Raw genomic sequence first — 57671 nt, 5'->3', positions numbered from 1 at the left:
ATTATTCATCACGGTAGTCCTAGGCTTTTTTATAGCGCGAAGCGTTACGGAGCCTATTACAGATGTGACCGTTAAGGCTGCCAAAATGGCCAAAGGAGATTTTGATCAAGTCGTAGAAGTAAAATCTGACGATGAGATTGGTCAATTGGCCAGCATGTTTAACTATTTGACAGAGAAGTTAAAGGATACTTTATCTGAAATTTCCAGCGAGAAAAGTAAGATGGAAACCATCTTAAATTATATGGCGGACGGATTAATTGCGGTAAATATGCAGGGCCATGTGATCCACGCCAATCCCAGTGCGATGATGATGCTAAACTTGTCAAAGGATGAATTGATTTATGGTTCCTACGACGAGTTGATTCATCATTTAAATGGTAAGCTAACCCTAGGATACCTTTCAGAAAATAACCCTGATTGGACGGGCAGCGAGATTATTCGGATCAAAGATTCCGTTTACCAAGCCAATTATGCCCCCTTTAAGGATGAGAAGGACGAAAAAGCAGGTATTGTTATGGTGCTCCAGGATATCACGGAACGCCAGAAGTTAGACAATATGCGCAAAGAATTTGTAGCCAATGTATCCCATGAGCTGAAAACACCTTTGACGAGTATCAAAAGCTATACGGAAACCTTGTTGGATGGTGCCATGGAAAATCGAGAAATGACAGAACAGTTTCTAAGGGTTGTGGATAGTGAGGCAGATCGGATGACAAGGCTTGTAAGGGATTTGCTTCAACTGTCCAGTTTGGACTATAAGCAAGTGAAATGGAATAAAAATCACTATGATTTGGTGAAAATTGTTCAGAATTCTATCATGAAAGTAGAAATGACAGCTAAAAATAAGAATCAGGCGTTAACATACATTTCCCAAGGGGATAGTATGTGGGGATATTTTGATAGTGATAAAATTGAACAGGTAATTCTTAATATTGTTTCCAATGCCATAAAGTACACACCAGAAGATGGAGAAATCAAAGTATTCTTAGAGCGCGAAGAAAATCAAGGAATTATTCGTGTTGTAGATAATGGAATGGGTATTCCAAAGGAAGACATTCCTAGATTGTTTGAGCGGTTTTACCGGGTAGATAAAGCTCGTTCAAGGGAAATGGGCGGGACTGGTTTAGGACTATCTATCGCAAGGCAAATTGTAGAAGCCCATGAGGGATGTATAGACATAAATAGTATGTATGGAGAAGGTACAGAGGTAATCATTCAACTGCCATTAGAGGAAAAACTTGTGTAATCGGAATTTAAACCGCCTGTAATACGTTTGTAACATTCATAGTATATAATGTAAATGTATAATGATGAATGTGTACACTAGGAGGAATTTGGATGTTAAAAAAGGTTGTCACAGGTGCACTGGTCGTTGTGATTTTAGGCACAACAAGTGTAACAGGCTATGCTGCATCTGGTAGAATATCATCTTATCGATATATGAAAAACATAACAGAAAACTATGTGAAGGTTATTCAACCGGCTGCAGATCAAAACATTATTTTTGAGAATAATGTGCTAATTTCAGTACAGGTTTATGACAACGCCACTGTTTCCTTAAAAATATATAAACAGGATGCTGTGAAATCAGATACTGTAAAAATAGAGGAATTTGTTGTTGATGAAAAAACAACCATCAAGGGTGAAGTCATCGTTAACGATAAGGTTGATCAGGGTGAGAAGTTCTACCAGAAAAGAATTAAGCTAAGTCCTGGAGAATATGCTATTGTATCTGAAATCAAAGATAAGAATGGAAAAAAACAAGATCCCGTGATAAAGAAGTTCACGGTAAAAAACAAAGATGAAGAAGTGAGCAAAACCTTAAAAGACATCCAAAATACTGATGCCCTAGGGAATTTACTGAATAAGCAGTAATTTGATTGACAAATAGATGTATATGGAGTGATGATCAAAATGCGTAAGGAGAGCTTTAAGACAATACTGCTGGCAGTGCTGGTTGTTTTGAGTATCGCCCTTACCCAACAGCTGTGGATTAGTATTCCAACGGCATCTGGCATGCCCTCTTCAGAAGGAAAGGCGCTGCAGGCAGGTCGCGGCAAGCTGTATGAAGTAAATAATATATCTGACATTATTAACCCCCAAAGCTTTATCATTAGTTTTGGGGGTAAAGATCATACAGTACTTTTTTCCGATTCCTATGGAATTTGGAAGGAAGTACTGCCGATTTTGAGCGGATATTTTGAAGATGGCATCACCGTTGAGGATATAACATCAGAGCGATGGGAAGAAATTAGAGATATACGGGCAATTAAGATGGAGTTTGGGTACAGCATGCCCATCGGTGTCTTAAGTAATGTGGTGGGTGGTAAATCCTCAGGTGTTCAAGGGAAAATAACTGCCTTGGACAGCATTTTGATTCCTGTCTCAGAAGATGGCGTGGTTTACATATCGGATAGGCTTAATGGAAGATTTTTTAGATTGTCTGGGACAATAAATAAGACCAATATAGCATCACTCATTGACCAGATTGGAAATCAAAACAATTACGATTATTATTCATCCATTCGCCAAGGTTATGCCATCGATAATGATGTGTTGGTTCCATTAGACTTATCGATAGAACAATTAAAAATAAAAGTTGAAAATGAAATTGATGTTGCAGGATTAAAGCAAGCAGCCACCTATGCAAGTACCTTAAGGCAAATAGATATCTTTGCCAGCGCCTTCTTTGGAGAGAATTTTGATTTTGTAAAGAAAATTATTCAAAACGATGGATCTGTGATCTATATGTACGGCTATGGACAGAAGGTCCTCAAAGTAAGTGAGACTGGAGCTTTAGAGTATGTAGAAGGATTAGATAATAACAAATCTGGTTCTAATACAGATATGGCAGAGTCTATCAAAACGGCGGTACAATTTGTCATAACCCGGGAAATTACACCTGGACATGATCTTTATTTAAGGGATATTCGACCCATTGGAGGGAATGAAGGCGATAAAAAGAAAGGATACCAACTCCTCTTTGCAAATCGCATTAACGGATTTCCTGTGTACGTAAAGGAGAATCCATCCCAGGCGCCCATTGAGGTTCATGTATTTGGAAAGCAGGTTACCTACTATAAGAAGGTATTGTTAAGGGAAAAAATTGATGTAAGCTTTATTCCACCGAAGCGGCCAGAGCCATTGGCTTTCCATGAAGTCATTGATAACAATACAGAGGCAATAAAAAGAGATTTAGGACTATCGGGAGATGAAGATAAGGTATTGAATGATATCATGATGAAGATTCGATCTGTTCAACGATGCTACTATGGCTATAATACCAGTGAACAAGGTGAATTGATTCCTGTGTTGAAAATACAGATAGAGGATCGTACCTATTTCTTTGATGCAATGAAGGGGAATATCGTTAGTGGTGGGAATGGGAAAATATAAGGAATGGTGAGGGTACTATGGACTGGTCAAAGGCAAAAAATATACTAATTATTGCGTTCATCGTTACCAATGTATTTCTCGTTATCACCATTGAAAGAAATCTGTTTCGGGAGCCAAATCTACCACTTCCCATTGATAAGACGATTCAAAGTGTGACCCATGTCATGGAGGAGAAGGGTATCGATATTCAGACGGATATTCCTAGAACTATAACGCCTATGCCAGTATTGGAGGTAGAATATGAAACCTATGAAGCGCAAGATATTTCCAGACTCGTACCTAGAGATAAGGATACAGACAACGGGCCAAAAGGGAAGTTTGAGATCGTAAACGAAAAAGTTCTCGTATATACTGCCAGCGGCATCAGCAAGTTAGGTACCAAAATGGATGATGAAAAGAGCCTGGATCAGGCAGAGGATTTTCTTGAAAAGTATGGGTTTATGAAAAATGATGTGGAGTACTGGCGCACAGACTTTGATGGGGAAGAGTACACCATCATATTTAAGCAAAAATATAAGGGCAACTTTTTGGAAGACAGCTATATGAAAGTTCAAGTGACGGCGTTTGGTGAGGTAAAGTATTTCGAAAGAATCTGGTTGAAACCTGCCAACTTGGGAGATAGCAAAAACGAAATTATCTCGTCGACCAAGGCTCTTCTGAAGGCTATTGAAAGGCTTAGCGAAACGGAAGGACCCAAAACAATTATAGATATCAGCGTGGGCTATCGTTTTGACCCACCCAGCATGCAAAGCGCAAAATCTGGAACAGCCTTCCCCGTATGGCGAATTTCCCTCGAAGATGGGGAGACAATTTTTATTGATGCCTATGAAAGCCATTAAAAGAATATTAAAATGAATGTAAAACCCCTGTAAATATTTTAAATATTGTTCAGGGGTTTATTTTTTTATGCCAAACCTTCATTTCCATATAATTGCTACTTATCAAACAGAAACAATAGTGGTATAATGAGTGAAGGTTAACATATCATAGAATTGGGAAAGTATGACTTTTTGTTGAAAAATTGCGCTTTCGTTGGTTTACATAAACATGTAATCATTCATTGAAAGGATTGAAAACAAAACATGGAGAAGTTTATTATTGAAGGTGGTTACCAGTTAAAGGGAAAGGTTAGTATTAGTGGATTTAAAAATGCCGCAGTAGCCATTATTCCAGCTGCTATTGTAGCAGGTGATAAATGTACGATTGAAAATTTACCCAACATCAAGGATGTAGAGGTATTAGGGGAAATGCTCGAAGAACTTGGAGCAGATGTAGCGTTTGACAGCGGGGCAAAGACAATGCATATAGATAGCAGTAAAATTCAGGAGTGCTATGCACCCTATGAAATGGCAAAGAAGCTTAGGGCGTCCTATTATCTTTTGGGTGCGGCCTTAGGACGATTTAAAAAAGCCCGTGTAGCTTATCCGGGTGGCTGTGATATTGGGACAAGACCGATTGACCAGCATATCAAAGGATTTGAAGCTTTAGGCGCCAAGGTAACCATCGACCATGGGATTGTCCATGTGGAGGCAGAAGAACTGGTGGGAGCAGAGATTTACCTAGATGTAGTGAGTGTAGGCGCTACCATCAATATTATGCTGGCTGCTTGTAGGGCAAAGGGTACGACGATCATTGACAATGCTGCCAAGGAGCCCCATGTAGTAGATGTAGCTAACTTTTTAAATGCCATGGGCGCAGATATTAGAGGCGCAGGTACAGATGTCATTAAAATTCACGGTGTTGACGAAATGAAAGGATGTACCTATAGTGTCATTCCTGATCAAATCGAAGCAGGAACCTTTATGATTATCGCAGCAGCTACTGGCGGCGACGTGATTGTTGACAATGTGATCCCGAAGCACTTAGACCCTATTACGGCTAAGCTGAGAGAAATGGGATTAGAAATAGAAGAAAATGGCGAATCTATTCGGGTACTAGGGAATGGTAGACCTAAGAAGTGTAACATAAAAACCTTGGTATATCCTGGATTCCCTACAGATCTTCAACAGCCAATGTCAGCTTTATTGACCCAGGCCAAAGGAACCAGTATCGTGACAGAAACCATCTATGAGGGAAGATTTAAGCATGTAGATGAGCTAAAGCGCATGGGTGCGAAAATCAAAGTAGAGGGTCGTGTTGCTGTAATCGAAGGAACTGAACGTCTTTCAGGAGCAGCCGTATCCGCCACTGATTTAAGGGCTGGAGCTGCTTTGATTGTGGCAGGCTTGATGGCTGAAGGTGCTACGGAGATTGAAAACATACATTATATTGATCGAGGATATGAAAACATCGAGCACAAGCTCGTTAGTCTTGGCGCTAGAATCTCTCGGAGGGTTGAAATATAGACAGGCTGTATCGTACTGCCTGTTTTTCCTTTTCATTTATTTAATCACTAGAAGATTATGGTATTTTGGTACTAGAGATATAGAACTGGAGGATATATATGGGATTTCGATTTTGTTCTTTGGCCAGCGGAAGCAGTGGAAACTGTCAGTATATTGCCTCTGATGAATTCCGTATTTTGCTGGATGTAGGATTGGCAGGAAAAAGAATTGTTCAAGGATTGGAAAGCATCGGTGAGAATGCCGAAAAGATAAATGGTATTTTGGTAACCCATGAACACAGCGACCATATTAAAGGCATTGGAATATTATCTCGCAGGTTTAATATACCTATCTATGCAAATACTAAAACATGGGAAGCGATGCGGGGTAAGATTGGTGTTGTTCAAGAGGAGAATATCCGATATTTTGAAACAGGGAAAATTTTTGAAATTGGTGATATCTCTGTTAAAGCATTTCCGATTTCCCATGATGCGGCGGAGCCAGTGGCATTTTCCTTCCAGCACGATCAGGGAAAAATCAGTGTGGCTACGGATTTGGGCCATGTGAGCCATGAAATTAAGGAAGAAATTAAGGATGCAGACTTCTTGGTTTTGGAGTCCAATCATGATATAAATATGCTGAAGATGGGAAATTACCCTTGGTATCTAAAAAAGAGGATAATGGGGGATTATGGACATATATCCAATGATACAGCAGGCAGCGTGCTGGCGGATATGATGGAGGACCGCGGGTCAGTGCGACATGTATTGTTGGCCCATTTAAGCAAGGAAAACAACTTTCCGGAGCTAGCTTTTGAAACGGTAAAAGGCATACTCAGTGACAGGAAAATAAAAGTGGGAACGGATATAAATATAGATTTAACTTACCGAGATCGGGTAAGTAAAGTATATGAGGTGTGTAAATCAATATAAAGAAAGAAGGGAAGCCCATGGATTATCGTGATGATGATCAGAACCAAGACGACTTCCAAAAAAGAATCGCTTTTCAAGAAGGTGAAGAGGAACAGGAAAAGGAGAAAGAAGAGGAAGCCGAACAACTCCCAGGTACCAATTATTATGTGACAAGACCGAGATCCAGCTACTATTACAAGGAAAAAAAGACTCCATATTTTACGATCATTGTGGTAGCCTTGATTGCCGGCATGCTTGGGAGTGTTTTAGGTGCCTATATCGGCCCAGCTTATTTATATGGGAAGTATATGCCATATCCCCAGACTGGAGATACTACAGGCAAGCAGCAGATTGAGATCGTTACCAAGGGTGAGGAGCTCAACGTGATTCCAGCAGTTGCAAAAAAAGCTATGCCTTCAGTGGTAGGAATAACAACCATTACGGTTCAAAGAGATCTTTTCTTTGGGGCTAGAAGAGGCCAAGGTGTTGGAACCGGGGTTATTGTAGACAGCCGGGGATATATATTGACCAATTCTCATGTGGTGAACGACGGCACAAGCGAAGAAGTAAATGTATTGCTCTATGATGGCGATACCATCAAAGCTGAGGTGTTATGGAATGATCCCACGTTAGACTTGGCAGTACTAAAAGTAAATGCTGGTGATTTGACAGCAGCTACGTTAGGAAACTCTGATGAAATTGTAGTTGGAGAAACCGCGGTAGCCATAGGAAATCCTTTGGGATTAACCTTTGAAAGGACAGTCACCTCAGGAATCATCAGTGGTTTGGAGAGAAGTATTCCCCTCAGCGAGTTTGAAAGCATCGAAGGCTTGATCCAAACCGATGCATCCATCAACCCAGGAAATAGTGGAGGACCTTTGCTAAATAGCAAGGGAGAAGTTATCGGGATCAATACCGCAAAGATTCAAACAGGTGAAGGCCTGGGCTTCGCAGTACCGATTAACATTGCAAAACCCATTGTGGATGAGTTCATTGAAAAAGGTGAATTTACAAAGGTGCAGCTAGGGATACGCGGCATCAACGTGACACAATACATAGCAAGTTATGGCAACAATTTAGGAACAGAGAAGGGTGCATTTGTTTATGAAATCATAGGCGATTCACCAGCCAGTAAGGCAGGACTGCAGCGGGGAGATGTGGTCACCGCCATCGACGATCAGAAGATTGATACCATGGGGCAGCTGGTGAGACATCTCTATCAGTATAGACCTGGGGATCGAGCAGTCATTGAAATCGTTCGAGAGAAAAAGAAAATGACCCTTGAAATAACCTTGGAGCGTGCAGCTAGAAGTTAAAAACAAGGTATAGAAGCCGTGGAGTTGTGACAAACTAAACAATAATGACTATGGAGTGATAGCATGTATGTAGTATGTCCTGAGCATCTTTCTGAGGCCATAGATGATTTCGTAGAAGTCTATGAGCAGCCACCGGATCTCTACGAATTAGATAAGGTATCCTTTACCGACTGGATCAGCCCGAATACCTGTGATTTTTGCGATAAAGGACCTAAATACTTAGTGGTATAATATAGACGAGGGAAACCTCGTCTTTGTTTTTATATTATAAAGAATCAATCAATGTAGGGGACAGGCATGCCTGCTCCGTAAGAATATGGTTCTAATCAAAGGAGGCTCCAACAATGAACATATCCATTATTGGCGTAGGAAAAGTAAAAGAGAACTTCATGGCCAAGGCCATCGATGAATACACAAAGCGATTAAGCCGATACTGTAAGCTAAACATCATCGAGGTGCCCGATGAAAAAGCGCCAGAGAACCTGAGCCAAAAAGAAATGGAACAAGTCAAAGGCGCAGAGGGGGAAAACATCCTAAAGCATGTGAAGGAAGGGATGTACGTCATTGCCTTAGACATCCAAGGAAAGATGCTATCCTCAGAGGAACTGGCAGACAAGATGGAGAAACTTGGCCTCCAAGGAAATAGCAGCATTGCTTTCATCATTGGGGGCTCTTTAGGGTTATCCAACGAGGTCCGAAAACGTGCAGATTTCCGCCTGTCCTTCTCCCCCATGACCTTCCCCCATCAACTTATGAGGGTAATCCTGCTGGAGCAGATCTATAGAGGATTTAGAATCATGAAAAACGAACCGTATCATAAATGACTGCGATTTTAGCCGAATGCTAGCCAAATCAACTAATGTATAGGATCGACATATGGGAAGCTTAAGACCATAATTTAAATAATATGAATTTAGGGTATATGCGTTCTCTCAAAGAAGTTTTTGAGAGAAATTTTTTATTTAAGAGACTTTATTTAGGTTAAATTGAATAAATACACAGAAAAGAAGGAATTTTGATTAGCTATATGGAATATTTAGGAAAATACACTACTAAACATATTAATATGAATAAACAGTTACGTAACATATTTTTTTTCTTGTGACAATTAACTAAAGAATAGACACAAATTATAGATCTAATATTTCCTGTTCGATTTAAGGGTATGAACTACTTGTTCTTTATGACTATCATGAACTATGATTCGTCAATATATCTATTCTATAAATAATAACGAAATTGGTTTCATGAAAGCAAGAGTCATGCGAAATACTATTAAATAGGAGTGATAAATTGAAAAGAATTGTATTCTGTATATTGTTGATTAATCTTATTATACTAACTGCATGCAGTTCAAATGTAAATTCAAAGGATAAGGATGAAGTTAGAAGGTTAGCTAGCAAAAACATAAAACTAAGACAAGAATTAATGACTTTAAAATCTGAATGCAACCAATTAAAAGCAGATAATGAAGGACTAGAACAAACACTAGAATTAAATCGTTTAACTAAGGAAGAACAATACAATAGAATCTCAAAGGAACATATGGAACTGATAAATAAAGCAAATGAAACTGATAACTTTCAACAGCTAATCAAATTATATGCACCATTCCTAATAGGAGAACATGAAGAAAAATATGGAGAAATAATTTACTCAAGAATACAATCAGATGAAATAGATAAGTTCATTTCACTACTTGGTAAAGAAAATATTTATAAGGTTGATGATATAACAAACTCTTTAGTAATTTATGCTGATAAAAATGGAATAAATAATGACTTAAGTAAGATTATAGATGAATATGAAGAGCATAACCAAATTGGATTAGAGAGTAAGGAGTTTTATATATTACTAAGGTTACATAGATTAATAGAACAATCAAAGCAATAAAGACTTAAGGCGATTTAGCAACAGATGAATTTAGTATAAATGCTCCATAGAAAAAAATGTGTCAAGGGGACGTAAGGTGTTAAGAGAACGTTTATGGTGGTCTATGGTGGCAAATGAAAATGAAATGTCCCTGTGGCTACTTAAAAGCATATTCAAAGATGATTCATAGGAGAAAGACGAACTTAAAGAAGTAGATAAAAGAGGATGAAATATAAGACATAAGGATATGCTCTTATTTTTGAAAGGAGGTGATTGCATGGGAAGTGATATTAGCGATATTTTCAATTACACATTAATTAGAAAAGGAGTAGATTTTTATGTGCAATCATCAAGAAGACTGTTTAAAGAATTCTTACAAAAATGAGTATTTACTAAGAGATGGTCAAAAACTTATTATACGAAATCCTGAAATTGGAGATGAACAAGGATTAATTAATCACATGAAAGCAGTTGATGGTGAAACAAAATTCTTAGCAAGAGAACCTGGTGAGTTTAGTTTCACATTGGAATAAGAGAGAGAATTGAAATAGTATAAGCAAGTGGGGACGGTCCTTGCTTGCTAGATTGACAGTGTTATAGATATGGAATAAACTGTGCCTAGACAAGCAAGAGAAAGAGGAGAATTTTCGACCTATCATATCATACAGCGAGGGAACGATAGAAAAGAAATTTTTTTATCTGATCATGATAAAAACCGATTTATAGAAACCTTGATTAAGATGAAGAATAAATATAATTTTATAATCTATGCTTATTGCCTGATGGATAACCATGTGCATCTATTAATTAATGATAACGGCAATGATATATCTAAAATCATGAAAAGTATTAATGTAAGCTATGTCTTATATTTCAATCGAAAATATAAAAGGTGTGGGCACTTTTTTCAGAATCGATTTAGAAGCGAATTAATTACAGATGATACACATTTACTTGAAGTAAGCAAATACATCCACAACAATCCTGTGAAAGCTAGTATCGTGCAACGACCAGAGGTCTACAGATGGAGCAGTTATAGAGATTATATAAGAAATATGGCATCGGGATTCATCGATATAAGTAAGGTATTGGATGTTTTTTCTAATACAAGAGCCAATGCAATTAAGGAATACAAAAATTATGTCAATAAGATAGGGAGTATAGCGGAGATCATGGATATTGAAGATCACCATCACAGTATAAAGGAAAACACCGTATTCATAGATTCTATCTCTCATGCTAAAGAAACATTAGAATATATGCTAGCAGATAGAAATCTTTCTATGAAGGATTGCATTGAAAATAAGGCTATGCGTAATGAAATGATAAGATACCTACGAAAAAACTCAAATTTAACACTAAAAGAAATGGGACAAGTTTTCGGAGGTATCAGTGAATCAAGGGTAAGCCGGATATTGAGTTCTTAGATTATTGATTAGCAAGCAAGGACCGTCCCCACTTGCCTATATGGGTGGATAGATTATATTAGAAAATGGAGTGAAGAAAATGAAGAAGATGAACATAAAACTTATGTCTTTATGGGTTGTAGTTGTGTTAACAGCAGCATTAGCTATAGGATGTACAAGCAATACATCACAACCTTCTCCTGCATCAAGTGAAGAAAAATCAGAGGTAGTAGAAATAAAAAATATCAAAGGGCCAGAACTTGTAGAACAAAACTCAGGAAAAGAAAAAGATAAAGTTTTAATTATCGACGTACGTTCCCCACAAGAATATAAAGCAGGACATATTCCAAATGCTATAAATATCAATATTGAAGGCTTTGAAGATAAAATTAGTGAAATTGCAGATTTGAAAGAGTTTCCAATAATAGTGTATTGCAATACAGGGAATAAAAGCGGCCAAGTAGCAGAGATTTTGGTAGCAAACGGATTTAAGGATGTAACCAACGCTGAAGGTGTAAAGCAATTTGAATATGATTTGGTTCATTATGATGATGTAAGAGGAGCTGCTTTCCAAAAACTAATTAATGAAAATCAAGATATTGTGATAGTAGATGTTAGACCCGAAGAGCAAGTAAAGGAAGAGGGAATGATCAATGGAGCTATCAATGTTCCATTTGATGCTGTAGAGACAAATCTTGATAAATTACCAAAAGATAAGACTATTGCGGTATACTGCAATACTGGAACCAAGAGCGTTGAAGCTGCAGGAAAGCTAGAAGCCCTTGGCTATGAGCACGTTGTGAATTCAATTGATGGTGTTAAAGAATATGCATTTAAATTGATAAAGTAATAAATCAGAAAGAGCTGTTTAATTTTAAGCAGCTCTTTTAGTGTAGTTTAACAAAGATTTACAACACTTTTATAGAAAACCGTGGTTACAGCGATACTGAGAACCGTATCATAAATTAGGTGCGATTTTTTATGGAAGCATTGAAGATGTAGGGATGAAAAAGGATTTATATATTCTTCGTTTTGTTATTAACTCATATAAAGTAAGGCTATATGATGAGGTAAAGTTTTTAAATAATATATGGTGTAGAGAGCATATTCTTAATAGCTAATGTTAACCATTTGATGGATTTATTATACAGTCTGTCGTCCCTACATGCTAAAGAGAAAATGTCTGATAAATAATTTATAAGCTGGAATTGAATAAACGTTAAATTCACTAAATTAATTGATTTATCATGAAATTTTGGATATAATACTACTAATTTAATATCTGCATAACGAAGATTTGTGATATTTCGCATTTCGGAGTATAAGAAGTAAAGGCTATGATAAGAAAGAGTAGCAATCAGGATTCCAAACAGAAAGTTACCGGATGATGAGAGGTGCATGGATAGTGATTGTGAATACATCTTGGAGCTTTGCACCGAAAGGATTTACCTAGTAGGCTGCAACGTGAACCTGCACACGTTATCGTGCTAGAGTATATTATTTATAGGGATGTACTTGACAAGGTAAGCAATGTGAGTTGCTTATGAACTAAGGTGGTAACACGAGATGATATCTCGTCCTTTTGGAAACAAGAGGGCGAGTTTTTTATTGCTCGTTTTTATCTTCTTATAGACCTTGCAAGTATTGAAAATAATATTTCAAGGAGATGTTAAATATGTTAACACCAAAAGAACAAATGCCAATTATATGTAAGGGGGTACACACCCTTGTAAATGAGGAAGAATTATTTGAAAAGCTAAAGAAATCCTATGAGAAAAACAAACCACTGACAATTAAACTGGGGCTAGACCCTTCCGCACCAGATATTCATCTAGGCCATGCGGTCGTGCTGCGAAAAATAAAACAAATGCAGAATTTAGGGCATAGGGCAGTAATTATCATTGGTGATTTTACCGGTAAAATCGGTGATCCAACAGGAAAATCTAAGGGGAGAGTTGCTCTAACCGATGAACAGGTAAAGGAGAATGCAAAAACCTACTGTGAGCAGATATTTAAAATTCTTGATATAGCTAAGACAGAAGTAAGATTCAATAGTGAGTGGCTTTCGAAACTCAAATTTGAAGATGTCATTAAGCTGGCTGCCACCACAACAGTTGCCAGAATGTTAGAACGGGATGATTTTCAAAAAAGATATCAAAACCAAACGCCAATCGGAGTTCATGAGTTCTTTTACCCACTAATGCAGGCCTACGATTCTGTTGAACTTAAAGCAGATTTGGAATTAGGGGGAACCGACCAAACTTTTAACATTCTGATGGGCAGAGCACTTCAAAAATCCTTTAGTCAGGACCAACAAATCGCCATGTTCATGCCTATTCTTGAAGGCCTAGATGGCATAGAAAAGATGAGTAAAAGTCTTGGTAATTATATTGGTGTCAGTGAACCTTCAGAGGTGATGTTTAAAAAAGTAATGGAGATTCCCGATGGACTTATTATAAAATACTTTGAGCTTGCTACCGACGAACATCCAGACCAAATTGAGAAAATAAAGGCAGAACTAGACAGAGGCACAAACCCAAGGGATATTAAATACAGACTAGCCAAAATCGTAACTGCCCTCTACCATACATCTGAGGATGTAGAAAAAGCAGTTGAATACTATGAGGCAGCCTTTAGAAAAAAAGACATTCCTGATGATATTCCAGAGCTTCTTATTGAAAAACAAGATGCTGCTATTGGGGACAGTGTTTTACAGTTAATAGAAATGGGCTTTGTAAAAAGCAAAAGTGAGTTTATTCGATTAGTAAACCAAGGAGGGGTTCAACTTAACAGGGAAAAAGTGACGCTGGAAGATTTAAATAGGAATATTGCTAATGACGATGTTATAAAAATTGGTAAAAAGCACTTTGTAAAATTCAAGAAATTTATTATTTAATCTGCCAAGTACAGCCAAATCTATGCGCCCATTCTTTAATAGAAAGGATGAAGATATAATGATTGAAGAATTAAGTAAAGATAGATACTATAAAATAGATAATTTGATTAGAAATAATAAATTTCCAGAGGCTGCATCGGTAATTTTAAAAAATAATCCAGGGTGGGTTTTTGTTGATAACATAGATGATCCAAAATCAGCATTAATATTTTCTAAAGGTATGGGAGGTTTTTATCTATTAGGAGACGATACTAATGTTCAATTCAAAAATGAACTTTTGTCTTTCATTGAAGGGGTAGTCTATTCTAGGTTGAATAACATAGGTATCAGTTGGATTGAAATCTCAGGAGTGTCAGAAGAATGGAATAGAATAATTGAAGAAGTATTTTTTAGTAAAAATTCAGGTAAAGATAAGCAGCTAGTATACAAGCTAAAAAATGAGATATCAGTCAGTGGAGGAAATATAGAGAATATCATGCAAGTTGGTAAAAATACATTTGATTTAAAAATCTCCAACCTTGATTTTTTAAAAAATGAAATACATCAATTCTGGGGAAGTATAGAAAACTTTCTTAATAAAGGTATATGTAATTATTACTTAATAGAAAACGAAATAGTAAGCATTTGTTACTCAGGATTAGTAAAGGATAATATTCATACAATGGGAATAGAAACATTAGAAAATCATAGAAGAAAAGGGTATGGGTATAAAGTAGCTAAGGTGTTTTTAAATGAATGTAAGATGAAGGGTATAGAACCACATTGGGATTGTAGTGAAGATAATGATGGTTCAAAAATTTATGGCAGAAAAGCTTGGTCTTGAAAAAGAATATGAATATACATGTTACTGGTATAAATTTTAATAATGATTAAAGCTTGTGTAGAAGCTACATCTAACATGATAGTTAAAGACAGTCTGCAAAGAGTATTTGGATCATCTTAAGATATAAAATCATCGAATCCTAATAGGGACGACGTACCCATACCCTAACTCAAAACTTGTTTTATAATCTATAAAGGCATTCCAAAAATCAAAAGTCCATGATAGCTGCCTTTATAATTGGAGGATAATCAAAGTGAGAAAATTTTGATCCCCCAATTATAAAGGTAGCCCTTGTATTATTTGGTCGCTATCGGCAGAAGCTACAAGGTTACGACGAGATGCTTATCATTTAAAGGTGCTTTTCAACATAAGCTGCAAAGTTTTCAAGAATAGATTGCCATCCTTGTCTTTGCTGCAGGTAAGTATGAAAGCCTTCGGCATCAAAGGTTTCCTCAACAGCTATACCACTGTCTATGCTGTTGAAGGTCACTGAAACCGCTCTACCGTCGCCTAACACGTAGCAGATTTGTTCATGAGGAACAATTTTGGTGTATGTTCCCTCAAAATGGAATGAAACCTTGCCATCTCTGGAAGCCATGGTATAATCAAAAGTCCCACCATCTATGAGATGATTCACAGCCTCAGGGCAGTGCCAGTCATCTGATGCATAGTTCCATGCGGTGATGTGTTCAGACTGGGTAAATCCTTTCCAAACTGATTCGATTGGACGGTGAATAAAGGTACGGATGGTTATCCTCATGGGTTTAGACTGAGTTTCTTCACTAATCTTTTTAACTTGTTCCAGGGCTTTGGGCCAGAGTTCCTCAAACATTTCTGTATACCCTTCCTCCGTATCCATGTTGACTGTGAATTTTGTCTGGCCTTCATCAATGGAGTCTAAGGTATAGTTTTCATAGGAAGGCGCCCAAGCTTTTATGGTCTCGCTCTCTGTATCCACTATCCCATCCATTATATATCCCAGGTGTCTGATGGAGATGAACGTAGGATATCTGCTTTCTGCAATCTCCGATACCATTCCTTCTAGTTTTCCATCGCTGTCGATGGTTAGAAAACGAATAGCGTCACCCTGATTCCAGCCACCGTCGAAGTAGGAACCCTCGCTGAACACAAGACTCCACTCCTCGTATTTACGTGGATCAGTGATTGTTTCCCAAACAACTTCAGGTCTTGCCATTATGACGATTGAATGATTAACTTGATTCATCATAATCCTCCCCTCATTCTAATGGTATTTGAGCTTCATCTGCAAACATGACTTCCCATTGATGTCCATCCACATCGACAAACGAGTCATAATACATCCATCCATGATCTGTGGCATCTCTGTAACGGTTCGCGCCTGTGTGTACAGCCATGGCTACCAACTCATCTACCCTTTTACGGCTTTCTACCTGAATGCTAAGTAAGACCTGGGTTGTCTTTCCATCAGCCACAGGACGATCGGTGAAAGTTTCGAAGTAGTCTTTTGTGATTAGCATTGCATAAATTGAAGGAGGACTCAATTCAAGACAAAGGGCTTTGTCATCGGAGAATTGCTCATTAAAGGAAAAGCCTAGTTTACTCCAGAATTCCCGTGTCTTATTAAGATTCGCCACAGGCAGGTTAATGTATATAGCTTGTACCATTCTCACTCACTCCTTTTATCATGATATTCTAACAAGTATGTTTAACTGATACCCATTCCTATAATTACAAAACGAACTTAGAATACTTCGCATAAGTCTTAACAGGCCACGGTCCTTGCTTGCTAGTGCCTAGACAAGCAAGAGAAAGAGGAGAATTTTCGACCTATCATATCATACAGCGAGGGAACGATAGAAAAGAAATTTTTTTATCTGATCATGATAAAAGCCGATTTATAGAAACCTTGATTAAGATGAAGAACAAATATAATTTTAGGATCTATACAAAAAATAAACGGTTCTTTTTGACGCTTTTCTTGTATAGAAAACCCGCAGTTACAATGATACGGAGAACCATACCATAAGTAACTGCGGGTTTTGTAGGCGCTAATATTTTCAATGCATACGGGTTAATGAGATGAAGGCGGTATATCGAACAAATGAAGTTCATCCTTTTCTCACTTGCGGTGAACTACACATTTAAAGAAAAAAAATTTTAGCGGTGCGATTTTACATATAGTGCTAGGGGTATTAGGTGATCATTTAATGAGAAATAGTAGCATCAATAGAACTGAAAAAAAGAAAGACAATAGCACAAAAGCAAGAGATGTGGCAGATGGAATGATGTGCGAATTATCCAGCACCTTATAAAAGGAGGCAACACATAATGAATATTGGATTGTTAATAATTGATGTACAAAAAGCTTTTATAGGTCATAGAAAAGGGGAGAAAGAATATCACAATACCTTTGAATATATTAATGAGACAGCTACATTATTTAGAAAAGCAGGTAAGTCTGTAATCATTGTTAGAGATATTGAAGGTGGTAATGATGATACTTATCAAAATGTAGAAGAGTTAATTGTTGAGGATAGCGATATTGAAGTTTTAAAGGAATTCAGCAATAGCTTTTGGAAAACGAATTTAGAGACAATATTAAAAGAAAAAAATGTTGACTTTGTTGTGCTGTGTGGGAATGCTGCGGAGTACTGTGTATTAGCAACATATAATGGTGCAATAGAAAGAGGTTTTGGGGCAGCTATGCTTCAGCATGGAATCTTTGCCAATCATACAAATGGGTTAGTAGATATTTACAATAACAGGGCGTTGATTTCTTATGAAGTGATTTCCTATATGCTGGATAATTAAAACTTGAGAAAAAAATATGCACTGTACCCTATACATAGTGTGAGCTTAAACAATCAACATAATAAAAACCGCAGTTAGAGCGATACGGTGAATCATACCACAAGTGACTGTGGTTTTCTTTACAAGATGGTAATGGCAATAGTCATATCAAATTTTTCCTCATATCAACGAAATTATTATAAGAATACAGATGGGGGTAATCTATGATTATTGAAAATAAGAAAATAGAAGGTAACAATCTAAGCTGGATACTTCGTTGTCCAACAAAAAGTGATGCAAATCAACTATCTAAATTAAGAGTTCAGATTGATGGAGAAACAGAAAATCTAGATAGAGAACCTGGAGAAGCGTTATTGACGCCTGAAGGCTTTGAAAAACTTATTTATGAAGATTCAATAGCGGAAAGAACTATATTTTTAGTGGCAGAAGCAGAAGGGAAAATTGTTGGATTTGCTCGTTGTGAAGGAAATAAGCTAAGTAGATTTAAGCATAAGGCGGAGTTTGGAATATGTGTGTCAAAGGAGTACTGGGGTCATGGAATTGGTAAAGTTTTACTAGGAGATGTTTTGATATGGGCAGATAATGTAGGAATTGAAAAGATTTCATTAACTGTTATAGAAACAAATACAAAAGCAATTGAATTATACAGAAGATATGGATTTGTAGAAGAAGGATTATTAATAAAAGACCGTGTTCATAGAGATGGGAACTACTATAATACGGTCATAATGGGAAGGTTATCTACAAGTGATGTTTAGCAAGCAAGGATCGCTCCTACTTGTAATAATAGAATAGAAGAAAGATGGGGGCTATCTATACAGATATAGATAGCCCTCTTGCGTTTGCGTAAAAAGATAGTTCTAGGATAAACTGGGAATAGCTTCTATAACTTTTATTTGTAATGTATAAATTTGAATGAACTTTTTGTAGGAGAAGATACTCTTATATAGGAAAGAGAGGTGTACCGATGGAAGAAAAAATGCTGGTGAAGAAGACAAAGCTAGGAGATAAGGATGCACTTGTCCAACTAATCATGAATCAAAAAAATGATTATTATAGATTGGCCTATGTTTATCTAAAAAATAATGAAGACGCGTTAGATGCGATGGAAGATATGATCCTCATTTTGTATGAGAATATTTATACGCTGAAAAAGAACAGTGCCTTTTACAGTTGGAGTAAAACCATTTTAATCAATTGTTGTAAAAGGATTCTTAGAGAGCAGAAAAGGACCGTGCCATTGGAAGCTGTGAAGGAGCTATCTTATGAAGGTGACTTTGAGGAAAAAAACAATGAAATGTTATTAGAAAAGTATCTATCTGAGCTAGATGAGCGTCATCAAGAAGTGATTAAGTTAAGATACTTATTGGATTTAGAGTACAAGACCATAGCAGAAATATTAAAGGTGCCTTTGGGGACGATTAGGTCACGAATTTACTATGGGATCAGTAGGTTGCAGGAAAAATTCGGAGGTGATGATCTTGAACAGGATTGAGAAGATGCTTAAAAATAAAAAGAGGGATATAGATATCATTGAAGCGCCCGATGCATTAGAGGAGAGATTAAGAAGTGCACTAGGTGATAAGGAAATGACAAAAATAAGGAGAAATATTACAGGAAAAATTATTGCAGCTTGTCTGGTGTTAGTCCTAATGGGATATCATTTTGACACCTTGGCTTTCTATGGAAACAAATTAATGGGCTATAATGATGTGATGAATGGTACTTTAAAGGAGTTAAATGAACGGGGTAAGGGTCAGGTCATAGACAAAAGCTATACCTTTAAAAATGGTCTTTCAATAACCTTGGATGGAATTATGATAGATGAGACCCAGCTATTGGCATTTTATACGATAAAAGCGCCAAAGGGCAATGTGGATGAATCGTTGCCAACAGTGACACTAAGAGGGTTCTTAGGTGAGCATATGCCCCAAAGCGGCTATGGTAAAATAAACGATACGAAGACCATGATGAATAATATCCATAGTTTTGAGCCTCCTGGGGTACTGGAAAAAACCTTACACATGAATTTTCGATTTTTCCAGAATGGCAGGGTTGAAGAAGGAGAAATTACTTTTACAGTGGATCGGCAGAAGGCCATGGGGCATACATTAAAAGCGAATATTCATAAAAGCATTAAGGTAGAACAAGGAACCATTGATATAGATTCAATTCTAGCTTCGCCTACCCGTACGGTGATAAAAGGGTCCATTCAAAATATATTAGAGTTAGCAAGGGATGAAATCAACAATGAAAGAATCAGGCCGAATACATTAGAGTTAAAGTTAATAGCAAATGATAAGGAGATACAGCCGCAAAGCGGCGGAATGAGCACGAATATGAAGGGAATTACCTTCCATCATGAATATGATGCGTTACCGGAAAATTTAAAGTCTTTACAGTTAAAGTTAACAAGATTTTCAGCAGACCATGATGTAAATAAAGAGATTGAACTGACAAAGGGTATGAAAGAACAACGAATAAATGTACATGGGCAAGACTTAACGATAGATAAAGTTTATGAGATGAATGGACACACGTATATTACAATAACGACGGAAGAAGGCACCGTTCTTACCAAGGTATATTTATTAGCAGACGACAAAAGATTAGAGTTAAATAAAACAAGTGAAGATCAGTACGAAAAGAGGAAGGATGGACAAATTCTTCATAGAAGAACGCTAGAATTTAAAGGGGTAGGGAAGGATTATAAAATGGATATACATCGGATGACGTATGTTAAGGATTATAATATAACGATAGAATTACCTATACAATAGCCATTAGGGGGAAAATCAAAGTATATTGTCAAGTATCTAAGACACAGTAATTTCTTAAATAAGTGGTGATGGGATAGATAAGGTCGGGTAGAGATACCTGGCTTTATTTGTGTTTAAAAATTATGGATAATAAAAATAAAGGCAACTTTCGTTTGGCCCCACTATTTTTGGTGATATAATAAAGAAAACCATATAAGTGAGGAGATATCATGACCAAACATCGTCTATATACAATGAGTGTAGCAAGTGTTTATCCCCTTTATGTTACAAAGGCGGAGAAAAAAGGACGTACGAAAACAGAAGTCGATGAAATCATCCGTTGGTTGACAGGATATAGCCAGGAAGAGTTAGAAGCGCAAATGGAAAAACAGACAGATTTTGAGACCTTCTTTGTGGAAGCTCCCCAACTGAATCCTTCGCGGGCTTTGATTAAAGGTGTGGTCTGCGGTGTCCGAGTGGAAGACATCGAAGAACCAACCATGCAGGAAATTCGCTATTTGGATAAGTTGATCGATGAGCTAGCAAAGGGTAAAGCCATGGATAAGATTTTGCGGAAATAAAAATTTTAAAAAAAGAAACACTGATTCCATATATAAAATATAAATGAATCGGTGTTTTTTGTTGAATCGACAATAATCTTGAAACTTCAGGCAGACGAGTCTAGTAATCCGATATAATAAAACGATATTACCTAAAGGAGGGAACTGTAGGGCTAAAATCGCCGGTACAACGGTACGGTGAACTTTACCGCAAATATCGGAAGTTTTAAGAAACTGCCTCCCGGGGCAATTTAATTGGTTTGGATTATATAAAAAATGTAGTAGCAAATTGCTTTGCTACTACATCCTATTCTTCTTTTACCCATCTATCAAGCTTTTCCATCACCATAGTATAGGTTTTTTGTGATATTTCCGGAAGCTTACCACCTAGTATTCTTTCTGCCTCCTTAAATCCTTCATCTATAGCAGTCTTCAATGTCTCATACTTGGCCTTATCTCCACCGGATATAGCTTTAGCAAATTCCACAATACGATTACTAACAACTTCAGGGCTTAAAGGGCCTCCTTCACCGATCATTTTTAGAGCCTCAGTACGGGCCTCTTCATCTATTTCTACAATTGTATCCGGATTCTCAATATCTTGAAATGTTAAACCCTGTCTTTCAAGGAGTTGCCTTACCATTTCCTTTAGATGACGATAGTTTTTTTCGCTTTCTTCTTTTAGTTTTTGGATAGTTTTTTCATCTGCTTTTGTATTCGGCTTATCATAGGTTGCTTTTTTAATGTTGTTTTGGGACGGGGTGTATTTATCCTGTATGACGTTTGGATAGGGGTTATCTTTCTTAATGATGTCATTTTTTGGAATTTCTGCTTGGTTTGAAGGATAATTTTTGTCAGGAGTAGTAGTTATTTTCATAAAATCGCCTCCTTAAATATATCTTGTTTTAATAATTATCGGAAATATAGCAGCAAAGCTTTAGTGATTGAATAATGATGGAATGAATAATATTTCCGTCGAAAGTATATAGGCATAGGGTATAATAAATGTATAGATTAATAAGGATAGGAGTGAATAGAAAATGAAAGAAATATTTACAAGAAGAAGCATTAGAAAGTATCAAAATAGACCTGTAGATCAGGAGCAAATTCAACAATTATTAAGAGCTGCTATGTATGCGCCATCCGCTGGTAATGAAAAACCATGGCATTTTGTTATCATAAAGGATCGAGACAAGTTAAATGCTATTACTAATTTTCATCCTCACACACAAATGTTAAAAGAGGCCCCTACTGCAATCATAGCCTGTGCTGATAGTAGTGATGTGAAATATGATGGTGCATTTTGGATTCAGGACATGGCTGCTTCCATACAAAATATCCTTTTACAGGGAGAAGCTTTAGGACTTGGAACCTGTTGGTGTGGGGTATATCCTAAAGAAGAGCTCGTGGAAAATGTATCAAAATTAATCCATTTGCCAGACAAGATTATACCAATAGCTATCATTGCTGTAGGGCATCCAGAAGAACACAGAGAGGTAAGGGAGAGATATGATGTAGCTAGAGTACATCATGAGGTTTGGTAGAAGCTACCTAAAACCAAAGAGTATAAGAGGAGATGAGAGAAATGGATTGCATCGAAGCTATTCTAGGAAGGCGAAGCTGTCGCAGCTTTAAGAATCAGAAGGTAGAGCAGGAAAAGATTATTACCATTTTAAAATGTGGGTTATATGCACCTTCCCCTGCCAATAAACAGCCCTGGGAATTTATTGTGGTAGAAAATCCAGAGTACAATGAAAAGCTAAAAGCTGCGGTAGAACACTCAAAAGAAAAGCTTGTAGAGAAAAGTGGATGGGCTTGGATACCAAAGTATAAGGTTGATTTTATCACTCAAGCGCCTGTGTTGATTGTGGTGGTTGGAGATCCCAGTAAAAATGGTGCGGAACAATTTCTTGAAGAACCCAGTCAAGGGTTTGAGCATGCGTGCAGTGCAGCCATTCAAAATATGCTATTAGCTGCACATAGTATGGAGTTAGAGACCTTATGGCTATCCCTGTTTGAAAAGGTGGATGCCAGAAAGATATTTAAAATTGATGAAGATAAGGAACCGATAGCAATTATTTGTTTAGGTTATCCTGAATATGTTGGACAAGCCCCTCCAAGGAAAAGCATAGAATCAAAAGTAAAATTTATTAAATAGCTAGCAATGAATCAAGGGAAAAGACAGTAAAACCGCGGTTGCAGCCATACGGTAAATCGTACCCGTACCATAAGTAATGGTGACAGTTATAACCCATGGTCGAATACCTTAAAAGAAGCTTTGGGGATGGTTAATTGTAACCATCCCTATTCATTTTGTGAAATTATTATCGTAAGACGCTGGGGAAACCATATAAATTTTCCGAATTTTGTGGTAGTATACATTTAGTTAAAGCAAAAGGGGGATTCATATGAAAAAGAAATATTTTTTTTATAACGCTCTTATGGTGCTTATAAATGTACTTCCCTTCATACCAATGTCTATCAAAGGCATTCTAGGTCTAGTTTTTATAATAATAAGCTGTGTAAAAATGAATCGTAAGCATGCCATAATCACTGCGACAATATGGGTAGTTTTTGGATTTATCAACTTTGCCCTAGGTATAAACGTGGATTATGAAAAAGGTATGATTTCTATGTTTTTAGGCACTTTGGTATACTATGTGATTGCATATTTCTTTGGTGGTTTTGCGGAGGAAATAGCGACACAGAATAAAGAGTTGAGTGGTGAAATAGAGAGAAGAAAGATGATAGAAACAGAGCTAAATGAGAAGTTGACGCTGCTGCAAAGTTTGATGGATACAATCCCAAGCCCTATTTTCTTTAAGGATTTAAATTACAAATACATTGGTTGTAACCGTGCATATATGACTGCCATGGGCATTAGCGATCAGGAACTTATCGGCAAAAATGTTTTTGACATTCTTGATGTAGAACAAGCGAATATTCATCATAAGATAGACGAGGCGCTGATCGAGAATTCAAATAAAACAGTGTATGAGTTACAAGTTAAATTTGCTGACGGGAGTTTAAGAGATATTATCCTTAACAAAGGGGTTTTTACCAACGACAGGGAGGTTCCAATCGGGATCGTTGGGGTAATGACGGATATTACAGATAAAAAGGAAGCTGGATTGCTTAAGCAAAGCATAGTCGAGAAAAAGCAAATTATTGATGAAATATTAGAAAATGACAAGATGAAAACAGAATTTTTCTCAAACATTTCTCATGAATTAAGAACACCTTTAAATGTAATATTAGGCTCTGTACAGCTTATGGAGTTATACATAAATAATAATCAGTATCATGAAAGTGAACAAAAGGTTATAAGAAATATAGCCACAATGAAGCAAAACTGTTTTAGGCTTCTACGAATTATTAACAATCTTATAGATATTTCCAAAATAGATGCGATGGCTTTTGAACTACACCTAAAAAACTGTAATATAATTAGTGCCATTAGAGAAATCACAATGTCTGTATCTGATTATATAGAGAATAAAGGGATAAATCTAATATTCAACACGGATGTGGAAGAATTAATAATGGCTTGTGATGATGAAAAAATAGAAAGGATTTTATTAAATCTACTTTCTAATGCGATAAAGTTTACCCCTATAGGTGGAAAGATAGTAGTTAATGCTACTATTAAGGAAAGCGGTTTGTGCATTATGGTTGAGGATAATGGCAGCGGAATACCTGAAGATAAACAAAGCCAAGTTTTTAAAAGGTTCTGTCAGATAGACAGAATGTTTACAAGGTTGCATGAGGGTAGTGGCATAGGGCTGAGTCTTGTAAAATCTCTTGTTGAAATGCATGGTGGTACGATCACTTTTGCGAGTAAGGAAGGAATAGGGACAAGCTTTGTTATAAATCTACCTATTAAAAAAGTTGAAGAGAAAATAGAACAACATAATATAAAATTGAAACAAGCGCATATAGAGAGGATTAATATTGAGTTTTCAGATATATATTCAGCTGTTGGTTAAGACATAATGAACAATAATATAGACGACCTTGGACTATGCCTTGCTAATGTTCTCTCATTGGACGAAGTAATAAAAATGTTGGCAGAATAACAATATGACATTGAATATAAGGGGATATTTAGGATGAAGAAAATTTTTAATTGGGTACTCATAATACTCCAAGTACTTTTTCTGTTTACCGCATATGGGATACAGATGTTTTCTATGAAAAAGATGGGAATGATGAGGTATGTAATATACATAAACCAACAATGGGAGGCCAAATATCCTATTGAAACACTACAAACCATTTCAATTGTATTGTTAGTACTATTGTCTATTATTATTATTCTATATGCTTTAATAAAAAAAGATAATGAAATTGGGCGTAAAAAAGCATTACCCATGTTATTGGTGGAAGTGATAGTCACCCTTGCATTTGTATTTTTCGCTTTATTCTTTTCTCCAGAAAATTATCGATCTTACTATTTTACCAGCCTTGCATTGGCGATTGTTGCATTGATACAAGATATAAAAACGATTGTGTATTTAAAAAACCTCTCGGTGTAGCTAGAGCTGGATATTTTGCTGCACTCTAAACAAAAAAATGTCTGAAAGCCTTTTGGCTATCAGACATTTCAATGATTGAATTTATTTGTATTGAGCTGCTGCTTCTTCTGGTGTAATCGCTTGCACTGGATTATTCGGGTCCATCTGCCATACGAACCAACCACCATCATACAACTTTATGTTTTTCCAGCCGTTTTCATAGGCCATTAACCATGGAATCGTTGCTCTCCAGCCAGTACCACAATAAAATGCGAGTTCATTATCTGCGGTGAGTCCTTGTTCATTCCACATAGCCACAGCTTTATCAAAATCAATAAAAGTTCCATCCTCATTGCGGTAGTCAGCTTCATCATGGCCCCATACTGCACCTTTTGGTTCTCCTGCTTTTTCTATGTAGCTGTATCCGCTTGTTTTACCATTAAATTCATCTAAACTTCGTATACTTACCAATCTGAATGTATCATTTTTCTCCATTTCAGCTGTTACATCTTCAGGCATAGCTAAAACGTACTCAGGATGTGCTGGTATTGTCACACCAAAATCACTTGTTGCTGTCTTTGGATTTTCTATACCTTCATTCGTTGCATATCCTGCATTTTTCCAAGCATCTAGACCACCATCAATTACTTTCACATTTTCAACACCCGCCCAAAGACATACAAAAGCAACTCTTGTTGCACCGGAATCAGCACCATAAACAATAACAGTGGTATCTTTGGTTATACCATAATTGGACATAACCTTTCCAATTTCATCTCCAGTTCTTATATTCCAATAGGTTGGTTCTTCGATATCATCGGTGTTCAAATGTACTGCTCCTGGTATATGGGCTTCTAAATAGCTTTTATTTTCATTGACTAATCCCCAAGCAGCTTCAATGATTACGTAATCTTTTGACTCAGGCTGATTTCCATCAATTACACTTTTTACCCAATCTGCAGAAACAAATACTTTTGTTTTTGCTAAAGTTTCAACAGGATTACTCTCTGTTGGACTAGGTGCTTCTGGCTTATTTGGTTCTTCAGATTTAGGAGCACAACCAACGATAGATGCAGCAACCATTACAAAACAAAGCAAAATACTAAGTAATTTCTTTTTCACAAAAACACTCTCCCCTATAAGTATTCATTACTATTCTATATAAAATAGACTTGCAAAAATAAACGACTGCATAAGTCTATAAAAATCACTTTGAATCGATTTGTTGATCCATATTGGCAATAGACTTAAAGGTTTGCAGTCCCAATTACCGATGATTATGTTACAGGATTATGAATAACTAGTCAAATAGAAATATCTAATGATAGACCAGATTGCCATTGTTTTTTCATATAGCATATAAGGGACAGCGGTCTTAGATTGTTGATGATCATAAAAGAATTTAAGTAAAATGGAAACAATTGATAGATAATTAACGTATTAGATAATGAAACACAATATTAAAATGGGAGATGCATTTTCATGAAAACAAGCATTTATTATTTTTCTGGAACAGGTAATTCATTAAAAGTGGCAAAAGACTTATCGGAAAAACTAGGAAATACAACTTTGATCTCTATTCCCAAAGCTATGAAATCAGAACTTGATATATCGGCAGACAGCATAGGAATCGTTTTTCCTGTTTATTGCTGGGGGATGCCTTTGATGGTTGATGAATTCATTAAAAAACTTCGAACGGAGCATGGAAGGTACTTTTTTGCCATAGCTACCTGTGGAGCATCTGCAGCAGGAACTCTCCTACAGACCCAGAAAAGACTTGCCCAGCAAAACATAAAGCTTTCATCGGGGTTTATCGTAGAAATGCCTACAAACTATATCATATGGGGAGGGGCCATATCTGAGGAACGACAGAAAGCAATGTTCGAGAACTGGAACAATAGCATCGACCAGATTGTAGACACCATTAAAAATCAGAAAGAGCATGGCATAGAATCTGGTTCAGCCCTGGCCAACTTTTTCCTAAGTAAAGCACTTTATCGTGTATCTATGCCGCAATTTCCCAAAATGGATAAGTCGTTTTGGGCGGATAGTAAGTGCGATCATTGTGGGATATGTAGTAGAGTTTGCCCAGCAAATAATATCGTGATCAAGGAAGGAAAGCCAGCTTGGAATCAAAAATGTGAACAATGTCTAGCCTGTATCCAATGGTGCCCTAAACAAGCTATTCAGTACGGTAAGAAAACACAAGAACGGGAACGGTATACGAATCCCTTTGTGAGTCTTAAAGAGCTCATTGAGTAGTCTCCCAATAGTTCTTGTGATCCATTATCATGTACCGTACCATAAGTGATATTGAGTCGACGGAGTAACACGGAACTGCTGAAACAACGATGAGTTGAAACGTAGATTGGTCATTAGGGGTGTTTGTATGAAAATAGACAGGCTACTTGGAATAATAACAATGCTTTTGAATCATGAGAGAATAAAAGCAAAGGATTTGGCTGAAAGATTTGAGGTATCTATTCGTACCATTCATCGGGATATTGAAAATATTTGTATAGCCGGTATACCGATTGTTACTTATCAAGGGGGTGGTGGGGGAATTGGTATTGCAGAGGGTTACAAACTGGATAAGAGCGTATTGACGAATGATGAACTTGATAATATTTTAATTGGACTAAAAAGTATTGAAAGTATATCAAACAATACCACTATCAAACACCTGCTAGACAAGCTATCGCCAAAACAAGAGGATATTCTATCAGTTAATAGTAATATTTATATTGATTTGACTTCTTTTTATAAAACCAATCTATCACAGAAAATAAGTCTATTCAGAGAGGCCATCAACAATAACCTGAAGGTTTCCTTCGATTACTTTTCTAACAAGGGACTGTCACAAAGGTACATAGAGCCCTACTTTATCACTTTCAAATGGTCTGCATGGTATGTGTTTGGGTATTGCCAGTTAAGGGAGGATTTTCGTCTTTTTAAGCTTAATCGGTGCAGCAATCTTAAAATCACGGAGACAAAATTTACACTCCGGGATTTGCCTGAAGAAAGGCTTAACTTGGACAGCTACTTTGACAGTGAAAAGAAAGTCGTAACAATGCTTATTGATCGATCCCAGGAATATAAAATTATTGATCAATATGGAACAGACGCCTATGAAATTACAGAGGATAATCGGATGAAATTTCAGTTAGTATATACCAATCACCAATATGCAATGGAGTTTATACTAAGCCTTGGGGACCAAGTATATGTTTTATCACCAGACTCCATTATTGAAGAACTGAAAAGGAATTCAAAAAATATTTTGAACATGTATAGATGAACATGACACACTGTTGGCATGTTCATTATGTTATTTTAGTAAGAAAGCAGAGTTGCTAGAAGCTAATTTCAATTTTGAGAAAAAGGAGGACGAATTTATGGGAAACAATATCAGACAAAAGGCAGTTAGCATGATCTCAAATGCAGAAACAACTGTACTAAGTTCAGTGGATGAAGGGGGAATGCCGAGAGCTGTTGCCATGTCAAACATTAAAGCAGAGGGATTAGAAACGATTTGGTTTGCAACGGGAACTAATTCTGAGAAAGTAAAGCATTATATGGAGAATAATAAGGCCAGTGTTTGCTATAGCAGCGCAAAGGATGGGATTACGCTAACTGGAAATATTGAAATCATTCATGATATGGATATTAAAGAGGCTTTATGGGTTGACTGGTTTATCAATCATTTTCCTGGAGGTGTAACAGACCCTGAGTATTGTATATTGAAATTTAACACAAAGAATGCAATACTGTGGATAGATAATGTTTTTGAAAAGTTTTCCTTGGACGCATGATTGAATCATTTGGCGTAAGCGTTTATAGCAAAGGGGTACTTAGAGAAAAAACAGGGGGTGGCAAGGATGCCTAATAACTGCGAAGGTCAGAAGGTTACTGAATATGTAGATTTTGTCTCCGTCGTGGAGGACATAGGCTTTATGCCTTTTTCAAATAACTGTATTGAATTTATCAATCTATCGGAATTAACAACACCGGAACAGTGGCACACAGATCTGCCGTCTGATCCATGGCCATGGCGTATACAGATTGAACAGGATCATAAAGCAGCCTATGGAAAGCTATTTGATAAAAAACCCGGGTTTATTTCTCTAAAGTGGTATCCAAAGTTCCTTGCGGCCAGGAGAAAAGGATATAGCTTCTCGGAGTTGTATTCCGAAGGTTTATTTAGTCATTATGCAAAGCAGATTTATACACTGTTTGAGGAGCATGAAATCTTAGCTGCCCATGAGATTAAGGCATTGGGTGGTTTTACAAAGGATTTAAATACTAAGTTTGAGTCTGCCATGGGTGAACTGCAAATGGGTATGTTTATCACAGTAAATGGTACGAAACGAAAAGTAAATCATAAAGGAGAAGCATATGGGTGGCCTTCTACGGCATATTCTACTGTAGAGACATGGGCAGGGGACAAGCTTATGGAAGAAGCTGAAAGAATCAAGCCCCAAGATGCCATGGATGAAATTGTTCAGAGGATAACAGAGATTGCTCCCCATGCAAAAACAGCAAGGCTAAAACGGTTTGCTGGATTCTAAATATAGGCAAAGGTACCTACAGGCTGTGTGATCATTTCGACGCAGGTTGTAGGTACTTTTCAGTATTAGCATGAAAGTTTGCGGCTACTTTATGAAATAGTATAGAGTTCATGCAAATGAATTGATATAATATCCATAAAATGCTAATTCATCATGGATAGGGGAGATGAGAATATGGTAGTGAGCTTGAATCGTTTGATCGAAGATGAGATCCAAAATATTGTTTTAAATTCAAAAAACTCCAGCATTTATAGGAACCCTCTTGTAGGTTTTACAAGTGCAGATAACCCCTTGTTTCATAAGTTGAAAGAGGTTGTTATAAGTGATCATCTGCTTCCTGGCGATCTTATTCAAAGTGCATGCTCTGTAGTTTCATTTTTTATTCCCTTCACAAAAGAATTGATTATTGAAAATAAAAATCATCCCTTTGTATCTAGAGAATGGGCGGAGGCGTATGTAGAGACAAATAAGCTCATCCATACAGTAATAGAAGATATGGGAAAAAAGTTGAGTATGCTTGGTATTGAATCATCAGGAAATCCTGCAAAGATTATTGGTTATGACCATGGGAAGCTGATGTCAAAATGGTCTCAAAGACATGTGGCGTATATCTGTGGTCTTGGAACTTTTGGGGTGAATAACATGTTGATAACAAATGAAGGCTGTGGTGGGAGATACGGCAGCTTTGTTATTGATAAAGAGCTTGAATATACTCCGCTTATTCAGGAAGAATACTGCCTCTGGAAGAAGAATAAATCCTGTGGTGTGTGCTTTAAAGCTTGCCCTGTCAATGCACTTACAGAAGATGGATTTGATAGATATAAATGCTATGATCGATGCAGTGAGGTAGATAGATTTTATAGTGATATCGATGAATCAGATGCGTGTGGAAAGTGCCTAGCAGGACCCTGTGCCATTAGGAAGCCTTAATCAGACCAGGATCATACTGATTTACAAATAGCCTTACTCGTTTGCTGAAATTATTATGTTTATAAAAGGGGGAGCACCATGAAGTACACAATTAAACCGTTAAGTCCAGATTTAGCAGCAATATTTACTGAATATCTTGAGGGCTTGGATTTTGGGCATGCCGCCCATTGGGCCACTTGTTTCTGTAGGTTTTACCATACAAACTGCTCCTATGAGCAATGGCAAAATAGAACGGGTGAAGAGAATCGTACAGAGGCGATTGAGCAGATAAAGGCTGGTAACATGAAGGGATACCTAGCTTTTGATGGAGATAAGTGCATTGGCTGGTGCAATGCTAACAATGTATGTCAGTACATAAGGCTCGAGAAGGACATAAAACATATCATAAAAGATCAAAAAGTGGGCTGTGTCATTTGCTTTGTAATCCACCAAGACTACAGAAATCAAGGGGTTGCAAGACTTTTGCTTAAACAAGCTGTTGATGATTTTAGATCCCAAGGGTTTGATGGGGTTTTGGCAATTCCAGTGGATATCAAGGACGAACCTGAAAAGCTGTATCGAGGTACGATGAATATGTACCAGGAGCTGGGTTTTAAGGAAATAGAAAAGAAGAATAATGTGAGTACAATGTGGTTGAAACTTTAACAATTACTGATTTTACAACTTGCCTAGCAATTATATTAAGACGATAAAATAAGGGGGTAAACCAATGATTACCTTTGATCCATTTCCTGTTTTAGAGACAAAAAATTTGATACTAAGAAGAATGGAACATAGAGATATCCATGACGTGCTGGAGATGAGGAAAGACTCAAGAATGCATGAATACACAGACACGAGGCCAGATGAAACGCCTGAAGAGACAAAAGCGTATATTGAAAAGATGAATAATGGGATTGATGAAAACAAATGGATCATTTGGGCAATAGAGCACAGACAATCAAAAAAGGTGATAGGGTCAATTTCTATTTGGAATATCAATCTAGAAGAAGGCAGCGGCGAGTTAGGGTATGGAATTAATCCGGAATATCAAGGTAGAGGCTTTATGAAGGAAGCGTTATTGGAAGTGATAGATTTTGGTTTTGACAAAATGAAATTGACGGCATTGGATGCATATACAGAAGAAAACAATATGAAATCCAATAAACTTCTTGAAAGCTGCAAGTTTACCGAGATAGATAGAGTGGATGATCAAGGATACTACAGCAACCGTGTTTATCATATGGTTGTGTATAGATTGGAGAATACCAATCAGGTAGATAATCGTATTTAAAAATCAGATATATGCAACAAGTGGATGCTTCTTTAATAATGATGAATGCTGCTGATATAAGGAGGGAGAACAATGCTCAGTTTACGAGGCCGCTTATTCAAGCTTTTATTGCAAAATCGTCATTTGTTAAAGCTTCAATTTAAAAAGAAAATTATTGATTGGAATGAAAAGGAATCCATCCTCAGCTTTAGGCAACAGGTGGAAGAGGGGGCAGGAAGATTTGGCAAGCTGCCTGAAGACATCGAAGTGTCGCCTGTAAATATAGATGGCCTCTATGCTGAATGGATTTCGCCTGCCCACGCAACAAAAGACAAGGTAATTCTTTATTTTCACGGGGGTGGATATGTGTCTGGTACGTGTCATTCCCATCGTGCAATTACTTCAAAATTTGTGAAAGCCAGCGGCGTAGCTGCATTGCTCTTCGAGTACCGACTGGCCCCTGAACAACCTTATCCTGCAGCCCTAGAGGATTCATTGTCAGCCTATGGCTGGCTGCTAGATCAGGGAATTGCTCCTTCAAATATAGTATTCGTAGGAGATTCCGCTGGTGGAGGTCTATGCTTAGCTACCTTGTTAGCGCTTCGGGATCAGGGGATACCCCTTCCAGGGGCAGCAGTGGCTTACTCACCCGTGACAGATTTTAAGTGCACGGGCGAGTCCCATCGAACGAAACTCAAGGTGTGCCTATCTCCTGAGGGAATGGCGCCCGCTTTAGCAAAGCATTACGCAGGAGATCAAGACCCTAGTTTACCCTATATATCACCTCTTTATGGGGAGCTTCAAGGATTACCACCCTTACTTATTTTTGCCGGCGAAGATGAAACCCTATGTGATGATGCGGTTCGGTTTGCAGAAAAGGCCAAGGCAGCAGGCGTCAAAGTCACTCTAAGAATTGGAGAGGGTCTATTTCATTGTTATCCTGCCATGGCCCCCCTTTTTCCAGAGGCCACAGAAGCTTTAGAAGAAATTTGTTGTTTTATAAATAAGCACATAAATGGCAGTGCCAGTAACATGCCCTTGCAAGGTAAAAGCAAACCGCCGGCTTCATAGCCGGCGGTCATATTTCCTATCTTTGTGCTTCAAACTGTTTTAAAAGCTTAACAAACAATTCAGGAATCTTTGCCATATTTTCAGGAGTTTCTACGAATGAAATTCGGAATTGTGTGCTTCCCGGATTTTCCTCGCCTGCTTTAATATCATAGAATCCTTTCATCGGTGCGATCAGAAGGGTTGTTTCAACGCCGTCGATTTTAACAGATCCTTCCCCAGCACAGTATAAAACGAAGTCAATTGCATCAAATCCTGGTTTTACTACATTTCTAACGTCAATTACTGTGTATATGGATGCGTCAGGGCTGGAAACAATCAGACCAGGTTCTTGCTCCTTTAGACCGTTATATACACCCACGATTTGTTCTCTGTAGTACTCTCGAATATTTTTGCACCAGTCAGCAATTTGTTCCTTGCTTTCATGGGCAAGTGCACCGAATATGTACTGGCCGATTACATTAGCGCAAAGGTTTGCAGTATATTCAGCTACAGAACGGTTATTAAACTCAGCATTGTCCGTAATCAAAGCACCGATTCTTAAACCACAAGCGTTCCATACCTTTGAGGCAGTCTCGATACTAATTCTTCTACCTTCGATACCAGGTACATCTGCATCAGTAACTCCCCAGATACTCACAAGTTGGCTGTTTTCTACATAATAGAGTTCGCGATAAGCTTCATCGCTGATCATCCACATGTTATATTTTACGCACAATTTAGCTAGATCTTTAAGGGTTTCATAATCGTAGTACTGTCCTGTAGGATTGTCATAAGGAATGACAAGAAGTGCGCCAGGATTATGCGCTTTAATGGCTTCTTCGATTTTATTTAGTTCTGGAAGATTGTACTTGCCGTCTTCACCTAAATTACGCTTTACTGTAACGGTCTTACGGCCAGTTCTTTCTGCAAAAGAAATATAATTGGTGTAGGCGGGGTCGATCATCATAAGCGGTTTTTCATCAGTACCAGCAGGTCCACATACACCGATTAAAAGTAATTCCATAGCAGCAGATCCGCCGTCGGTTATCTGAACGAACAATTTGCTTGTATCGAAACCTTCACAGGCAAGGATGTTTTTAAAAGCATCCTGACACTCAACATAACCAGCGGTCGTTGAATATCTCACGATACCCTTTGCAAATGGACTCTCAGGTGCATCAAGTGAAAACATTCTTTTTTGCATAGCTGGATTTGTCGGGAGGGAAACGTTTCCAATGCCTACGTTGATTACAGCCTCAGGCTTGACTTTACGCTCCTCATATTTCATTTGTGCCAGTCGAACTGCCGATGGTTTTCTTGATTCGAAGTGACTTGATAAAATTGGTTTGCTCATTAACAAATCTCCTTTTCTAAAAAGTATTTTTTAACTCTGGAGTTATATTATCTTGTCTATTATAGTATACCATTATTTTTTTGGTATACCCAATATGATTTTATCATCAATTCATATACATTTCACTTCTTTTTATATGTAACTTTCATGAAAAAGCAATTACCAAAAATCAGGGGTTATGAAGCTATTTTGTTTAATAAAAGGATCAATCGTTCCAGCTTGGATTTCAAATATCTTTTTTGTTGATCTGAAAGATCATATAAAGGGGATAGTCCCTTTAAGTAGAATAAATAAAGAGAGTTTCATTATAATCTCACGGGAAGATATGGAGTGATGTATATGAAAAAAACAGAGGAAATGATACAAGAATCAACTATTTGGGCAGGTCTAAATAGACCGGATTTACCCACATCGGATGCAGATATCATTGTTTTTGGTATTCCATATGATGGAGGGGTGAGCTTCAGAAACGGAGCCAAAGATGCACCGGCTGCCCTTCGGGAAATTACTTATATCATAGCACCAACTACGGAGTACTTCGAAGATATTTCTGGACTTAAAATATTGGATATTGGTGATATGGAAGCACCTACTCGCGAGGAACTATTTGCTAAAGTTGAAGATCAAGTATGTGAGATTGTAAAACAAAATAAATTCTTTACAATGATTGGAGGAGATCATTCTACAACTATTCCCGTACAAAGAGGAATTAATAAGGCATTGGATGAGCCCTTTGGAATTATTCACATAGATGCTCACTTTGACCTTTGCAATGAGCTAGAAGGAGATACCCTCTCCCATGGTTCTACGGAGCGCAGGGCCCTTGAACTCAACAATGTTGCTTCAACCGAAAATATTTTCTTTATTGGTATACGATCAATTGAAATGGATGAATTGTCTTTCATGAGAGATAACAAAGTTCACGTTATCAATGCCCATGACTTTCATAATCTTGGTGTTAAGCAAGTCGTGGATACCGTAAAAGATCAGATGGCGGCATTCAACAAAATTTATTTAACCCTGGATATTGACTGCCTAGATCCAGCTTATGCTGGAGGAACCGGAACACCTCAGTTTGGAGGACTTTACTCCCGAGATTTGCTGAATCTGCTCAAGGGCTTGTTTGAACTTCCTATAATAGGATTTGATGTGGTAGAAATTGCACCTAAGCTAGACCCGTCACTTACTTCGCTATTTGCCGGTAGAAAAATCATCACGGAATGTTGGGGCCACTATTATAGAAAAATGAATCAGTCGAAATAAAATAATATTAGATAGGAAAGCACACGAGATGTGCTTTTTTTCTTTAATATTAAGAAAATCTTAAGATTTATATAAAGAGTTTGTTAAGATTTGATTGGTATTATTACCTTAGAACAAATAATAAAGGGGTGATATAATTATGTACAAATTCATATACAGGAGTGATCTTTTGTGAACATATTGGTTTGTGATGATGATAAGGCGATTGTAGATGCCATAGAAATTTATTTAGTAAATGAAGGCTATAAAATATTTAAAGCTTCTAACGGAATGGAAGCCATAGAAATCATCGAGGAGAATGAGATTCATCTTATTATCATGGATGTCATGATGCCGAAAATGGATGGACTAAGAGCTACCATGAAGATCAGAGAAGAAAATAATATACCAGTGATCATGCTTTCTGCTAAATCTGAAGATACGGATAAAATCATGGGATTAAATATGGGAGCGGACGATTATGTGACCAAGCCCTTTAATCCACTGGAGTTGATTGCGAGGGTGAAGTCTCAGCTGAGAAGATATACAACATTAGGAAGTCTTGAAACCAAGACCAATGTATATAAAACGGGTGGGCTGGTGATTGATGATGAGAGTAAGACGATCACTGTCGATGGCGATGAGGTTCATCTTACGCCGGTGCAATATAAGATATTAAAGCTGCTGACTGCCAATGCGGGCAGGGTGTTTTCCATAGAGGAAATCTATGAGAAGGTATGGAAGGAAACAGCCTTTAGTCCAGAAAATACTGTGACAGTGCATATAAGAAAAATCAGAGAGAAAATTGAAATCAATCCGAAAGAGCCAAAATATTTGAAGGTGGTGTGGGGAATTGGATACAAAGTTGAAAAATTATAGCCATTCAGTGGCAACAAAAATTATTGTCTTTATCATGGTGATTCTATGCTTCACAGGTGCAATCACACAATTTGTAAATGTGGTGGTATTAAATGATGGTGATTTTGACACTGTTTTTCAAGAGGATTACTTTCTCAGTCGGGCATATATAAGAGAAACTGAGAAAGTTTTGAGTGATCTGAAAAGACTCATCAGTGAATATAAAAATGAAGAGCACATTTTAAGCGGCGGATCCATTACAGAAGAGGAACTGAGAGGTGAGGAGGACAATTTATTTTTAGACTTTCAAAGTAACTCTAGAAGCTATAATCCTGAATTAAGCCAAGAGGCGAACTATGAAAAGTTTAAAGAAATCTATGCAGACAAAATTACTCAGGCAAGGGATAGGATGATAAAGAATGATTTGCGAGAATATCATTTACTGCTGCAAAGGGTAGAAGAGTATAAAGATCTTTTATATTATATCAGTGATGGTGAAACTGTATTTACCAATAGTACAAAGACAGAGAAGGAGCACTTTATAACATACCCATCTTATATGGTGTTCGAAGAATATACACAAGAGATTTACCCAGAAGAAATCAAAAAAAATGAACGTTATTATTGGATTACACCTAGTATTGATCAATTAGATCAGGAAAGTGATGTGGCGTATATTGCTTTTACAGAAGCATTCTTAAATCCTAAAATCAAAGAGTGGAAGGAAGATAAAATAGTTGCCACCAAAGGGTTATATAGATTAGCAGGGTTCCTATTAGGATTAATACTATCGTTTATATATTTGGTACTGGTGATCGGAAGGGAATCCTTTAAAGACAAAGAGGTCCATTTGAATACAATAGACAGACTATATAATGATGTGAATCTAGGTCTATGCTTAGGACTGATAGGTCTGTGGATTGGACTGGTGGATGAGATAGGTACACAAAATATCCAAAAATGGATTATTCCAATAACGATACCAATTGCTACATTAGGATTACTCTTCGTTCTATCATTGGTGAAGCACTTTAAAAATAGAACAGTGCTAAAGCATACTTTGGTGTATAGATTTTTCTATAATATATTTAAATTTATAAAGGATGTATATGACAGCGGAAGTGTGGGTGTAAAGCTTGTGCTGATTGTCATTGGATATCCCCTGCTGATTGCCCTAACGTTCTTTATGTTTCCGGTAACTATAGGGATAGCGGGTTGGTTTGCGCTTAAGAGAATCAAGGCATTTAATGCCATAAAAGAAGGGGTAGAGCGGATCAAGGCGGGAGATATTCACCATACCATAGATGTAGAAGGAAATGGAGAATTCGGGAGACTTGCTGCCAATATCAACAGCATCGCCGATGGTCTGAAAAATGCAGTGGATAATGAACTGAAAAGCGAGCGTTTAAAAACAGAGCTGATCACCAATGTATCCCATGACATAAGGACACCGTTAACTTCCATTATCACCTATGTTGATCTATTGAAACAAGAAACAGATCCATCAAAGGTAGAAGAATATATAGAAGTACTGGATCAAAAATCTCAAAGGCTAAAAACGCTAACCGATGATTTGTTTGAAGCAGCAAAGGCCTCCAGTGGAAGTATTCCAGTAAACTTCGAGCGAATAGATATCGTATCCTTGATGACCCAGGGCTTAGGAGAACTAAATGATAAAATCGAAGATTTAGCATTAGATTTTAGGATGAATTATCCGAAGGAGAAGGTATATATTACAGCTGATGGAAAACTGTTGTGGAGGGCCATAGAGAATTTATTGTCCAATATATTTAAATATGCCCTTAGCGGATCAAGGGTATATATAGATATTGAAGATTTAGGCAGTGAAATAGTACTCAGCATCAAAAATATTTCAGCCTATGAGTTAAATATTTCAGCTGATGAACTGATGGAGCGCTTTAAAAGAGGAGATGAATCCAGAAGCAGTCAAGGCAGTGGATTAGGATTGTCCATAGCGAAAAGCCTGATTGATATGCAAAAGGGAAAATTTTATATACAGGTAGATGGAGATCTATTTAAGACGATGATCTATATGCCTAAAAATAAATAAAGCAACGAGTAATGCAATCAGTTTTAGAAAAACCTGAGGAAGGAGAAGAGGGTATCAAGGTGATATCCTCTGATTTTTTATTTAATAGGAAAGTTCTCCTTTCCTAAGAATAGTTTGGCGAAATATAGGAAGAAATTCTATCAGAAGAAGGATATAATAGTGTTAGATATGCTAAGGGAAGGGGATAAAAGTATTGCAGAATGAAGAAAAGTGGAATGCAGTAATGAATAACAATGAGCATTACGATGGGCTGTTCTTCTATGCTGTTAAGACAACAAAGATTTTTTGCCGACCATCATGCAAAGCAAAAGTCCCTTTAAGAAAAAACACCCTGTTCTTTAGCAGTGCAGATGAGGCTTTAAAAGAAGGGTTTAGACCTTGCAAGATGTGTAGACCCGACATAAATAACCCTGTATTTGATCCCAATAAAGAGTTAACAAAAAAGGTGAAACAAGAACTAGATAACAGCTATAATAAAGATTTTAGTGTTGATGATATCGCCCAAAAGCTTGGTTTAAGTGAAAGACATTTAATGAGGCTTTTTAAGGCGTACTATGGTGTTACGCCAAAGGAATACATCCGAGGCAAAAGAATTAGCAAGTCAAAAATTCTCTTAAAAGATACCAGCAAAGATATTATTGACATTGCATATGAGGTAGGGTTTAAGAGTATATCTATTTTTTACAAATGTTTTAAAAAGCAGACAGGTATTACACCAAAACAGTATAGAACGAATCGTTGTATTCGCCAAAAATGACAAGCAATAAAGAAACTATTGAAATATGTTGATTTGGAGATTTAATACCAGAAATACTATAGGGGGACATTCATATGAAAACTGTATTTGCACCAGGATGTGCTTTATTCATTTATAAACCTGAGCTTGGAAGAAAAGTGTTAGATTTTTTGAAGCGCTATTTAGGCGATATCAACGAACACGTAACTTGCTGCAGGCATGAACCAAACTTAGAGAAAGAAACACAAATCATAAATACTTGTGCTGGCTGTGATCGAAGGTATAGGCAGCTTTATGAAGGTATATCAACGATTTCTCTTTGGGAAGTGCTGGCTGATAGCGAGTCGTTTCCTTTTCCAGATTATCATGGCAAAGAAATGGCCATACTTGATGCCTGTCCTACCCGTGATCAAGAAAGGGTGCATAATGCCATAAGAACTTTGCTAAAAAGAATGAATATTACAGTGGTTGAGCCACAAAACACCAGAACAAAGAGTACCTGCTGTGGAGACAGCTTTTATGGGATTCTACCTGTGGAAGAGGTTAAAGAACAAATGAAGAAACGGGCTGCTGAAATGCCTGCGGAAGATGTGGTTGTCTATTGTGTATCGTGCTGCAAATCCATGCATATAGGGGGGAAAAGGCCTAGATATTTAGTGGATCTGCTATTTGGAGAAGAAACAGAGATAGGCACATTTGAGCCCGATGAATGGCATAAAGAGCTGGAGGATTTTATAAATGAACATTAAGCGTGAAAGTGTGTAGTATGTAGATTTCTTTAATAGGAAAAGTTGATATGAAAGAGGCTTTTACAGGATAAACATTAGAAAATTGGGGGTGCAATTGGTTCATGTATAAAAAGATACTTATTGATAAAAGTGAAATAAATTCATTGAAAAGTAAAGATGATAACATGAAGCTGCTGATTGATTCTATTGGTGAAATAAATAGGGAATACATTCCTGACCCTTTTGTTGCCCTGGTGAATAGCATCGTATTTCAGCAATTGGCTTATAAAGCAGCCATTTCCATATGGAATAAATTTGAACAATTTATTGGAGATATAACGCCCGATCATATACTGAATGCAAGCTTTGAATCATTAAGAGAATGTGGCCTGTCAAAAACCAAAATAAGCTACATAAAAAATATCGCAGAAGCTGTAAAAAGAAAGGAATTAAATTTTAGTAATTTTGAAAGGATGTCAGACGAAGAGATTATTGAGAAACTTGTTAGAATAAAAGGAATCGGTACTTGGACAGGGGAAATGTTTTTGATTTTTTCCTTAAATCGAAAAGACATTATGAGTTACAAGGATTTGGGAATAAGAAAAGGATTAAAGTGGCTGTACAACATGAAAGAAGAACCAACGGCGGAGCAGTTCGAAAAGTTTAAGAATAGATTTTCTCCAAACAATACATTGGCATCCTTCTATTTATGGGAAATAACCATTAGGAATTATTTTAAATATGAGAACATTGAACAGGTCGTATGTAAAAATAACGTAACCTACTTTGATTCACCCATAGGACTGCTAGAAATTCAGTCTATTGAAGGAGAGATCACTGGCTTGAGCTTTCTTGAAGAAAGGAGATATGATGAAAAGGTAGAACCCATATTAGAAGAAGCGAAAAAGCAGCTGGAAGAGTATTTTTATGGAGAAAGAAAAACATTTGATTTGCCAATAAAAATGAGTGGAACTGATTTTCAAAATACAGTTTGGCAGGAACTTACTAAAATTCCATATGGAAAAACTTTATCCTATGGAGCTATAGCTGCATCCATAGGAAATGAAAAAGCACATAGGGCTGTGGGAAATGCAAACAATAAAAATAGGATAGCAATCGTTATACCTTGCCACAGAGTAGTAGGCAGCAGTGGAAAACTAGTAGGGTATGCAGGCGGATTAGAGCGCAAAAAATGGCTTTTGGAGCATGAAAAAGCTATCAAATAAACCGCCTGATAAATCAAAAATACGGGAGTGTTTTAATGAAGTTTTGTTTTCGAAGGATGATACGAGTTATTTTAATAGGATATTCGATGCTGTTAAGTTATTGGATGATTTTTGGCTTTGGAAGGATAGCGCGGGCAGATTATATGTATAATTTAAAGCCATTTCATACAATCAATCAATACCTGCATATTAATAATTTTAATCCCAATATATGGATCGTTAACCTAGCAGGAAACATTGGTGTTTTTGTCCCCTTTGGCATACTGATTCCCCTGACTTTTGGTGGACGATACATGAAGTTGTTGGGTACATTTTTAAGTGGCTTATTTGTATTAGAGGTCTTGCAGTTAATTACGAAAAGGGGAAGCTTTGATATTGATGATTTCATTCTGAATACCATCGGCGTTACCATTGGATATGGCATCTATAGGATGGCTATGGGATGGGTTGATTCAGAAAAGCTGTAATCAGCAGACGAGGGCCATGCCCCTCTGTTTGATAGAGAATAAGGAGATAGAAAATGCAGAAGGGTAGAAGACTTCTTATGATTATGTTAATACTTGTTTTATTAGCTGTATTTTTTTATTTAGAAAACAATCTGATTGAGATTACCAATCAAGAAATACGATCAAGTAAGTTACCAAAGGCCTTTGACGGATATACAATTGTGCATCTATCCGATCTCCACAACAAGTCCTTTGGAAGAGAACAGAGAAATCTGATAGAGAAGATACAGAAATTAAATCCAAACATGATTGCTATCACGGGAGATTTAATAGATCGCAGACGATATAATGAAGATCCAGCCATGGTTCTTATTCAAGGGGCTGTAAAGATTGCGCCCACCTATTACGTGACGGGAAATCACGAACTATGGTCTGGAAAATTTGGCGATTTTGAGATTAGGCTCAGAAATAGTGGCGTTCATGTCTTAAGAGATAAATACGAGACAATTGAAAAAGAAAATCAGTTGCTCCACATACTAGGGGTAGACGATACAGCCAAGTATGGTAGGTCTTATGGTGAAAATGAAGAAAGACTTTCTTTGTTTTCAGAGGCTCTTAAGCAGATGACACATGAGATAAACGAGGAGGAATTTAAGATACTGTTAGCCCATCGGCCAGAAAAAATGCCTATCTATACCGATGAAAAAGTTGACTTGGTTCTCAGTGGACATGTCCATGGCGGGCAGATTCGTATGCCGTTTCTAGGCGGGATTGTAGCGCCAGATCAAGGCGTTTTCCCTAAATATGCTGAAGGGGTATATCGTGATCGCAGTACAACCATGGTTGTTAGCAGGGGACTAGGCAATAGTATTTTCCCCCAGCGCCTATTCAATCGGCCGGAGATTGTTGTGATCAAACTGCAAAGGGAAGAGGGTAAATGAATCATCTATAATAAATTTCGTTTATTAGGGATGATTCATTTTCTTATTTATATGGTATAATTTTCCTAAAATACTGAATAGAGAGGGTATGGATGAAGATGAAAATCGTATATCGCCTGCTGCTTGTCTTGCATGGATTTGTGGGGATTGGGGCCATTGCTGGGGGATGGGCTGCTATGATGAACCCGATGGAGCCTTTAGGTGCACCAGTAGATATGTTGAAAAATTCGCCTTTCGATAATTTTTTTATACCGGGAATTATCCTATTCAGTGTAATCGGCCTTGGGAATATCCTTAGTGCTTTAACGATCCTTTTTAAGTCAAAATATCAAGGCTATATAAGCAGTGTATTTGGTTGGGCATTGGTCATTTGGATTGTTGTACAATGCATCATGATTCAAGGGATTCATTTTCTGCATATCTTATTTTTTATTATTGGCCTTGTTCAAGGCGGTTTGGCTGCAACGATTCTGTTTAAGGAAAGCCTATTTCCAGCAAATATTTTGATAGCTTACTATAAGCAAGCTGAAAAAGAAGCACATGAGGAGTAGGAAAAGTATTAGGATAGATAATGGTTTGAGGAGGAAATATGTCAAATTATCGGTTTATAAAGGATTATAAAAAGAATGATCACTATCGAGTATCATTTAATAAATTAGCGAAAGAAACCTTCGGCATAGACTTTGAGGATTGGTATCAACAAGGATTTTGGAATGATCATTACATTTGCTACAGTTATATAAAAGATGATGAGATTATTGCCAATGTTTCATTGAGTACCATGGAACTTATCATGGAGGGAAAAAAAGAGAAGGCCATTCAGATCGGAACGGTAATGACAGCCCCTGAATATAGAAGGCAAGGTTTGGCCTATGGGTTGATGACAAAAATATTTGAAGATTATGATCAAAACTATGAATTATACTTTTTGGCAGCTGACGATGAAGCTGTACCACTTTATGAAAAATGTGGTTTTAAGCCGAATGAAGAGAACCTATATGTCATTGATTTAACTGGGTACAAACGGATAGAAAGGCCTTTAGAGCCCACAAATGTTCCTCCAAAAATGATGCTAGAGATTAAAAAACAATCTCAGCCGCTATCTAGCACTTTATCAGCCGAAGGAGCCGAACATGTACTTATGTTCTACTATACATTAGGGTTTAAAAACGCCATTTACCGTCTTGAAGATGATGTTTATACCATCTTTGAGATCGATGGGAATCAATTGCATCTGTATGATATTCTGTCACCACAAAAAATAAACTTACAAGAAATAATTGAAAAAATCACGCCAAAGGGTATTGAGACGATATTTTGCCACTTTACACCAGATCAGCCGATTAAGAATCTAAAGGTCTCAATAGATCCATCCAGCAATTGGATGGTTAGAACTACTTCAAACAAAAGGTTTCCAGAACGAGCACGATTTCCGAGAATTTCCCAAACCTAAAAATGTTTAAAATGAGTGGGCCTTCTTCCAAGCATCTATGTACTGGGATTATATCATGGAATAAATTGGAATAGAGCAGATGAGTATCTTTTACTTTGGCATAAACGATAGAATCAGGTATCTTTTTATAACAGTATTCTATGAGGGAAAGACTAGATAAGGAATCAGTAAAATTAGGACACAGGAGGTACTTAAATTGAAAATAGTAATCAATAAGATTAGCAAGATGAGCGAGGACAGTATCGTTGAATTTTCAACAGAACTAGGCAGTGGAAAGGCAGCTTGGAATGGGTATCGCAAGCCGGAGCAAGGAAAGCAATACGATGTTGAGTATGATATTACCGATACGTTAAGATGGGGAAAAGATGTTTTTTTAAGCAAGGAACGAAATTTCAAGATGTTTATAAAGCAAGGAACGACTTTTATTATAGGGGTTTTAGAAAAGGTATCCAGTGATGGTTTTGCAGATTTACGATTCGGGAAGAGTTTAATTCAATTGGAGATAGAAGGTAAGAATCTACCAAAAGGCCAATATGTTGAAGTAAAAGCAGATAGTCTAGAAGTATATGATGCAAATTATTAGGTGTGGGAGGGAATTGAACAGAATAAAAAGATAATCGTTATGATCATGATGGTTTTCATGACGATCAATCTATTAACAAAGTCATAGGAACTTCTTGCTTTCTTTGAACGTCTAACATCTAGCAATGGATATGGTGGTGTGTGAGGAGGGAGAGATCCGATGAAAAAAAGAAGTTTAATTGCTCTCACTATCTGTTTATTTTTGATGTTGCCCCAGATAGCAAATGCCTGCTGGATATATCTAACAGTGGACGAATTGGTAGAAAAGTCTGATGTGATTCTCATCGGGGAGGTTGTCGACCGGCTAGGAGGGTCAATGAAGGCCGATAGTGTGAATTATAATAAATGGAAGGTAAGGGTTCATTACTATATAAAAGGAGAAACAAAGGATTCTGAAGTTATTGTGGGAACTCCTGATGAAAGAACGAGCCTACATTATGATCTAAATGCCAATGGAGATCAAGTGCTGTTATTCCTGAGGCAGGATGGCAGCTACTATCTTCCCCATTCACCTCAGGCCGTGGTGGCCATAGCCTTTGACCAAAATAGGATAGAAGTAGGAAAAGACATTTCCGGTGAAAAATTACTGGAATGGATGGAGATCAATAACCAAAACATAAGTCCTGAAGACCAGGAAGAACTAGAGAAATATTTATCTAGCAGAGAATTGATCAGTGGTGTAGATCGAGGGGAGACAAATAACAGTGTTCAAAAGGATATTAAAACAATAGGTGGATTTGCTTTCGTTGGCGTATCGAGCATGATATTTTTCATTATGAGGAAAAGACGAGGAAGAGATAGTATACGATGAGTTGACACAAAGATGGGCAATGCGTATAATAATGTTGAATAGGATTAAATTCTAAGAAAGGGCAAGGTACTAGCAGAGATGATTATATAATTCACTTCAAGTATTTGAATAAAAGAAAAATCCACCTAGGGTCTAATATAAAGGCTTTATTATCATGGATTTTTCTAAACTTGTGAGTGGATAGTGTTTCAATAACTGCTTATAGCTTGTGGAAATTATATTGTACAGCCTTAATGAGCCACGGAATCCTTGTGCCTAAAAACAATTGAGATTACAGGTGGATTCATATAGGTTGTTATATAGTTATGACGCTATCCCTCCAGACATCAAGGAGGGTTTTTTTATGCAATTAATAGAGTGCAACAATGTGAAAAAGTATTTTGGAGATAGACTGGTATTGTCTATAGAGAGCTTAAAGGTTTATGCTGAAGACAGAATAGGTATTGTCGGTGTAAATGGTGCAGGGAAAACTACGTTAATGAATATCCTTAGCCAAAGATTATCACCGGATGAAGGATTGGTTAAGCTTCATGGAAGTTATGGATTTATATCCCAGTTAGAAGAGCCAGAATATAGCTGTATCAGTGCTGAAATGGCATCTAGATTCAATGTTTCAGAAGTCTGGTATGAGCATATGAGTGGAGGGGAGAAGACCAGATTCAAGCTCGCCCAAAGTCTGAATCATGATCATCCCTTGCTCTTTGCAGATGAACCCACCAGCAACGTGGATATGGAGGGGATAGAATTGATGGAGGCCAGGCTAGAAGAATTTAAAGGGGCACTGATCCTCATATCCCATGATCGAAGCTTCTTAGATAAGTTGTGTAACAAGATACTAGAGATTGAAGATGGTAAGATAAAAATATACAATGGCAATTACAGCGACTATCAAATACAGAAGATGGAGGAGCGAGAAAGAGCTCAATTTGAATATGAGCAGTTTATAAAGGAAAAGAAACGACTGGAAGAGGTCATTGATGACACAAAAAGTAAAATAAAGAGTATGAGAAAAACACCGAAAAGAATGGGTAATTCCGAGGCAAGGCTTCATAAGATGGGAAATCAAAAGGCCAAGGCCAATCTTGATAAAGCGGTGAAAAGTGTTGAATCGAGGATCGAGCATTTAGCGGTGAGGGAAAAGCCAAAGAAACAAGGGGTGATTAAGCTGGACGTGGAGGATGTTCGTAAGCTCCACAGCAAAGTCATCATAGAAGGTCAAAGTATAAGCAAGGTTTTTGGTGAAAAGGTTATATTTGAGGGCGCTGAGTTTCGTATTCATAATGGTGCGAAAGCAGCGCTGCTTGGCCCCAATGGTTGTGGGAAAAGCACCCTGATAAAAATGATTATGAACAGAGATCCTGCCATAAGAATTGCTCAAGGTGCAAAAATAGGATATTTTAGCCAGGATTTGAATATTCTCGAAGAAAACTTAACCATACTAGAAAATGTTATGAAGAGTAGCATATATCAGGAAACCTTTGTTAGGGTACTCCTGGCCAGGTTGTTATTTAAAGGAGAAGATGTCTATAAAAGGGTACAGGTACTAAGCGGCGGAGAGCGTGTAAAAGCTGCATTTGCCAAAATACTGGTACAGGATATAAATCTACTCATCTTAGACGAACCCACAAACTTTATGGATATCGCCTCTCTTGAAGTAATAGAGGAAGCCCTCGCTGAATATGATAGAACTTTACTGTTTGTTTCCCATGATAGAAGCTTTGTAAGCGCCGTGGCAGATCATATCATGACCATAGAAAAGCAAAAAATAAGAATATTTGAGGGAAGTTATCAGGAGTATCTGGAGCGTCTAAATAAACCACTTGATGATCAGAAGGAACTTGAACAGCGGATCTCTATATTGGAAAACCGCTTATCAGAACTCATCGGGAGATTGTCTATGCCATCCAAGAAGGATAATATAGCAGACTTAGATAAGGAGTATTATGAAGCATTGGGAGAACTAAACAAGCTGAAGGAAAATCTTAAAGCGTAGGCTATTTTGAGGAAGTTTTGCGTAGATGATTGGTGAAAGATGCGGATAGGGTAAGCTGCTAAATGTGATAAAAAGTTAATGTGAAATTCGCAAAGGATATTATATAATAGAAGATGCTGGAAATATTGATAAACAGCATGAAATCAATCATGAAGGGGCTTAAAAAGCATATGGGAGCGAATAGATTGACAGAAGGAAGTATATGGCGGGCATTGGTGAAGCTTTCACTGCCGATCATGAGTACATCCTTTGTACAGATGGCATATAATATGACCGATATGATATGGATTGGCAGGATAGGAAGTAAAGCCGTTGCCAGCGTTGGAACAGCAGGATTTTTCACATGGCTGGCCATGGCATTTATATTGATACCTAAAATAGGGGCAGAGGTGGGCGTTGCGCAATCCACAGGAAAGAAGGATGTTGATGCCACAAAGCATCATATTGTGAATGCCTTACAAATTGGCATCGTATTGGCCCTTGTATACAGCGTGCCTCTTATTTTGTTTAAGGATCAGTTGATAGGATTTTTTAACTTGGGAGATCCAGAAGTTATCAGCATGGCGAAGACCTATCTCGTCATTATCGCTTTTGGCATGATATTTAACTTCATGAATCCTATATTTACTGCGATTCTCAATGGGTATGGAAATAGCAGTACACCGTTTGCTATTAATGTGATCGGATTGGCTGCAAATATGATTCTTGATCCTGTGTTGATCTTTGGTATAGGACCATTCCCTGCCATGGGTGTTGCAGGAGCTGCTATCGCCACAGTGGGGGCCCAGTTCTTAGTAATGCTGGTGTTTCTGCTAAAAATCAAGAAGATAATGCCTTTGTTTAAAGAAATCAATATTGTTCAGAAACCTGATCAAGAGAAAATAAAGGCTATTTTTAAGTTAGGGATTCCCGTAGCACTGCAGAGCGGTTGTTTCACGATCTTTGCCATGATTATCGCAAGAATTATCGCCCAATGGGGACCAACTGCCATTGCGGTGCAGAAGATAGGCTCCCAGATAGAGGCGGTTTCTTGGATGACAGCAGGCGGTTTTTCTACTGCTTTGAGTGCATTCGTAGGCCAAAACTATGGGGCAGGAAAGTATGATAGAATCTATAAAGGATACTTTGTGGCCATGGGAATTGTTGGCGCCATAGGGGTTTTTACAACAGCTCTTTTGATCTTTGGCGCTCAGCCGATCTTTTCCATCTTTATTCGAGAAGAAGAGGCTATAAAGTATGGTGTCGTGTATCTAAAGATATTGGGATTGTCACAGTTTTTCATGTGTATGGAAATAGCCACTGCTGGTGCATTTAACGGATTAGGCAAGACCATACCTCCTGCTATCATAGGCATTGTATTGAATGCATTGAGAATCCCGGCTGCAATGATTTTATCCAATGAAAACCTGTTGGGTTTAAATGGTGTATGGTGGAGTATCAGCATGAGCAGCGTATTGAAGGGAATGATTTTAACCACTTGGTTTGCCCTATATCTCAGTAGAAATTATAAACCCATGAGGGTAGCGGCAAAGTCTGCCTAGAAAGAGAGATTTTTTAGAGCGTGTAAAGATACATATTCGTAGAAAATTGCGCAGCAAAGCCGCGCAAGGTTGAGGCTAAGGTTAAGGTTGTAGGGAACAGATTTATCTGTTCCCTGTAGGGGCACGGGTTTCCCCGCCCGAAGACCACAGATACCAACCTACCTGTCATTCTGAACATCGTGAAGGATCTGGATATAGGGTTTTTGAGATGCTTCGCTGCGCTCATCATGACATGGAATATTACATTATTCTAACTGCTCGGTATTCTTACAAATATTAGGCGAACACTGTTCGCCGCTACGGGTTTAACCTTAACCTCAACCTTAGCCTATGCGACATTTATGTCGCATCATTTATTTATTACGTATTAATCGCCTGCATGTAAAACATGCAGGCGATTTTGTATGCAGCAAAAATATTACCGAAATAGAAATTTGGGATCTTCATAAACTTTAAAATACACATATAGATTTAAGCTTAATTTAAGGTTTGATATAGATTTAAGCTTAATTTAAGGTTTGGCCTGTAGAATAAGATCAGACAACGGGACAGGGGAGAATGAATGTTTAACCATGTTCACATGAGGACAGCAGGAGGGAAGCTATATGAAATTTTTTAGAGATATGAAATTAGGTTTGAAAATTGGGTTACTGTCATTAAGTTTTTTTATTTTTCTTGTGGCGGTAGGTGCTGCTTCTATTCAGCAAGTATCTAGTGTGAATGCCAAGCTGATGGAATTAAATGACGCTAGGTTGATACCTATTGTGAAGCTGGAGAACATAAAGTCAGACATAGAATACATACGGGCCCAGTCAAATTCTCTTTTAGATGCAGGCAGTGACGACAGCATAAAAAGGCCCATACAAGAAGATATTGAGGTCCGTGCCGCGGCGGCAGCACAAAAGCTAGAAGCGTTTAAAGATCAAGAGATCTACGAAGCATTGATAGAAAGCTTTAACGATTTTATGGCAGCAAAGGATAGGTTTATGAAAACAGCTGGGGTGGGGGCTACCCTGGGAACAGAGCAGGAGGCTGGCGGCCCACCAAGTGAAATGATGAATTATGATAAATCTAGAAAAGCTGTTGAAGTGGTCTTCTCCATAACGAATATAGCGAACGCTTCAAAAGAAGTATCAATGACGATTCAGGATTTAGATCAATCTTCTAGGAAGATTGGAGATATTATTCTAATGATCACCTCCATAGCGGAACAAACGAATCTGCTGGCACTGAATGCTGCCATTGAGGCTGCCCGTGCAGGGGAAGCAGGGAGAGGTTTCCACGTAGTTGCAGAGGAAATTCGAAAGTTGGCCGATGCCAGCAAAAATGCTGGAAGGGAGATTTCGGAGCTGGTAAAGGAAAATCAGTTGAAATCCGCTTCAGCGGTAAGTTCAGTTCATGTCGTAGAGGATAAAGTAGCCCTAGGTGTCAGCAAAGCTTCTGAGGCAGGGAAAAGTATCGCCAATATCATGGAGAATATTGAAAACATCGTAAGGCAGATAGAGGAAATTGATAATGCCAATGAAAAACAGGCATCCAATGCAAAGGAAATGGAGAAGGCGATACGGGGTATGGCAGCTACTTCCAGCGAAATTGCAGATGGAACCGAGAATATAAGTGCAAGCATAGAAGAGCAGCTAAGTACCATGATAGAAATTGAAAGCACCACAGAACAGCTTTCAGAAATGGCGAAGCGTTTATGTCAGTTAACTTCGGGATTTATCGTGTAAAAAACAACATGTTGAATGATAAAGATAGAAGTTTTATAGACAAGATGGTTAGATTTTGTTGAAAAGTGGGTAAGAACATATCAAATTGATGACTCACTATGAAAGGGGAAATAGCCATGAAGCAAAATGAATTAGACATTATCAAACAAGCCATACTCAACGAGATAGAAGGATTTGAATTCTATAAGATGGCTGCCAAACAGGCGGGCAGTAGAGAAAGCCAAGAAGCTTTCAATGAATTGGCTGAAGAAGAATTCAAGCATGCAGAGTATCTAAGGGAACTTTTTGATCAGATGAAGGATGGAAAAGAGGACGATATCACTTTATCCTTTTTGTCAGAAGTTCCATCCCCTAAAATCTTTGATTGGGACAGAATAGACAATAAATCTGCCAGCCTTGCATTGTCTGTATTTGGTATTGGGGTTCAAATGGAGAAAGCATCCATAGACTTCTATGAGGAAGCGAAAAACAATACCCAGTATGAGGCAGCTAGAAAGTTATTTGATATATTGCTTCATTGGGAAAATGTACATTTAGAACAATTCACTACCCAATATAATCGGTATAAGGAAGAATGGTGGAATGACCAAGGTTATGCGCCATTCTAAACGATACATTAGATTTACTAAAAAAGCCTGCAGCTACTTTGAAGCGCAGGCTTTAAACATATTAGCAGATCAACAGATGTTTACAGAATGCAATGCGCCTTATTTATATAATGCCATGAAAGGCGGTGCAACCTTGCAAGGTTGAACTTCGATTTTTTGCCATACATTTCCTGTAACATAGGGTTCGATTTTTAGCCATTCATCAACAGCCTCACGAGTAGGAAAATCAACAACCATTACGGAACCGATCATTTTTTCATTTTCATCCAATATGGCAAGACCATATAGATCCTTGCCTTCTTTTTGCATGGACTCCACAAGCTTCATATGCTCCCCGCGAACCGCTAGACGTCTTTCCAGTGCGCCCTCGTCTGTTCCATCATAACCAATTACCAAGAATTGCATAGAACCACATCCTTCTCATATTTTATAGGTATGACGATTATATTCTACACTGTCATATGTTTTTCCTGTATCAATATATCTATTATCCTCTGCTCCTTGCCAAATATTGCAATTCATTGAAGTAGAAAAGTGAGAGTTATATAATATGGATAATAGATATAACCCATACAAAGGATGGATAAGATGATAAGAAAACTAAAGAATTTCGTAGAAGAATTGGCGACAACGGAGGTTACACCAAATGTGTACAATCAATATGCCTATGAGTTCATAGAAAATGAAGTGAGAAGAAATAATCTTCTTATTTACTTGAAGCAGATGTGCAAACATAAACCCAAGATTATCCTGGTTGGTGAGGCACCAGGTTATCGAGGCTGTCGGCTGACGGGTGTACCCTTTACCAGTGAGCATCTTTTGATAAATAATATGACCGGCCTTGATTTGTTTGGAAAAGAAGTGGGCTATCGATTGGCTGTAGAGAAGGATAAATTATTAAAGGAAGCTACAGCTACGATCATCTGGGAGACATTATTAAAATACGATATCATATCCCTATCATGGAATGCCTTTCCCTTTCATCCCCACAAAAAAGGAGAACCTCAGAGCAATAGGGCCCCTTTAAAAGGGGAATTGCTGATGGGTGAAAGGCCGCTCTTGGGAATGATTGAAATGTATAACATAAAGCAGGTCGTTGCCGTAGGGGGCAAAGCAGAACAAACTTTAAACAAATTGAATATTCCTTGTCATAAGGTAAGACATCCTGCCCAAGGAGGAAAGAACGAGTTTGTTGAAGGGATGAAAGCATTAAAAGAGAAATTAAGACAATAGGAGAAAAATTTTTGAAAATACTGTTGACTCTCCTGTTAGGGTAGATATTACAATGAAGATATAAATCAAATATGCGCATAGGAGATTTGTGAATATGTATAAAATTGGTGTTTTTTCAAAGATGAATAGGGTCACCATAAAAGCCCTGCGACACTATGACGAAATTGGGTTATTTAAACCATGCTATGTAGACGAAATCACGGGGTATAGATACTATTCATCAAGTCAGCTGCACCAGCTCCATAAGATACTGGCCCTCAAAAGGATCGGCTTTTCACTGGATGAAATTCAGCATACAGTGGAACAGGAAAGCAGTGACCGTCACTTGATTGCCTATCTAGAGGATAAACAAATGGAAATCACAAGAATTATTGAAACGGAGCAGATGCAGCTGGCCCACATCCAATGGTATTTAAAAATCTTGAAACAGGGAGGCGCATATATGAGCTATGCTATTGTGTTAAAGGAACTGCCCGAAGTCATTGTGGCTTCGATGAGGACAGTTATACCAAACTATGATGCCTATTATGAGATATATCCTGAAATGGGAAGATATATGGAGGAACAAGGTGCACAGTGCAGGGTGCCTGAGTATTGCTTTACCATATACCATGATGGAGAATATAAGGAAGCAGACATTGATGTTGAAATCTGTGAGGCTGTGACAGCCTACGGTAAGGATTCCGAAAAAGTAAAATTTAAAAAGGTCGATGGTGTAAAGACTGCAGCCTGTGTTTTGCACAAGGGTCCCTACAGTACCATCGGTATGGCATATGGTGCAGTGACGAAGTGGGCTGGGGAAAACGGATATCAAATCATTGGAGCTCCTCGAGAGTCCTATATTGATGGTATTTGGAACAAGGAAAATGAAGAAGAATGGTTAACAGAGGTACAAATACCAGTAAAATTGAAGTAAGAATGATATAGCAAAAGAGCCTTTGAGAGAAGGCTCTTTTGCTATAGGTAGAAGATGTCAAGACAATTCGAAATATTTTTTCAAAAGTACTTGACGAGATTTTAGTTATGTAATATATTACTTATATAAGTAATATATTACATAACTATCACGAAGAAATAGATGGAGGTACTTTAATAATGAAAAGTCTAGATCAACAGCGGTATATATTTGGCAGTTTGTTTCTTCTTGCCAACAAGCTTCAGGTCATAGGAGATCAATATCTAGGAAAGGATGATATGACTACAAAGCAATGGTTTTTAACGGTGATGATTTCACAGTTTCGCGATAATCCACCTACCCTCAGTGAGGTGGCAGAGCTCATGGGAAGTTCTCGACAAAATGTAAAGCAGCTTGCCTTGAAACTGGAGGAAAAGGAATTTTTAAGAATCGAAAAGGATGAACAGGATGCCAGGGCACTCCGGTTAAAGTTAACGGAGAAAAGTCAAGTATTCTGGGCAAAACGGGAGAATCAGGATAACCAATTCATCATAGAGCTGTTCAGCAGCTTTAATGAAGAAGAAATCAACACCATGGCCAACTGTATCGGAAAGCTAGTTGAAAAAATTGAGAAAATGGGCGAATCATTAAATTTATCATTGGAGGTATGAAAATGAATACATTAATTATCTATGGAAGCAAGCATGGGACTACAGGAAAATGTGCCGCCATGCTTGCTGAGAAGCTCAAAGGAAATGTAGATTTACACAACATAAAGACAACTACAGCACCAGACCTGACGAAATACGATAGGATTGTGATTGGGGGGTCTATTTATGCAGGGAGGATTCAAAAGGAAATAACGGGATTTTGCACACAAAACCTCCCTATCTTAAAAGGGAAGAAGATTGGGTTGTTCATATGCTGCATGTTTCCCAACAATGCCGAAATGCAGCTGAACAGTGCTTTTCCCCAGGAACTATTAAAAAGTGCCATAGCAAAGGAAAACTTCGGGGGTGAAATGCTGATTAGCGATATGAACTTTGCTGAGAAAGCGATCACTAAGATGGTATCAAAGGTGGTTGCCAAGAATGATCCCACCGCTCCCATAAAGGATATGAAACAAGATATATCTATGATCCTTGTAGAAAATATCCATAGATTTGCACAGTCTATGAACAATATTTAGTGGGCTGCTATAATTTTTTTTGAATATATATGCAATATATTGCTAAAATTTAGTGGCCGTTAGGGGCGTGTATATGCATAATATTGAAAAACTAAGATATATATTTGGTAGGTTGTTTTTATTGTCAAACAAACTTCAAAGCTTGGGAGATCAGATGCTTGGCGAAGAGATGACCATAAGACAATGGCTCTTGTCGGTGGGGATTGCACAATTCGGAGATCACTTCCCTACCCTCGGGGAGGTAGCTGGTCTTATGGGCACCTCCCATCAGAATGTAAAGCAGCTGGCACTAAAGCTTCAGAAAAAGGAGTTTTTAGAAATAGAGAAGAATACCAAAGATTTAAGGGAGACCCGTCTGAAGCTGACAGAGAAGAATCAAAGCTTTTGGAAACGACGGCAGGTGGAGATCAAAGATTTCCTAAAGGAGGTCTTTGGAGATTTAAGTCAAGAAGAAATGAAAATGCTATGTGATTGTTTAAATAAGCTCTATGGACGCGTGTCAAAAATAGAGCGTATATAAAAAAGTGAAAGGATGTTTTGTATGAAATTGGTTTTGAAAATTGTAGTATCTATCGTGGTTATTTTTGTTCTGGTTGCGGCAGGGGGTATGTTTTTCCTTACCCGTGGTCTTGATGGAGCAGGCAGTGTACAATTGGAAGGGATAAATTTATCGACAGTAGAAGATGGAATATACATGGGAAAATATGAAGTTGGAAGATGGACCAACCAGGTAAATGTAACGGTTAAAGACCATAAGATCATAGATGTGGAAATTGTTAAGGATGTTCTGTTACCTAAGGCAGAAGTGACAGAAGGTATTATTGCCAAGGTGGTAGAAAAACAAAACACAAATATTGATGCTATTTCAGGTACCACTGTAACCAGCAAAGCATATCTGAAAGCCATTGAAAACGCATTGAAGGAGTAGAACAAAGTTGTTATGAGGGGGAGCGTCCATGTTTAAAAAGCAATTTAAGATACCGATCATTCTTTCCATCATCGTTATGATCTTGGCTATCATTGCTTCAGCAGGAGGTATATTTATCGGAGACTTATACCAGGACAATGTTCAGACAAAGGCTGCATGGTACGGCAATGATCTGGTAACATTGTTTGTCGTTGTACCCCTGATGATTTGGGCTTTATCGTCTGCTGCAAGGGAGTCTTATAGGGCGCAGCTCGTTTGGCTTGGAGGATTGTGGTATATGGTGTACAACTATATATTCTATCTATATGGTGCTGCATTCAATAATTTCTTTTTACTCTATGTAGCCTTGTTTGTCCTATCAACCTATGGATTGATTTTCGCATTGATAAAACTTGATACTAAGAGGATTGCAGAAACATTCAGCACTCGAACACCGGTGAGAAGAGTCAGCTGCTATATGGTTTTTTTCTCCCTATTGTTAGGCGGACTTTGGATTGCGAAGTCTATAGGCTTTATCATGACAGGTCAGGTTCCCCAGGATATCTTGCAAACGGGCCATACAACTGCAATGGTTTATGCCACGGATTTGGCATTGTTGATGCCTGCCACGGTATTGAGTGGAATTTTACTATGGAAGCGAGAGGCATGGGGGTATGTGTTATCAACCATCGTGATGATGAAATGTGTAATGTATAGTCTTGTACTGCTGGTGATGTCAGCAGTAGCCTATTTAAAGATCGGGAAAGGCGACCCCTATATCATACTCTGGTCAGTTCTTGGTACAGGGGCATTCTTGTGTTTGGTCAGCCTTCTAAGAAGCATGAAGGGTAAGGGGGCGGTATTCAATGGATAAGAAGTACATCTTACTCTTGGGATTTCTAATACTAGCTGCGATTATTGTATTTGCAGTTTTTAAGTCTCAAGGACTTAGAAGAACTTACAAGGCAGAGGTTCTGAAAGGCTTGGAACGTACAGGGAAAATGGAACAACAAGTGGTAACGGAAGAGGATATAAAGGACCTGCCTGGGCCGGTTCAAAAATATCTACGCTATGTAGGTGTGGTTGGAAAAGAAAAGGTCAACAATCTAAGAATCACTTTTGATGGGGAATTTAAAACAGATACTGAAAAAGACTGGGCTAAGGTAGATGTAGAGCAATATAGTTTTTTAGATGATCCAACACGATTGTATTTCATGAGGCTGAATATGTCTGGTGTGCCGGTGATTGGTCTTCATCACTATGAAAATGGGGAAGCCATGATGCTGATAAAGTTGGCAGGATTGTTCACGGTGGCTGATGGCAGGGGGCCAGAGATGAATCAAGGTGAAACTGTTACGGTGTTTAACGATATGTGTCTGTTGATGCCGGCTACCCTTATTGATAAAAGAATCCAGTGGGAAGAAATAGACCCATTGACAGTGAAGGCTACATTTGAAAATAAGGGAAATCGCATATCTGCTTTGTTGTATTTTAATGAAAAGGGAGAACTGACTAATTTCGTTTCCGATGATAGATACTATTCTCCAACAGGAACGTCTTATCAGCAAGTGAGATGGTCAACGCCAATTAAGGATTATAAAGAAATGAATGGGGTAAAAATAGTAACCTATGGAGAAGCCATTTGGCATTTCCCAGAGGGAGAATATTGTTATGCCAAGTTCAATGTGAAGGAAATCGAATACAATAGGGAAACCTACAAATAAATCTCCACAAACAAAGCCAAGAAGAACTGTTCT

62 protein-coding genes and 1 other annotated feature (1 of these 63 running past the window's edge) are annotated in these 57671 nt (G+C 37.7%); of the genes, 56 read left to right on the top strand and 6 right to left on the bottom strand.

What is annotated here, in order from left to right:
• The 15 genes from K0R93_RS12975 to K0R93_RS12905 form a co-directional block, all read left to right on the top strand.
• Positions 1-1246: the 3' portion of a sensor histidine kinase gene (locus tag K0R93_RS12975; RefSeq protein WP_300301999.1), read on the top strand. 557 nt of this gene lie to the left of the window's left edge; the window shows 1246 of its 1803 coding nt (coding positions 558-1803); the start codon falls outside the window, past its left edge; it ends in the stop codon at positions 1244-1246.
• 92 nt (positions 1247-1338) lie between these two features.
• Positions 1339-1875: a hypothetical protein gene (locus K0R93_RS12970; protein WP_300301997.1), complete on the top strand. Its 537-nt coding sequence runs from the start codon at positions 1339-1341 to the stop codon at positions 1873-1875.
• Positions 1876-1914: 39 nt separating this feature from the next.
• Entirely contained in the window at positions 1915-3396 is a 1482-nt protein-coding gene (yycH, locus tag K0R93_RS12965; protein WP_300301995.1) for a two-component system activity regulator YycH, read from the top strand.
• A 17-nt stretch (positions 3397-3413) separates the two neighbouring features.
• On the top strand, positions 3414-4235 hold the full coding sequence (gene yycI, locus K0R93_RS12960) for a two-component system regulatory protein YycI (RefSeq protein ID WP_300301993.1): 822 nt from the start codon (positions 3414-3416) through the stop codon (positions 4233-4235).
• A 243-nt stretch (positions 4236-4478) separates the two neighbouring features.
• A complete protein-coding gene (locus K0R93_RS12955) occupies positions 4479-5741 on the top strand; it encodes a UDP-N-acetylglucosamine 1-carboxyvinyltransferase (protein WP_300301990.1) in 1263 nt (420 codons plus the stop codon).
• A 98-nt stretch (positions 5742-5839) separates the two neighbouring features.
• Positions 5840-6652, top strand: a complete 813-nt coding sequence (locus K0R93_RS12950) for an MBL fold metallo-hydrolase (protein ID WP_300301988.1) — start codon at positions 5840-5842, stop codon at positions 6650-6652.
• A 17-nt stretch (positions 6653-6669) separates the two neighbouring features.
• Positions 6670-7947, top strand: coding sequence for a serine protease HtrA (gene htrA / locus K0R93_RS12945; protein ID WP_300301986.1), 1278 nt, complete (start codon positions 6670-6672; stop codon positions 7945-7947).
• A 63-nt stretch (positions 7948-8010) separates the two neighbouring features.
• Positions 8011-8178: a CxxH/CxxC protein gene (locus tag K0R93_RS12940; protein WP_300301984.1), complete on the top strand. Its 168-nt coding sequence runs from the start codon at positions 8011-8013 to the stop codon at positions 8176-8178.
• A gap of 113 nt (positions 8179-8291) precedes the next feature.
• Entirely contained in the window at positions 8292-8771 is a 480-nt protein-coding gene (gene rlmH, locus K0R93_RS12935) for a 23S rRNA (pseudouridine(1915)-N(3))-methyltransferase RlmH (RefSeq protein ID WP_300301982.1), read from the top strand.
• A gap of 469 nt (positions 8772-9240) precedes the next feature.
• Positions 9241-9840 carry a hypothetical protein gene (locus tag K0R93_RS12930; protein ID WP_300301980.1) on the top strand — a complete coding sequence of 200 codons (600 nt, stop codon included), beginning with the start codon at positions 9241-9243 and terminating at the stop codon, positions 9838-9840.
• Positions 9841-10157: 317 nt separating this feature from the next.
• Positions 10158-10352 (top strand): hypothetical protein, encoded by a 195-nt coding sequence (locus tag K0R93_RS12925; RefSeq protein ID WP_300301978.1) that lies wholly within the window; start codon positions 10158-10160, stop codon positions 10350-10352.
• 81 nt (positions 10353-10433) lie between these two features.
• Positions 10434-11246, top strand: a complete 813-nt coding sequence (locus tag K0R93_RS12920) for an REP-associated tyrosine transposase (RefSeq protein ID WP_300301976.1) — start codon at positions 10434-10436, stop codon at positions 11244-11246.
• Positions 11247-11325: 79 nt separating this feature from the next.
• Complete coding sequence (locus tag K0R93_RS12915; RefSeq protein WP_300301974.1) at positions 11326-12075, top strand: rhodanese-like domain-containing protein; 750 nt, start codon at positions 11326-11328, stop codon at positions 12073-12075.
• A gap of 478 nt (positions 12076-12553) precedes the next feature.
• Positions 12554-12810 (top strand) — a binding site (T-box leader).
• A 90-nt stretch (positions 12811-12900) separates the two neighbouring features.
• Complete coding sequence (gene tyrS / locus K0R93_RS12910; protein WP_300301972.1) at positions 12901-14121, top strand: tyrosine--tRNA ligase; 1221 nt, start codon at positions 12901-12903, stop codon at positions 14119-14121.
• 58 nt (positions 14122-14179) lie between these two features.
• Positions 14180-14944 carry a GNAT family N-acetyltransferase gene (locus K0R93_RS12905; RefSeq protein ID WP_300301970.1) on the top strand — a complete coding sequence of 255 codons (765 nt, stop codon included), beginning with the start codon at positions 14180-14182 and terminating at the stop codon, positions 14942-14944.
• 349 nt (positions 14945-15293) lie between these two features.
• Here the strand turns inward: K0R93_RS12905 and K0R93_RS12900 are convergent, their stop codons facing one another.
• A complete protein-coding gene (locus tag K0R93_RS12900) occupies positions 15294-16169 on the bottom strand; it encodes an SRPBCC domain-containing protein (protein WP_300301968.1) in 876 nt (291 codons plus the stop codon).
• 13 nt (positions 16170-16182) lie between these two features.
• The gene (locus tag K0R93_RS12895) at positions 16183-16590 is read right to left on the bottom strand and encodes a VOC family protein (protein ID WP_300301965.1); all 408 of its coding nucleotides are present in this window, start codon (positions 16588-16590) and stop codon (positions 16183-16185) included.
• A gap of 664 nt (positions 16591-17254) precedes the next feature.
• Between K0R93_RS12895 and K0R93_RS12890 the strand changes: the two genes are divergently transcribed.
• The 5 genes from K0R93_RS12890 (at position 17255) to K0R93_RS12870 (ending at position 21077) form a co-directional block, all read left to right on the top strand.
• A complete protein-coding gene (locus tag K0R93_RS12890; RefSeq protein WP_300301963.1) occupies positions 17255-17737 on the top strand; it encodes an isochorismatase family protein in 483 nt (160 codons plus the stop codon).
• A gap of 203 nt (positions 17738-17940) precedes the next feature.
• Positions 17941-18495 carry a GNAT family N-acetyltransferase gene (locus K0R93_RS12885; RefSeq protein ID WP_300301961.1) on the top strand — a complete coding sequence of 185 codons (555 nt, stop codon included), beginning with the start codon at positions 17941-17943 and terminating at the stop codon, positions 18493-18495.
• A 209-nt stretch (positions 18496-18704) separates the two neighbouring features.
• Complete coding sequence (locus K0R93_RS12880; protein WP_300301959.1) at positions 18705-19232, top strand: RNA polymerase sigma factor; 528 nt, start codon at positions 18705-18707, stop codon at positions 19230-19232.
• A complete protein-coding gene (locus tag K0R93_RS12875; protein WP_300301956.1) occupies positions 19219-20517 on the top strand; it encodes a DUF4179 domain-containing protein in 1299 nt (432 codons plus the stop codon). The genes K0R93_RS12880 and K0R93_RS12875 overlap by 14 nt, the downstream gene beginning before the upstream one ends.
• A 209-nt stretch (positions 20518-20726) precedes the next feature.
• A complete protein-coding gene (locus tag K0R93_RS12870) occupies positions 20727-21077 on the top strand; it encodes a DUF2200 domain-containing protein (protein ID WP_300301954.1) in 351 nt (116 codons plus the stop codon).
• 286 nt (positions 21078-21363) lie between these two features.
• Here the strand turns inward: K0R93_RS12870 and K0R93_RS12865 are convergent, their stop codons facing one another.
• Positions 21364-21933, bottom strand: a complete 570-nt coding sequence (locus tag K0R93_RS12865) for a hypothetical protein (protein WP_300301951.1) — start codon at positions 21931-21933, stop codon at positions 21364-21366.
• A 163-nt stretch (positions 21934-22096) separates the two neighbouring features.
• On the opposite strand from K0R93_RS12865, the gene K0R93_RS12860 reads away from it, so the two are divergent.
• From K0R93_RS12860 to K0R93_RS12845, 4 genes are all read left to right on the top strand, one after another.
• Positions 22097-22600: a nitroreductase family protein gene (locus K0R93_RS12860; RefSeq protein WP_300301949.1), complete on the top strand. Its 504-nt coding sequence runs from the start codon at positions 22097-22099 to the stop codon at positions 22598-22600.
• A 41-nt stretch (positions 22601-22641) separates the two neighbouring features.
• Positions 22642-23214 (top strand): nitroreductase family protein, encoded by a 573-nt coding sequence (locus K0R93_RS12855; RefSeq protein ID WP_300301947.1) that lies wholly within the window; start codon positions 22642-22644, stop codon positions 23212-23214.
• Between the two features lie 250 nt (positions 23215-23464).
• The gene (locus K0R93_RS12850) at positions 23465-25042 is read left to right on the top strand and encodes a sensor histidine kinase (RefSeq protein ID WP_300301945.1); all 1578 of its coding nucleotides are present in this window, start codon (positions 23465-23467) and stop codon (positions 25040-25042) included.
• A gap of 123 nt (positions 25043-25165) precedes the next feature.
• A complete protein-coding gene (locus K0R93_RS12845; RefSeq protein ID WP_300301943.1) occupies positions 25166-25591 on the top strand; it encodes a hypothetical protein in 426 nt (141 codons plus the stop codon).
• An 81-nt stretch (positions 25592-25672) separates the two neighbouring features.
• On the opposite strand, the gene K0R93_RS12840 is transcribed toward K0R93_RS12845, so the two are convergent.
• Complete coding sequence (locus K0R93_RS12840; RefSeq protein ID WP_300301941.1) at positions 25673-26692, bottom strand: sulfurtransferase; 1020 nt, start codon at positions 26690-26692, stop codon at positions 25673-25675.
• Positions 26693-27052: 360 nt separating this feature from the next.
• Between K0R93_RS12840 and K0R93_RS12835 the strand changes: the two genes are divergently transcribed.
• From K0R93_RS12835 to K0R93_RS12800, 8 genes are all read left to right on the top strand, one after another.
• Positions 27053-27832 carry an EFR1 family ferrodoxin gene (locus K0R93_RS12835; RefSeq protein WP_300301939.1) on the top strand — a complete coding sequence of 260 codons (780 nt, stop codon included), beginning with the start codon at positions 27053-27055 and terminating at the stop codon, positions 27830-27832.
• Between the two features lie 127 nt (positions 27833-27959).
• Complete coding sequence (locus K0R93_RS12830; protein ID WP_300301937.1) at positions 27960-28868, top strand: helix-turn-helix transcriptional regulator; 909 nt, start codon at positions 27960-27962, stop codon at positions 28866-28868.
• 97 nt (positions 28869-28965) lie between these two features.
• On the top strand, positions 28966-29382 hold the full coding sequence (locus tag K0R93_RS12825) for a pyridoxamine 5'-phosphate oxidase family protein (protein WP_300301935.1): 417 nt from the start codon (positions 28966-28968) through the stop codon (positions 29380-29382).
• 66 nt (positions 29383-29448) lie between these two features.
• Positions 29449-30138 (top strand): AlkZ-related protein, encoded by a 690-nt coding sequence (locus tag K0R93_RS12820; protein ID WP_300301933.1) that lies wholly within the window; start codon positions 29449-29451, stop codon positions 30136-30138.
• A gap of 174 nt (positions 30139-30312) precedes the next feature.
• Positions 30313-31068 (top strand): epoxyqueuosine reductase, encoded by a 756-nt coding sequence (locus K0R93_RS12815; RefSeq protein ID WP_300301931.1) that lies wholly within the window; start codon positions 30313-30315, stop codon positions 31066-31068.
• A gap of 78 nt (positions 31069-31146) precedes the next feature.
• Complete coding sequence (locus K0R93_RS12810; protein ID WP_300301929.1) at positions 31147-31713, top strand: GNAT family N-acetyltransferase; 567 nt, start codon at positions 31147-31149, stop codon at positions 31711-31713.
• 64 nt (positions 31714-31777) lie between these two features.
• Entirely contained in the window at positions 31778-32341 is a 564-nt protein-coding gene (locus tag K0R93_RS12805; protein ID WP_300301926.1) for a GNAT family N-acetyltransferase, read from the top strand.
• A 72-nt stretch (positions 32342-32413) separates the two neighbouring features.
• Entirely contained in the window at positions 32414-33391 is a 978-nt protein-coding gene (locus K0R93_RS12800) for an alpha/beta hydrolase (RefSeq protein ID WP_300301924.1), read from the top strand.
• Between the two features lie 16 nt (positions 33392-33407).
• On the opposite strand, the gene K0R93_RS12795 is transcribed toward K0R93_RS12800, so the two are convergent.
• A complete protein-coding gene (locus K0R93_RS12795) occupies positions 33408-34724 on the bottom strand; it encodes a pyridoxal phosphate-dependent aminotransferase (RefSeq protein WP_300301922.1) in 1317 nt (438 codons plus the stop codon).
• Between the two features lie 339 nt (positions 34725-35063).
• On the opposite strand from K0R93_RS12795, the gene speB reads away from it, so the two are divergent.
• The 16 genes from speB to K0R93_RS12710 all read left to right on the top strand — a co-directional run bounded on the left by speB (position 35064) and on the right by K0R93_RS12710 (position 51690).
• The gene (gene speB / locus K0R93_RS12790; protein ID WP_300301920.1) at positions 35064-35987 is read left to right on the top strand and encodes an agmatinase; all 924 of its coding nucleotides are present in this window, start codon (positions 35064-35066) and stop codon (positions 35985-35987) included.
• Positions 35988-36158: 171 nt separating this feature from the next.
• On the top strand, positions 36159-36845 hold the full coding sequence (locus K0R93_RS12785; protein WP_300301918.1) for a response regulator transcription factor: 687 nt from the start codon (positions 36159-36161) through the stop codon (positions 36843-36845).
• The gene (locus tag K0R93_RS12780) at positions 36820-38895 is read left to right on the top strand and encodes a sensor histidine kinase (RefSeq protein ID WP_300301916.1); all 2076 of its coding nucleotides are present in this window, start codon (positions 36820-36822) and stop codon (positions 38893-38895) included. The genes K0R93_RS12785 and K0R93_RS12780 overlap by 26 nt, the downstream gene beginning before the upstream one ends.
• A 193-nt stretch (positions 38896-39088) precedes the next feature.
• Positions 39089-39652, top strand: a complete 564-nt coding sequence (locus tag K0R93_RS12775; RefSeq protein ID WP_300301914.1) for a bifunctional transcriptional activator/DNA repair enzyme AdaA — start codon at positions 39089-39091, stop codon at positions 39650-39652.
• Positions 39653-39726: 74 nt separating this feature from the next.
• Positions 39727-40380 carry a (Fe-S)-binding protein gene (locus tag K0R93_RS12770; RefSeq protein ID WP_300301911.1) on the top strand — a complete coding sequence of 218 codons (654 nt, stop codon included), beginning with the start codon at positions 39727-39729 and terminating at the stop codon, positions 40378-40380.
• A 101-nt stretch (positions 40381-40481) separates the two neighbouring features.
• Positions 40482-41585 (top strand): methylated-DNA--[protein]-cysteine S-methyltransferase, encoded by a 1104-nt coding sequence (locus K0R93_RS19145; protein ID WP_330685158.1) that lies wholly within the window; start codon positions 40482-40484, stop codon positions 41583-41585.
• 35 nt (positions 41586-41620) lie between these two features.
• Positions 41621-42052: a VanZ family protein gene (locus K0R93_RS12755; protein ID WP_300301909.1), complete on the top strand. Its 432-nt coding sequence runs from the start codon at positions 41621-41623 to the stop codon at positions 42050-42052.
• Positions 42053-42105: 53 nt separating this feature from the next.
• Complete coding sequence (locus tag K0R93_RS12750; RefSeq protein WP_300301906.1) at positions 42106-42972, top strand: metallophosphoesterase; 867 nt, start codon at positions 42106-42108, stop codon at positions 42970-42972.
• Positions 42973-43064: 92 nt separating this feature from the next.
• Positions 43065-43523: a hypothetical protein gene (locus K0R93_RS12745; protein ID WP_300301904.1), complete on the top strand. Its 459-nt coding sequence runs from the start codon at positions 43065-43067 to the stop codon at positions 43521-43523.
• A gap of 38 nt (positions 43524-43561) precedes the next feature.
• On the top strand, positions 43562-44425 hold the full coding sequence (locus K0R93_RS12740) for a GNAT family N-acetyltransferase (protein ID WP_300301902.1): 864 nt from the start codon (positions 43562-43564) through the stop codon (positions 44423-44425).
• Positions 44426-44621: 196 nt separating this feature from the next.
• Complete coding sequence (locus K0R93_RS12735; RefSeq protein WP_300301900.1) at positions 44622-45008, top strand: hypothetical protein; 387 nt, start codon at positions 44622-44624, stop codon at positions 45006-45008.
• 159 nt (positions 45009-45167) lie between these two features.
• Complete coding sequence (locus K0R93_RS12730) at positions 45168-45818, top strand: hypothetical protein (RefSeq protein ID WP_300301898.1); 651 nt, start codon at positions 45168-45170, stop codon at positions 45816-45818.
• Between the two features lie 343 nt (positions 45819-46161).
• The gene (gene abc-f / locus K0R93_RS12725; RefSeq protein WP_300301896.1) at positions 46162-47811 is read left to right on the top strand and encodes a ribosomal protection-like ABC-F family protein; all 1650 of its coding nucleotides are present in this window, start codon (positions 46162-46164) and stop codon (positions 47809-47811) included.
• A gap of 170 nt (positions 47812-47981) precedes the next feature.
• Positions 47982-49352, top strand: a complete 1371-nt coding sequence (locus K0R93_RS12720; protein WP_300301894.1) for an MATE family efflux transporter — start codon at positions 47982-47984, stop codon at positions 49350-49352.
• Between the two features lie 605 nt (positions 49353-49957).
• Positions 49958-51082: a methyl-accepting chemotaxis protein gene (locus tag K0R93_RS12715; RefSeq protein ID WP_300301892.1), complete on the top strand. Its 1125-nt coding sequence runs from the start codon at positions 49958-49960 to the stop codon at positions 51080-51082.
• Between the two features lie 116 nt (positions 51083-51198).
• A complete protein-coding gene (locus tag K0R93_RS12710) occupies positions 51199-51690 on the top strand; it encodes a ferritin-like domain-containing protein (protein ID WP_300301890.1) in 492 nt (163 codons plus the stop codon).
• Positions 51691-51789: 99 nt separating this feature from the next.
• Here K0R93_RS12710 and K0R93_RS12705 read toward each other — a convergent pair whose 3' ends face one another.
• Positions 51790-52095 (bottom strand): YciI family protein, encoded by a 306-nt coding sequence (locus K0R93_RS12705; protein ID WP_300301888.1) that lies wholly within the window; start codon positions 52093-52095, stop codon positions 51790-51792.
• 183 nt (positions 52096-52278) lie between these two features.
• Here K0R93_RS12705 and K0R93_RS12700 point away from each other — a divergent pair, with 183 nt between their 5' ends.
• The 8 genes from K0R93_RS12700 (at position 52279) to K0R93_RS12665 (ending at position 57638) form a co-directional block, all read left to right on the top strand.
• Positions 52279-52923 (top strand): uracil-DNA glycosylase, encoded by a 645-nt coding sequence (locus K0R93_RS12700; RefSeq protein WP_300301886.1) that lies wholly within the window; start codon positions 52279-52281, stop codon positions 52921-52923.
• A 94-nt stretch (positions 52924-53017) separates the two neighbouring features.
• Positions 53018-53839 carry a MerR family transcriptional regulator gene (locus K0R93_RS12695; RefSeq protein ID WP_300301883.1) on the top strand — a complete coding sequence of 274 codons (822 nt, stop codon included), beginning with the start codon at positions 53018-53020 and terminating at the stop codon, positions 53837-53839.
• A 179-nt stretch (positions 53840-54018) separates the two neighbouring features.
• Positions 54019-54489 (top strand): MarR family winged helix-turn-helix transcriptional regulator, encoded by a 471-nt coding sequence (locus tag K0R93_RS12690; RefSeq protein WP_300301880.1) that lies wholly within the window; start codon positions 54019-54021, stop codon positions 54487-54489.
• Between the two features lie 2 nt (positions 54490-54491).
• Positions 54492-55007: a flavodoxin domain-containing protein gene (locus K0R93_RS12685; protein WP_300301877.1), complete on the top strand. Its 516-nt coding sequence runs from the start codon at positions 54492-54494 to the stop codon at positions 55005-55007.
• A 73-nt stretch (positions 55008-55080) separates the two neighbouring features.
• The gene (locus K0R93_RS12680) at positions 55081-55527 is read left to right on the top strand and encodes a MarR family winged helix-turn-helix transcriptional regulator (protein ID WP_300301875.1); all 447 of its coding nucleotides are present in this window, start codon (positions 55081-55083) and stop codon (positions 55525-55527) included.
• 21 nt (positions 55528-55548) lie between these two features.
• The gene (locus tag K0R93_RS12675; RefSeq protein ID WP_300301873.1) at positions 55549-55935 is read left to right on the top strand and encodes an FMN-binding protein; all 387 of its coding nucleotides are present in this window, start codon (positions 55549-55551) and stop codon (positions 55933-55935) included.
• 28 nt (positions 55936-55963) lie between these two features.
• Complete coding sequence (locus K0R93_RS12670) at positions 55964-56788, top strand: hypothetical protein (RefSeq protein WP_300301871.1); 825 nt, start codon at positions 55964-55966, stop codon at positions 56786-56788.
• Positions 56781-57638, top strand: coding sequence for a DUF6544 family protein (locus tag K0R93_RS12665; protein WP_300301868.1), 858 nt, complete (start codon positions 56781-56783; stop codon positions 57636-57638). Before K0R93_RS12670 ends, K0R93_RS12665 begins: the two co-directional genes overlap by 8 nt.
• Positions 57639-57671 lie beyond the last annotated feature (33 nt).

Origin of the sequence: Anaerosolibacter sp., from assembly GCF_029240175.1 — a bacterium.
GTDB lineage: Bacteria > Bacillota > Clostridia > Peptostreptococcales > Thermotaleaceae > Anaerosolibacter.
This window is presented reverse-complemented; position numbering and strand designations above follow the sequence as displayed.

Excerpts from the sequence above, each read along its gene's own strand:
- K0R93_RS12860 (WP_300301949.1), top strand. The coding sequence starts at position 22,097 with ATGAAAGAAATATTTACAAGAAGAAGCATTAGAAAGTATCAAAATAGA.
- yycH (WP_300301995.1), top strand. The coding sequence starts at position 1,915 with ATGCGTAAGGAGAGCTTTAAGACAATACTGCTGGCAGTGCTGGTTGTT.
- K0R93_RS19145 (WP_330685158.1), top strand. The coding sequence starts at position 40,482 with ATGTATAAAAAGATACTTATTGATAAAAGTGAAATAAATTCATTGAAA.
- K0R93_RS12755 (WP_300301909.1), top strand. The coding sequence starts at position 41,621 with ATGAAGTTTTGTTTTCGAAGGATGATACGAGTTATTTTAATAGGATAT.
- K0R93_RS12680 (WP_300301875.1), top strand. The coding sequence starts at position 55,081 with ATGCATAATATTGAAAAACTAAGATATATATTTGGTAGGTTGTTTTTA.
- K0R93_RS12670 (WP_300301871.1), top strand. The coding sequence starts at position 55,964 with ATGTTTAAAAAGCAATTTAAGATACCGATCATTCTTTCCATCATCGTT.
- K0R93_RS12895 (WP_300301965.1), bottom strand. The coding sequence starts at position 16,590 with ATGGTACAAGCTATATACATTAACCTGCCTGTGGCGAATCTTAATAAG.
- K0R93_RS12700 (WP_300301886.1), top strand. The coding sequence starts at position 52,279 with ATGATAAGAAAACTAAAGAATTTCGTAGAAGAATTGGCGACAACGGAG.
- K0R93_RS12665 (WP_300301868.1), top strand. The coding sequence starts at position 56,781 with ATGGATAAGAAGTACATCTTACTCTTGGGATTTCTAATACTAGCTGCG.
- K0R93_RS12900 (WP_300301968.1), bottom strand. The coding sequence starts at position 16,169 with ATGAATCAAGTTAATCATTCAATCGTCATAATGGCAAGACCTGAAGTT.
- K0R93_RS12740 (WP_300301902.1), top strand. The coding sequence starts at position 43,562 with ATGTCAAATTATCGGTTTATAAAGGATTATAAAAAGAATGATCACTAT.
- K0R93_RS12795 (WP_300301922.1), bottom strand. The coding sequence starts at position 34,724 with ATGAGCAAACCAATTTTATCAAGTCACTTCGAATCAAGAAAACCATCG.
- K0R93_RS12865 (WP_300301951.1), bottom strand. The coding sequence starts at position 21,933 with ATGAAAATAACTACTACTCCTGACAAAAATTATCCTTCAAACCAAGCA.
- K0R93_RS12685 (WP_300301877.1), top strand. The coding sequence starts at position 54,492 with ATGAATACATTAATTATCTATGGAAGCAAGCATGGGACTACAGGAAAA.
- K0R93_RS12855 (WP_300301947.1), top strand. The coding sequence starts at position 22,642 with ATGGATTGCATCGAAGCTATTCTAGGAAGGCGAAGCTGTCGCAGCTTT.
- K0R93_RS12805 (WP_300301926.1), top strand. The coding sequence starts at position 31,778 with ATGATTACCTTTGATCCATTTCCTGTTTTAGAGACAAAAAATTTGATA.
- K0R93_RS12825 (WP_300301935.1), top strand. The coding sequence starts at position 28,966 with ATGGGAAACAATATCAGACAAAAGGCAGTTAGCATGATCTCAAATGCA.
- K0R93_RS12695 (WP_300301883.1), top strand. The coding sequence starts at position 53,018 with ATGTATAAAATTGGTGTTTTTTCAAAGATGAATAGGGTCACCATAAAA.
- K0R93_RS12905 (WP_300301970.1), top strand. The coding sequence starts at position 14,180 with ATGATTGAAGAATTAAGTAAAGATAGATACTATAAAATAGATAATTTG.
- tyrS (WP_300301972.1), top strand. The coding sequence starts at position 12,901 with ATGTTAACACCAAAAGAACAAATGCCAATTATATGTAAGGGGGTACAC.
- K0R93_RS12830 (WP_300301937.1), top strand. The coding sequence starts at position 27,960 with ATGAAAATAGACAGGCTACTTGGAATAATAACAATGCTTTTGAATCAT.
- K0R93_RS12970 (WP_300301997.1), top strand. The coding sequence starts at position 1,339 with ATGTTAAAAAAGGTTGTCACAGGTGCACTGGTCGTTGTGATTTTAGGC.
- K0R93_RS12955 (WP_300301990.1), top strand. The coding sequence starts at position 4,479 with ATGGAGAAGTTTATTATTGAAGGTGGTTACCAGTTAAAGGGAAAGGTT.
- K0R93_RS12815 (WP_300301931.1), top strand. The coding sequence starts at position 30,313 with ATGGTAGTGAGCTTGAATCGTTTGATCGAAGATGAGATCCAAAATATT.
- K0R93_RS12675 (WP_300301873.1), top strand. The coding sequence starts at position 55,549 with ATGAAATTGGTTTTGAAAATTGTAGTATCTATCGTGGTTATTTTTGTT.
- K0R93_RS12915 (WP_300301974.1), top strand. The coding sequence starts at position 11,326 with ATGAAGAAGATGAACATAAAACTTATGTCTTTATGGGTTGTAGTTGTG.
- rlmH (WP_300301982.1), top strand. The coding sequence starts at position 8,292 with ATGAACATATCCATTATTGGCGTAGGAAAAGTAAAAGAGAACTTCATG.
- yycI (WP_300301993.1), top strand. The coding sequence starts at position 3,414 with ATGGACTGGTCAAAGGCAAAAAATATACTAATTATTGCGTTCATCGTT.
- K0R93_RS12940 (WP_300301984.1), top strand. The coding sequence starts at position 8,011 with ATGTATGTAGTATGTCCTGAGCATCTTTCTGAGGCCATAGATGATTTC.
- K0R93_RS12810 (WP_300301929.1), top strand. The coding sequence starts at position 31,147 with ATGAAGTACACAATTAAACCGTTAAGTCCAGATTTAGCAGCAATATTT.
- K0R93_RS12690 (WP_300301880.1), top strand. The coding sequence starts at position 54,019 with ATGAAAAGTCTAGATCAACAGCGGTATATATTTGGCAGTTTGTTTCTT.
- K0R93_RS12925 (WP_300301978.1), top strand. The coding sequence starts at position 10,158 with ATGTGCAATCATCAAGAAGACTGTTTAAAGAATTCTTACAAAAATGAG.
- K0R93_RS12745 (WP_300301904.1), top strand. The coding sequence starts at position 43,065 with ATGAAGATGAAAATCGTATATCGCCTGCTGCTTGTCTTGCATGGATTT.
- K0R93_RS12880 (WP_300301959.1), top strand. The coding sequence starts at position 18,705 with ATGGAAGAAAAAATGCTGGTGAAGAAGACAAAGCTAGGAGATAAGGAT.
- K0R93_RS12850 (WP_300301945.1), top strand. The coding sequence starts at position 23,465 with ATGAAAAAGAAATATTTTTTTTATAACGCTCTTATGGTGCTTATAAAT.
- K0R93_RS12845 (WP_300301943.1), top strand. The coding sequence starts at position 25,166 with ATGAAGAAAATTTTTAATTGGGTACTCATAATACTCCAAGTACTTTTT.
- K0R93_RS12730 (WP_300301898.1), top strand. The coding sequence starts at position 45,168 with ATGAAAAAAAGAAGTTTAATTGCTCTCACTATCTGTTTATTTTTGATG.
- K0R93_RS12890 (WP_300301963.1), top strand. The coding sequence starts at position 17,255 with ATGAATATTGGATTGTTAATAATTGATGTACAAAAAGCTTTTATAGGT.
- K0R93_RS12870 (WP_300301954.1), top strand. The coding sequence starts at position 20,727 with ATGACCAAACATCGTCTATATACAATGAGTGTAGCAAGTGTTTATCCC.
- K0R93_RS12885 (WP_300301961.1), top strand. The coding sequence starts at position 17,941 with ATGATTATTGAAAATAAGAAAATAGAAGGTAACAATCTAAGCTGGATA.
- K0R93_RS12720 (WP_300301894.1), top strand. The coding sequence starts at position 47,982 with ATGGGAGCGAATAGATTGACAGAAGGAAGTATATGGCGGGCATTGGTG.
- abc-f (WP_300301896.1), top strand. The coding sequence starts at position 46,162 with ATGCAATTAATAGAGTGCAACAATGTGAAAAAGTATTTTGGAGATAGA.
- K0R93_RS12800 (WP_300301924.1), top strand. The coding sequence starts at position 32,414 with ATGCTCAGTTTACGAGGCCGCTTATTCAAGCTTTTATTGCAAAATCGT.
- K0R93_RS12710 (WP_300301890.1), top strand. The coding sequence starts at position 51,199 with ATGAAGCAAAATGAATTAGACATTATCAAACAAGCCATACTCAACGAG.
- speB (WP_300301920.1), top strand. The coding sequence starts at position 35,064 with ATGAAAAAAACAGAGGAAATGATACAAGAATCAACTATTTGGGCAGGT.
- K0R93_RS12715 (WP_300301892.1), top strand. The coding sequence starts at position 49,958 with ATGAAATTTTTTAGAGATATGAAATTAGGTTTGAAAATTGGGTTACTG.
- K0R93_RS12705 (WP_300301888.1), bottom strand. The coding sequence starts at position 52,095 with ATGCAATTCTTGGTAATTGGTTATGATGGAACAGACGAGGGCGCACTG.
- K0R93_RS12835 (WP_300301939.1), top strand. The coding sequence starts at position 27,053 with ATGAAAACAAGCATTTATTATTTTTCTGGAACAGGTAATTCATTAAAA.
- K0R93_RS12950 (WP_300301988.1), top strand. The coding sequence starts at position 5,840 with ATGGGATTTCGATTTTGTTCTTTGGCCAGCGGAAGCAGTGGAAACTGT.
- K0R93_RS12750 (WP_300301906.1), top strand. The coding sequence starts at position 42,106 with ATGCAGAAGGGTAGAAGACTTCTTATGATTATGTTAATACTTGTTTTA.
- htrA (WP_300301986.1), top strand. The coding sequence starts at position 6,670 with ATGGATTATCGTGATGATGATCAGAACCAAGACGACTTCCAAAAAAGA.
- K0R93_RS12770 (WP_300301911.1), top strand. The coding sequence starts at position 39,727 with ATGAAAACTGTATTTGCACCAGGATGTGCTTTATTCATTTATAAACCT.
- K0R93_RS12820 (WP_300301933.1), top strand. The coding sequence starts at position 29,449 with ATGCCTAATAACTGCGAAGGTCAGAAGGTTACTGAATATGTAGATTTT.